Source organism: Lysinibacillus sp. BSL11 (assembly GCF_052928325.1).
On the sequence record NZ_JAVGCX010000006.1, the window covers coordinates 173,015 to 230,685 of the forward strand.

General features: G+C 35.4%; 61 protein-coding genes (2 of these 61 running past the window's edge). 7 read left to right on the forward strand and 54 right to left on the reverse strand.

What is annotated here, in order from left to right; genetic code table 11:
- The 19 genes from RCJ95_RS09090 to RCJ95_RS09180 form a co-directional block, all read right to left on the reverse strand.
- Positions 1–1,731 carry the 5' portion of a type I restriction-modification system subunit M gene (locus RCJ95_RS09090; protein WP_446722133.1) on the reverse strand. It extends 396 nt beyond the left edge of the window, so 1,731 of the gene's 2,127 nt are visible here — the first part of the coding sequence; the start codon lies at positions 1,729–1,731; the stop codon falls past the left edge of the window.
- Between the two features lie 214 nt (positions 1,732–1,945).
- Positions 1,946–2,524: a hypothetical protein gene (locus RCJ95_RS09095; RefSeq protein WP_446722134.1), complete on the reverse strand. Its 579-nt coding sequence runs from the start codon at positions 2,522–2,524 to the stop codon at positions 1,946–1,948.
- Between the two features lie 29 nt (positions 2,525–2,553).
- A complete protein-coding gene (locus RCJ95_RS09100) occupies positions 2,554–2,754 on the reverse strand; it encodes a hypothetical protein (protein ID WP_446722135.1) in 201 nt (66 codons plus the stop codon).
- Between the two features lie 694 nt (positions 2,755–3,448).
- Positions 3,449–3,895: a hypothetical protein gene (locus tag RCJ95_RS09105; RefSeq protein WP_446722136.1), complete on the reverse strand. Its 447-nt coding sequence runs from the start codon at positions 3,893–3,895 to the stop codon at positions 3,449–3,451.
- 491 nt (positions 3,896–4,386) lie between these two features.
- Entirely contained in the window at positions 4,387–4,992 is a 606-nt protein-coding gene (locus RCJ95_RS09110) for a recombinase family protein (RefSeq protein ID WP_446722137.1), read from the reverse strand.
- Between the two features lie 392 nt (positions 4,993–5,384).
- Positions 5,385–5,786 carry a hypothetical protein gene (locus RCJ95_RS09115; RefSeq protein ID WP_446722138.1) on the reverse strand — a complete coding sequence of 134 codons (402 nt, stop codon included), beginning with the start codon at positions 5,784–5,786 and terminating at the stop codon, positions 5,385–5,387.
- A 25-nt stretch (positions 5,787–5,811) separates the two neighbouring features.
- Entirely contained in the window at positions 5,812–6,225 is a 414-nt protein-coding gene (locus tag RCJ95_RS09120) for a hypothetical protein (protein WP_446722139.1), read from the reverse strand.
- A gap of 117 nt (positions 6,226–6,342) precedes the next feature.
- The gene (locus RCJ95_RS09125; RefSeq protein ID WP_446722140.1) at positions 6,343–6,522 is read right to left on the reverse strand and encodes a hypothetical protein; all 180 of its coding nucleotides are present in this window, start codon (positions 6,520–6,522) and stop codon (positions 6,343–6,345) included.
- A 168-nt stretch (positions 6,523–6,690) separates the two neighbouring features.
- Complete coding sequence (locus RCJ95_RS09130; RefSeq protein WP_446722141.1) at positions 6,691–7,125, reverse strand: hypothetical protein; 435 nt, start codon at positions 7,123–7,125, stop codon at positions 6,691–6,693.
- A 46-nt stretch (positions 7,126–7,171) separates the two neighbouring features.
- Positions 7,172–8,011: an AbiJ-related protein gene (locus RCJ95_RS09135; protein WP_446722142.1), complete on the reverse strand. Its 840-nt coding sequence runs from the start codon at positions 8,009–8,011 to the stop codon at positions 7,172–7,174.
- Positions 8,012–8,181: 170 nt separating this feature from the next.
- Positions 8,182–8,691: a hypothetical protein gene (locus RCJ95_RS09140; RefSeq protein ID WP_446722143.1), complete on the reverse strand. Its 510-nt coding sequence runs from the start codon at positions 8,689–8,691 to the stop codon at positions 8,182–8,184.
- A 409-nt stretch (positions 8,692–9,100) separates the two neighbouring features.
- Positions 9,101–9,688 (reverse strand): hypothetical protein, encoded by a 588-nt coding sequence (locus tag RCJ95_RS09145; RefSeq protein WP_446722144.1) that lies wholly within the window; start codon positions 9,686–9,688, stop codon positions 9,101–9,103.
- Between the two features lie 339 nt (positions 9,689–10,027).
- On the reverse strand, positions 10,028–11,521 hold the full coding sequence (locus tag RCJ95_RS09150; protein ID WP_446722145.1) for a hypothetical protein: 1,494 nt from the start codon (positions 11,519–11,521) through the stop codon (positions 10,028–10,030).
- Positions 11,522–11,988: 467 nt separating this feature from the next.
- Positions 11,989–12,621 carry a hypothetical protein gene (locus RCJ95_RS09155; RefSeq protein WP_446722146.1) on the reverse strand — a complete coding sequence of 211 codons (633 nt, stop codon included), beginning with the start codon at positions 12,619–12,621 and terminating at the stop codon, positions 11,989–11,991.
- A 59-nt stretch (positions 12,622–12,680) separates the two neighbouring features.
- The gene (locus RCJ95_RS09160; protein ID WP_446722147.1) at positions 12,681–13,226 is read right to left on the reverse strand and encodes a hypothetical protein; all 546 of its coding nucleotides are present in this window, start codon (positions 13,224–13,226) and stop codon (positions 12,681–12,683) included.
- Positions 13,227–13,831: 605 nt separating this feature from the next.
- Complete coding sequence (locus RCJ95_RS09165; protein ID WP_446722148.1) at positions 13,832–14,683, reverse strand: hypothetical protein; 852 nt, start codon at positions 14,681–14,683, stop codon at positions 13,832–13,834.
- A gap of 1 nt (position 14,684) precedes the next feature.
- Positions 14,685–15,449: a hypothetical protein gene (locus RCJ95_RS09170; RefSeq protein ID WP_446722149.1), complete on the reverse strand. Its 765-nt coding sequence runs from the start codon at positions 15,447–15,449 to the stop codon at positions 14,685–14,687.
- 833 nt (positions 15,450–16,282) lie between these two features.
- On the reverse strand, positions 16,283–16,624 hold the full coding sequence (locus RCJ95_RS09175) for a hypothetical protein (protein WP_446722150.1): 342 nt from the start codon (positions 16,622–16,624) through the stop codon (positions 16,283–16,285).
- 4 nt (positions 16,625–16,628) lie between these two features.
- Positions 16,629–16,943: a hypothetical protein gene (locus RCJ95_RS09180; protein ID WP_446722151.1), complete on the reverse strand. Its 315-nt coding sequence runs from the start codon at positions 16,941–16,943 to the stop codon at positions 16,629–16,631.
- Between the two features lie 204 nt (positions 16,944–17,147).
- Between RCJ95_RS09180 and RCJ95_RS09185 the strand changes: the two genes are divergently transcribed.
- Positions 17,148–17,549: a 23S rRNA (pseudouridine(1915)-N(3))-methyltransferase RlmH gene (locus tag RCJ95_RS09185; protein WP_446722152.1), complete on the forward strand. Its 402-nt coding sequence runs from the start codon at positions 17,148–17,150 to the stop codon at positions 17,547–17,549.
- Positions 17,550–17,667: 118 nt separating this feature from the next.
- Here the strand turns inward: RCJ95_RS09185 and rlmH are convergent, their stop codons facing one another.
- The 9 genes from rlmH to RCJ95_RS09230 form a co-directional block, all read right to left on the reverse strand.
- Complete coding sequence (gene rlmH, locus RCJ95_RS09190; RefSeq protein WP_446722153.1) at positions 17,668–18,153, reverse strand: 23S rRNA (pseudouridine(1915)-N(3))-methyltransferase RlmH; 486 nt, start codon at positions 18,151–18,153, stop codon at positions 17,668–17,670.
- A gap of 90 nt (positions 18,154–18,243) precedes the next feature.
- Positions 18,244–18,408: a CxxH/CxxC protein gene (locus RCJ95_RS09195; protein ID WP_004233391.1), complete on the reverse strand. Its 165-nt coding sequence runs from the start codon at positions 18,406–18,408 to the stop codon at positions 18,244–18,246.
- Between the two features lie 244 nt (positions 18,409–18,652).
- A complete protein-coding gene (locus RCJ95_RS09200) occupies positions 18,653–19,948 on the reverse strand; it encodes a S1C family serine protease (protein WP_320939292.1) in 1,296 nt (431 codons plus the stop codon).
- A 166-nt stretch (positions 19,949–20,114) separates the two neighbouring features.
- Positions 20,115–20,903, reverse strand: a complete 789-nt coding sequence (locus RCJ95_RS09205; RefSeq protein ID WP_048395252.1) for an MBL fold metallo-hydrolase — start codon at positions 20,901–20,903, stop codon at positions 20,115–20,117.
- A complete protein-coding gene (locus RCJ95_RS09210; RefSeq protein WP_257520865.1) occupies positions 20,903–21,727 on the reverse strand; it encodes a two-component system regulatory protein YycI in 825 nt (274 codons plus the stop codon). Before RCJ95_RS09210 ends, RCJ95_RS09205 begins: the two co-directional genes overlap by 1 nt.
- Positions 21,714–23,039 (reverse strand): YycH family regulatory protein, encoded by a 1,326-nt coding sequence (locus RCJ95_RS09215; RefSeq protein WP_221682460.1) that lies wholly within the window; start codon positions 23,037–23,039, stop codon positions 21,714–21,716. Before RCJ95_RS09215 ends, RCJ95_RS09210 begins: the two co-directional genes overlap by 14 nt.
- On the reverse strand, positions 23,036–24,901 hold the full coding sequence (gene walK, locus RCJ95_RS09220; protein ID WP_221682461.1) for a cell wall metabolism sensor histidine kinase WalK: 1,866 nt from the start codon (positions 24,899–24,901) through the stop codon (positions 23,036–23,038). Before walK ends, RCJ95_RS09215 begins: the two co-directional genes overlap by 4 nt.
- Before the next feature lie 5 nt (positions 24,902–24,906).
- A complete protein-coding gene (yycF, locus tag RCJ95_RS09225) occupies positions 24,907–25,620 on the reverse strand; it encodes a response regulator YycF (RefSeq protein WP_221682462.1) in 714 nt (237 codons plus the stop codon).
- 214 nt (positions 25,621–25,834) lie between these two features.
- On the reverse strand, positions 25,835–27,295 hold the full coding sequence (locus RCJ95_RS09230; protein ID WP_221682463.1) for a peptidoglycan DD-metalloendopeptidase family protein: 1,461 nt from the start codon (positions 27,293–27,295) through the stop codon (positions 25,835–25,837).
- 401 nt (positions 27,296–27,696) lie between these two features.
- Here RCJ95_RS09230 and RCJ95_RS09235 point away from each other — a divergent pair, with 401 nt between their 5' ends.
- Positions 27,697–28,536: a YitT family protein gene (locus RCJ95_RS09235; protein ID WP_255601677.1), complete on the forward strand. Its 840-nt coding sequence runs from the start codon at positions 27,697–27,699 to the stop codon at positions 28,534–28,536.
- 44 nt (positions 28,537–28,580) lie between these two features.
- Here the strand turns inward: RCJ95_RS09235 and RCJ95_RS09240 are convergent, their stop codons facing one another.
- The 11 genes from RCJ95_RS09240 to rpsF all read right to left on the reverse strand — a co-directional run bounded on the left by RCJ95_RS09240 (position 28,581) and on the right by rpsF (position 38,823).
- Positions 28,581–29,870: an adenylosuccinate synthase gene (locus tag RCJ95_RS09240; protein WP_004233375.1), complete on the reverse strand. Its 1,290-nt coding sequence runs from the start codon at positions 29,868–29,870 to the stop codon at positions 28,581–28,583.
- A gap of 244 nt (positions 29,871–30,114) precedes the next feature.
- Positions 30,115–31,476 (reverse strand): replicative DNA helicase, encoded by a 1,362-nt coding sequence (gene dnaB / locus RCJ95_RS09245; protein WP_004233370.1) that lies wholly within the window; start codon positions 31,474–31,476, stop codon positions 30,115–30,117.
- Between the two features lie 13 nt (positions 31,477–31,489).
- The gene (gene rplI / locus RCJ95_RS09250; RefSeq protein ID WP_004233368.1) at positions 31,490–31,936 is read right to left on the reverse strand and encodes a 50S ribosomal protein L9; all 447 of its coding nucleotides are present in this window, start codon (positions 31,934–31,936) and stop codon (positions 31,490–31,492) included.
- The gene (locus RCJ95_RS09255) at positions 31,936–33,906 is read right to left on the reverse strand and encodes a DHH family phosphoesterase (protein WP_004233367.1); all 1,971 of its coding nucleotides are present in this window, start codon (positions 33,904–33,906) and stop codon (positions 31,936–31,938) included. The genes rplI and RCJ95_RS09255 overlap by 1 nt, the downstream gene beginning before the upstream one ends.
- A gap of 13 nt (positions 33,907–33,919) precedes the next feature.
- A complete protein-coding gene (locus tag RCJ95_RS09260; RefSeq protein ID WP_221682465.1) occupies positions 33,920–34,861 on the reverse strand; it encodes a YybS family protein in 942 nt (313 codons plus the stop codon).
- 461 nt (positions 34,862–35,322) lie between these two features.
- Positions 35,323–36,072 carry a hypothetical protein gene (locus RCJ95_RS09265; RefSeq protein WP_221682466.1) on the reverse strand — a complete coding sequence of 250 codons (750 nt, stop codon included), beginning with the start codon at positions 36,070–36,072 and terminating at the stop codon, positions 35,323–35,325.
- On the reverse strand, positions 36,072–36,563 hold the full coding sequence (locus RCJ95_RS09270) for an RNA polymerase sigma factor (protein ID WP_004233363.1): 492 nt from the start codon (positions 36,561–36,563) through the stop codon (positions 36,072–36,074). The genes RCJ95_RS09265 and RCJ95_RS09270 overlap by 1 nt, the downstream gene beginning before the upstream one ends.
- Positions 36,564–36,842: 279 nt before the next feature.
- Positions 36,843–37,226: a hypothetical protein gene (locus RCJ95_RS09275; protein ID WP_221682467.1), complete on the reverse strand. Its 384-nt coding sequence runs from the start codon at positions 37,224–37,226 to the stop codon at positions 36,843–36,845.
- A 423-nt stretch (positions 37,227–37,649) separates the two neighbouring features.
- Positions 37,650–37,886 carry a 30S ribosomal protein S18 gene (gene rpsR / locus RCJ95_RS09280; RefSeq protein WP_004233359.1) on the reverse strand — a complete coding sequence of 79 codons (237 nt, stop codon included), beginning with the start codon at positions 37,884–37,886 and terminating at the stop codon, positions 37,650–37,652.
- 39 nt (positions 37,887–37,925) lie between these two features.
- The gene (gene ssb / locus RCJ95_RS09285; protein WP_054548816.1) at positions 37,926–38,492 is read right to left on the reverse strand and encodes a single-stranded DNA-binding protein; all 567 of its coding nucleotides are present in this window, start codon (positions 38,490–38,492) and stop codon (positions 37,926–37,928) included.
- A 43-nt stretch (positions 38,493–38,535) separates the two neighbouring features.
- The gene (gene rpsF, locus RCJ95_RS09290; protein ID WP_016992320.1) at positions 38,536–38,823 is read right to left on the reverse strand and encodes a 30S ribosomal protein S6; all 288 of its coding nucleotides are present in this window, start codon (positions 38,821–38,823) and stop codon (positions 38,536–38,538) included.
- Positions 38,824–38,999: 176 nt separating this feature from the next.
- Between rpsF and RCJ95_RS09295 the strand changes: the two genes are divergently transcribed.
- On the forward strand, positions 39,000–39,569 hold the full coding sequence (locus tag RCJ95_RS09295; protein WP_221682468.1) for a DUF3267 domain-containing protein: 570 nt from the start codon (positions 39,000–39,002) through the stop codon (positions 39,567–39,569).
- 67 nt (positions 39,570–39,636) lie between these two features.
- On the opposite strand, the gene RCJ95_RS09300 is transcribed toward RCJ95_RS09295, so the two are convergent.
- The 4 genes from RCJ95_RS09300 to RCJ95_RS09315 all read right to left on the reverse strand — a co-directional run bounded on the left by RCJ95_RS09300 (position 39,637) and on the right by RCJ95_RS09315 (position 43,035).
- Positions 39,637–40,677: an acyl-CoA dehydrogenase gene (locus RCJ95_RS09300; protein ID WP_221682469.1), complete on the reverse strand. Its 1,041-nt coding sequence runs from the start codon at positions 40,675–40,677 to the stop codon at positions 39,637–39,639.
- 85 nt (positions 40,678–40,762) lie between these two features.
- Complete coding sequence (gene ychF / locus RCJ95_RS09305; RefSeq protein WP_016994923.1) at positions 40,763–41,863, reverse strand: redox-regulated ATPase YchF; 1,101 nt, start codon at positions 41,861–41,863, stop codon at positions 40,763–40,765.
- Between the two features lie 97 nt (positions 41,864–41,960).
- Positions 41,961–42,161 carry a DUF951 domain-containing protein gene (locus RCJ95_RS09310; protein WP_103119043.1) on the reverse strand — a complete coding sequence of 67 codons (201 nt, stop codon included), beginning with the start codon at positions 42,159–42,161 and terminating at the stop codon, positions 41,961–41,963.
- A gap of 1 nt (position 42,162) precedes the next feature.
- A complete protein-coding gene (locus tag RCJ95_RS09315; RefSeq protein ID WP_274771079.1) occupies positions 42,163–43,035 on the reverse strand; it encodes a mechanosensitive ion channel family protein in 873 nt (290 codons plus the stop codon).
- Between the two features lie 91 nt (positions 43,036–43,126).
- Here RCJ95_RS09315 and yyaC point away from each other — a divergent pair, with 91 nt between their 5' ends.
- Positions 43,127–43,759 (forward strand): spore protease YyaC, encoded by a 633-nt coding sequence (yyaC, locus tag RCJ95_RS09320; RefSeq protein ID WP_274771081.1) that lies wholly within the window; start codon positions 43,127–43,129, stop codon positions 43,757–43,759.
- On the opposite strand, the gene RCJ95_RS09325 is transcribed toward yyaC, so the two are convergent.
- From RCJ95_RS09325 to rpmH, 11 genes are all read right to left on the reverse strand, one after another.
- On the reverse strand, positions 43,679–44,392 hold the full coding sequence (locus RCJ95_RS09325) for a DUF554 domain-containing protein (protein WP_274771083.1): 714 nt from the start codon (positions 44,390–44,392) through the stop codon (positions 43,679–43,681). The two genes, yyaC and RCJ95_RS09325, sit on opposite strands and share 81 nt — an antisense overlap.
- Positions 44,393–44,470: 78 nt before the next feature.
- Positions 44,471–45,319 carry a ParB/RepB/Spo0J family partition protein gene (locus RCJ95_RS09330; RefSeq protein WP_036077940.1) on the reverse strand — a complete coding sequence of 283 codons (849 nt, stop codon included), beginning with the start codon at positions 45,317–45,319 and terminating at the stop codon, positions 44,471–44,473.
- Entirely contained in the window at positions 45,312–46,073 is a 762-nt protein-coding gene (locus RCJ95_RS09335; RefSeq protein ID WP_004233325.1) for a ParA family protein, read from the reverse strand. The genes RCJ95_RS09330 and RCJ95_RS09335 overlap by 8 nt, the downstream gene beginning before the upstream one ends.
- A 223-nt stretch (positions 46,074–46,296) precedes the next feature.
- A complete protein-coding gene (noc, locus tag RCJ95_RS09340) occupies positions 46,297–47,196 on the reverse strand; it encodes a nucleoid occlusion protein (RefSeq protein ID WP_004233323.1) in 900 nt (299 codons plus the stop codon).
- Between the two features lie 179 nt (positions 47,197–47,375).
- The gene (gene rsmG, locus RCJ95_RS09345) at positions 47,376–48,092 is read right to left on the reverse strand and encodes a 16S rRNA (guanine(527)-N(7))-methyltransferase RsmG (RefSeq protein ID WP_004233322.1); all 717 of its coding nucleotides are present in this window, start codon (positions 48,090–48,092) and stop codon (positions 47,376–47,378) included.
- Positions 48,093–48,207: 115 nt separating this feature from the next.
- The gene (gene mnmG / locus RCJ95_RS09350; RefSeq protein WP_257520880.1) at positions 48,208–50,100 is read right to left on the reverse strand and encodes a tRNA uridine-5-carboxymethylaminomethyl(34) synthesis enzyme MnmG; all 1,893 of its coding nucleotides are present in this window, start codon (positions 50,098–50,100) and stop codon (positions 48,208–48,210) included.
- A gap of 27 nt (positions 50,101–50,127) precedes the next feature.
- Positions 50,128–51,513, reverse strand: coding sequence for a tRNA uridine-5-carboxymethylaminomethyl(34) synthesis GTPase MnmE (gene mnmE / locus RCJ95_RS09355; RefSeq protein ID WP_221682473.1), 1,386 nt, complete (start codon positions 51,511–51,513; stop codon positions 50,128–50,130).
- Positions 51,514–51,762: 249 nt separating this feature from the next.
- The gene (gene jag, locus RCJ95_RS09360; protein ID WP_221682474.1) at positions 51,763–52,545 is read right to left on the reverse strand and encodes an RNA-binding cell elongation regulator Jag/EloR; all 783 of its coding nucleotides are present in this window, start codon (positions 52,543–52,545) and stop codon (positions 51,763–51,765) included.
- The gene (yidC, locus tag RCJ95_RS09365; protein WP_025115704.1) at positions 52,542–53,312 is read right to left on the reverse strand and encodes a membrane protein insertase YidC; all 771 of its coding nucleotides are present in this window, start codon (positions 53,310–53,312) and stop codon (positions 52,542–52,544) included. The genes jag and yidC overlap by 4 nt, the downstream gene beginning before the upstream one ends.
- Before the next feature lie 373 nt (positions 53,313–53,685).
- Complete coding sequence (gene rnpA / locus RCJ95_RS09370) at positions 53,686–54,030, reverse strand: ribonuclease P protein component (protein WP_004233316.1); 345 nt, start codon at positions 54,028–54,030, stop codon at positions 53,686–53,688.
- Positions 54,031–54,130: 100 nt separating this feature from the next.
- Positions 54,131–54,265, reverse strand: coding sequence for a 50S ribosomal protein L34 (gene rpmH, locus RCJ95_RS09375; protein ID WP_004233310.1), 135 nt, complete (start codon positions 54,263–54,265; stop codon positions 54,131–54,133).
- Positions 54,266–54,812: 547 nt separating this feature from the next.
- On the opposite strand from rpmH, the gene dnaA reads away from it, so the two are divergent.
- From dnaA to yaaA, 3 genes are all read left to right on the forward strand, one after another.
- A complete protein-coding gene (dnaA, locus tag RCJ95_RS09380) occupies positions 54,813–56,207 on the forward strand; it encodes a chromosomal replication initiator protein DnaA (protein ID WP_369700628.1) in 1,395 nt (464 codons plus the stop codon).
- A gap of 169 nt (positions 56,208–56,376) precedes the next feature.
- On the forward strand, positions 56,377–57,513 hold the full coding sequence (dnaN, locus tag RCJ95_RS09385; RefSeq protein WP_004233305.1) for a DNA polymerase III subunit beta: 1,137 nt from the start codon (positions 56,377–56,379) through the stop codon (positions 57,511–57,513).
- 113 nt (positions 57,514–57,626) lie between these two features.
- On the forward strand, positions 57,627–57,671 hold the beginning of the coding sequence (gene yaaA, locus RCJ95_RS09390) for a S4 domain-containing protein YaaA (protein ID WP_004233303.1). Its footprint extends 180 nt past the window's final position; 45 of the gene's 225 nt are visible here — the first part of the coding sequence; its start codon is at positions 57,627–57,629; the stop codon falls past the right edge of the window.

Here is a 57,671-nt window from a genome sequence, read left to right on the forward strand (position 1 = left end):
ATTTTTTATAAGATTTATTCTCTTAGCAGGAATTTTTACATTTAATTCTGTTGCTACATTACCTAACTCTTTTACGAACAAGTTAAAGTCAGTAACTTTAGTATATTGGTATTTTTCAGCTACAGCATAAATAACAGACATTAAATCTGTTTCTTTTTGCTGGTCACAGATTTTTGCAAATTCTTCTAGATTTTCTTTTGCTAGATTTATACTTAAACGTAGCGGTCTTTCAACTGTAATCTTGTGATAACCAAATTCTTCGTTATCAAAAATCTTAGACTGCTCAGTTTCTTCAAAGTTAATAAGCATGTCAGATATCTGCTTTCTAATTTCAGGCGTGAATTCACAGTTCTTGTTACCTAAGTTTTTTCTAAGTGGACTTTTTAGACCTGTTGCATCTATTAATTGAACCTTTCCTTTTCTGTGTAGTGCTTTTCTATTAGTAATAATCCAGATAAAAGTTGCAATACCAGTGTTATAAAACATATTCTCAGGCAATGCAATTATCGCTTCTAACCAATCATTTTCTATAATATATCTTCTTAGATTACTCTCACCCTGACCCGCATCACCAGTAAATAGTGATGAACCGTTATGGACTTCGACAATCCGACTTCCAAGTTCTGTGTCATGCTTCATTTTGCTTATTTTGTTTGCCAGAAATAACATCTGCCCATCACTTGAGCGTGGAATCATCTTAAACTCTGGTTCTCCAGCATGAGAAACAATAAATCGAGTATCAGAAATATCGGATTTACCTCCAAGACGCTCCAAGTCTGTTTTCCAACTTTTCCCATATGGTGGGTTTGAAAGCATAAAATCAAAATTATATGTTGGAAATCCATCATTTGATAAAGTCGAACCATAGGCTACATTATCATCTTGTATCGCTTCACCTTTGATGAGCAAGTCAGCTTTTGTTATTGCATACGTTTCTGGGTTAATCTCTTGACCATATAGATAAGTAGTAATACTTTTGTTATGCTCCTTAGCTAATTGATGTAACCTTTCGTCGGCAATAGTTAACATACCACCCGTTCCACAGGCTCCGTCATATACAAGGTAAGGTGCATCTTTAATTTTATCTGCTACTGGTAAGAACGTAATATCTGCCATAAGCTCAACTACATCACGAGGTGTGAAATGCTCTCCTGCTTCCTCATTGTTTTCTTCATTAAATTTACGGATTAGTTCCTCAAAAATTACCCCCATAGTATGGTTATCAAGCCCTGGCATCTGTATGTCACCGTTATCGTCTAAGGTCGGGTTAGGACTCAGGTTAATCTTAGGGCTTACAAACTTCTCAATAACCGCACCTAAAATATCAGCTTCAACCATCGTGTCAATTTGATTTCTGAATTTAAACTTCTCAAGTATTTCTTGTACATTAGGTGAAAAACCATCTAAATATGCAATAAAGTCAGACTTAAGCTGTTGCTGCTTAGCTCTCGACTTAAGGTCCTTAAGTGTAAAGGGTGATGAATTACAAAAAGCTTGTCCTGCTACATTGCAAAGTGCAGCTGTTTGATTTACTACCTCTGCTTTATCCAATGCATCTTTCATCTGCAATACCGCCTCTTTTGTTGGCTCAAGCACTGCATCAAGACGTCTAATAACAGTCATCGGTAAAATAACATCTCTATATTTCCCCCGTACATATACGTCACGAAGGCAATCATCTGCAATGCCCCATATAAAACTAACTATCTGATTATAAGTATGATTATTCACTTTTGTTCCTCCAATTTATATACACTTATACATTTACTATTTCTTTATTTAATAGTATCACATCATCACTCACTTGTGAGATTTTGGGTGATTGTTACCATTATTTTTACAGTTTGGTTATTTATATATGAAAAAAGCACCTATTCTTTTAAATGATGATGAATTAATCATCACTAAAAGAATAGGTGCTAATTTTTGATTTTAGGTGAAGTCCTTAACTGACCCTTAGCATTTCCCCATTAAGAACCTTTACTCCAATATAATAGAAGTCTGTCAAACCATCATCACTTACTACATAGGAATAGATATAACCCTGATTCGCCATAAATAAATCATGCTCGATGTATTCCTTGATAACCAATTCTCTATTACTTTCATTAGTTATATCCCCGTCAAAAGTCATTGCCTCGGTTAAAATATCTTTTGGAACACAGAGATAACTTGTAGTAGAAATAACCTTTTCATATTTAGATACTTCATGCTCACATTGGATTTCCGTTTGCTTCCCTACCATAAAACGTGAGAGAAGAACATGATATACCGATAGCCCATTTTTGTCTAACTCCGAGATAATTCCTTCATCTATTTCAGTCAGATTTTCTAAAGAAATAGATAACGGATTTAAGCAATTAGTTTTTAGGACTTTCCCTTCCTTGAATGATTCTATAATACAATCCTTCATTCCTACTTTTTTCATTAAATCGATTGCTAGTTTCTGGCTTCTGGTAGCAAAAGGAACAATACTTTTTCCCTTATCCCACAATCTTAAATCCTTCTCTTTATTTTTTGACATTCCAATACATCTCCTTTTTAGAAATAAATTTACTCAATATCATCAATGCCCTTTTTGTACAACTTCACATATTCCTTTCTACCATCTGGATATAAATCATAAACACCTAACTCATCGACTGTTCTAATAGGCAAGCCTAGATTATGTATTTTCTCAATATCCTTTTTAGCTGATTGACGTAATATGCATTCTGCTTCATCTTTTGGAGTGTTCATATTAATCTTCTCCATAACATCAAACTCCTTAAGCTAAGATTTTCTTTTAGGAAATTGGGGAGCTTTTTCATGAAGTAAGAATAAAAGAGCAGAATCTCCTTAATAGCCAATAAACTAAAAATTGGTTGTTATTATAACTCTAATAAAAAAATTTGGTAGCACTTTTATGGAAAACTTTTTTACAGTAAATGGATATAAGAGAAATACCCCGAAAACAAAGGGAATCTAGAGATTAAATCTATAAGTATTATTATTACCACTTGGAAATCATTGGTATTAGAAAACCACTAGGTATAATACCCAGTGGTCTAAAGTCTACATTCTACGGTTCTAGAGGATGTTCGGGTGCTACATTACTTGGAGCAAAACTACTAAGTCCTGTATGTTGGCTCAGATTCTTGGAATCGCATAAAATGGAATGGTGTAAGTGAAATTGGTTTGTGCTCCATGTAGCTTTTCCTTTTCTTTGCAGTCCTCTCCTATTAAATATAAGTTATGTTTGTCCTCTACTCCTAAAATCAAAATATCTCAAGAAAGTTTATTTAATTTATGATATTCCCTAGATTACATGTGGCTAGAACATTGAGAAAGATATCGGTAGTTTTTTCGATGGGCAGGGATTTAAGAGAATTACCCCAAGATGGACAAAATCCTCGAATTGCTTGTATAAAAAAAACCGTACATTGTGGGGTGTACGGTTTGTGAGTTCTTAATGTTCTTCAAGTTCGCTCCTGAACAAATTAATTTCATGTAGATGCAACGCCTTGTCTAAACTCGTAGATATATATCTAATTGCTAGAATTTCTGTATCGTTTAACTCCTTTTCGGTTACTAATGACTGAGTTTTACATACAAGTAATTCAAATTGTCTGAGGAACTCATCGAACTGTTTAGGGAAGTAGTCTGGGATTAGATAGGCTAGATTGTTGATGGTATCACAAACCTCTATGTCGTTTAAGCATCGTTTAGGGTCAACCATACCTAGGGCTGTAATCGCATCTTCAATTTCCTTTTTTGTTGAGTCCACTGTGTAGTCTTTTCGTAAAGTTTCTAAAAAATCCGTTGGTGAAGTATTTTTAGAAGTCCATGTTTCCAACTGGCTTAAGGATATCTCTTCTTTTACTCCCACTGGAATCTTTACTTTAGTTGTTGTCATTCAAATCGCTCCCTTAATATGCGTTTTGAGCCAGCCCGTTTTTAACAGGCTACCGGTTTACACTTACTATTGCCTATCTCAGAGTTCATGTCTTGACCTCGAAAAATTTGTAGTTTAAAACTGAATATGTGTAAAAAGTTTTTCTATATGTGTCATTTTTTCCTAATATGTAGTAACGGGAAGTCTAGGTGTAGAAGAATTAATTTCATGTGTAGTAAAAATTTGTTCAGGTGTAGGTAGCTATGGTCAATGTGTAGTGTTGGTTTTTCTATGTCCTAATAGGTTTATTTAAATTGTGTAGCTAAAGTTGCTTGGGTTGATCCATGTTTCTTGGGTCGGGAAGGGCTTTTCAAGATGACTATCCCTGAAAGCAAAAGAATAACCGTACAAGATAAGTGTACGGGCAAATTTGTATACTCGATATCCCATGAACCTTAAAACAGGGATGCCTTCCCACTCATACAAAGCTAACGTTTTCACTTTAGAGTTTCTTATTTTAGATTGGACTCGTATTCTTTTACCTTACGATAGAAAGTTCCCTTTCCCATGTTCATAATCTTCATACATTCTACCGCCATAAGCTCTCCGTTCTTCCACTGCTTATATAGGATAGGGAACTCATTGGGAATTTCTTTTCTTGGTCTTCCTAAGTGCTTCCCCCTTGCTTTAGCTGCTGCAATTCCTTCGGCTTGACGCTTAAGGATATTTTGACGCTCGTTTTCCGATACAAAGGCTAAAATTTGTAGAACAATATCACTTACGAACGTTCCTAGCAAATCTTTATGCTGAGTGGTATCTAATAATGGCATATCTATTACTTTAATATCCGCACCGAGTTCATGAGTAATTTCCTGCCATTCCTTCATAATTTCCCTACTATTTCTACCAATACGGTCAATCGATTTAACAACTAACAAATCACCTTTTTCTAATGACTTTTTCATATACTGATAACCAATTCTATCCATATCTTTTCCACTAGCTTTATCTTCATATATGTATTTTTCTTCTATGCCTAGTTTCTTCATTTCATCAATTTGACGAGATAAATTTTGCTCCTTACTTGAAACACGTATATACGCTACCGTTTTTGGCATTTTACATCAAACCTTCCTTCTAGAGTTTGTGTGATTTTAGCTCTAGAGAACCAGAAGGTCAACAAGTTTATTAGAACGTCACAAAATAATTTATAGGACTTTTTGAAACGCCATTTACCCCGTTTATTGAGAGTATCATAACCTATACCTTTATTGACTAATACTATTTGAATCAGAGAGGATTTTGCTTAAAACAAAAAAGACAGTATAAAACCCAACAATCGAGTTAAATACTGTCCTTATTAATTATATTCTTGACTCTCCTTTTTTTCATCATCACATCCAATTGAGAGAAATTAAAATGTAAAACCCTATCCATTTCTTCAACAATAACGTTCTTGACTTCATCGTGTTTGACAACGTAATTCAATAATTTCAGGGAAACCCTTTTCTCACTTATTCTTTTCTCTTAATAAATCTTCTAAGATATAGTATTGTTCTTCAGTTAATGGAAAAAAACTCATATCTTTATGGGGGCGAAATTGAGAAACAATGCTTTGGATATCCTTAATATGTAATCCAAGTCCATCCTTTTGAACTTCATAATCCATTACAATAGGAAGTTTGATAGGATAACTCGAAGAAGATGGGAAAGCTTCACCATCTTTCCATGTTCCCTTAACTGTGTTAATCCCCATGATTAACTGCTGTTCTGTTAGGTAGACAAGCATTTTAGCCCCAACAGGGAAATTGAAGTTCTTATATTTACCTGCGAATCCCATTCGTTTATCTCTGAGTTCATCAATTACCCAATCAGGATAAACTAGTTTAATTGTATAATCAAGTTTTGACATTATGACATACCTCCCGCTTAATAAATTAAACAGCAATAAATTCAGGCTCTATATCGAACTTTTTTTCATTTCCTCTTACTTTTATGAAATTCTCCCATATATAGAATCTCCACTTCTCATCCTCAGAATAGTTTAACGTCATACCTGAAGTTATAAATTGTCTGAATTGCTTAAAGTCAACAAAGTAAATTTTGTTTCCTTCTAACCGAACTGCCAGTATTGCTATGTCTGCGTCATCCAGTAAATCAACTTGTTTAGTGGTTAGGTCGAACCAACCGTGCCCTTGTGGATGTAATCTTGATTCTGGTGTACAAAGGACTAACTTCTTGCCATTACTTACCCCATGATACATGATTTTCTTTCGTATGATATTAGATAGTGAACAATTATATCTCTTGCTGACTGTACTAACTACAATGTTCTTATCAGGAATCGGCACCTTACTCACTCCCATATTTTGGTTATGTTGTTCATCATATCATATAGTGCATAGCCTGTACTAATTACATGGCTAACAACAAGTGTTTAAAAGTTGGTGATAAAATGATTGTTGCAACTAATTCTTTTCCTTACTTGCACCTGGTACATATTCATTCCGACACCATTTAACAAAATTACCTGAGTGGTAAAGATGAGTATTCACTGTATTACTTGCCAGTTTTGTTCGTTTCACTTCTTTTTCATAGATTTTATAGAGTTCTTCTAATTGCTTTATAAACTCTTGTGAAGCTCTCATTTCATCCGCTCCTTTTTCTTTTCAGTCTATTATACTCAAATTGGAAAATTCATGGTAGTAATTTAAATACTGTAAATTATGTGTTGTGAGTGGATGTTGTGAATTCGTGTAATAAAAAAACAAAACCGTTTCATTAGTGGATGACATAAGGGGCAGACTCACTATCTTTTATGAAAGGTTATATATTTTATCAACCTTTGATTTTTCAAAATAACTTTTACCACAGCAATATCCTGACTTCTGTTTGAAGTGATTCTTTACGTACATATTTGTTGTCCTATAAATAAGGAAATCATCTTTTTCTTGCTGTGGTCGAAGTAAGCTATCTGGTCCAAGAACTACTAGTAAAACATCATAAATCTCAGGATTCCCAAGATAGATATTAGTTCTTGTTAATGAATTATGAAATTTTATTTCATATTTCTCGCTACCAAGTGTCCCATCATAGCCCTTTTCTCTACCTGACTTATTTAAAGTAATTCCATATAACTTTTGACAGATATATTCACCGATATCTCCTAAGTATTTGTCAGACCTGATAATCTCACTGTCCCTAAGCATTTTAATTGCTTTGAAAAAATTTATTAGCTCTTTTTCTATCATGATATTAGATATCGATAGTTATTATGTAGGAAAACTATTGGATATATTACAAATTGATTATTCTAGTAATAACACGGAGTACCAGAATAGCTCTATTAGATAAAAGGGCTTCAGTAATCGATTTAGTAGGCAAAGGAGTTTTATCTGGTTTTGCACCTATAGCTGCAAAAATAAGATTCTTAGCCCTTCCCTTTACCCTTCCTCCACTTTTATTAATTGTAAAAACTGTGTAACCAGATAAGTTATCTGTAGGAACTAATTCAAATCCATCTTTTATTAAGTGACTATTCATAGTCTCAATGTACTCTTTTAACTCTAATTGTTCTCGTACAAGGGGATGGACTACAAGTTCTAAAAATCTAATTAATATTTCATCTGTTGCAGTTATCAGCTCTAAATAATCCTCATAAAGATATTTTTCATCCCAATCAGAATTATTTATCATATGTTGCCAAATATCACCTAGTGCATCATTAAATCTAGGATCAGTTGATGGCATGTTTTCTAGATCCCATATTCTACTTAAGAAATCCATAAGTTCTAGTTTACCTTCTATATTCCCTTGCGAGTATAACCATTTTATAATATTCCTTCTAGTTAACTCGCTAATGTTAAATAAACCATTAGGGTTTAATCGATTTATTATTTTTAACAGTTCATTTGCATTTGAACCGTAATCGTTAATTACTCTTTTCGCTAAATCTAATAGAAATATTTGATCTTTACCTTTTAGTCTTCGTTGGACATAAACTCTTTTACTATTAAATGCTTCCGATTCATCTCCATAGTCTAAACCATATTTTGAACATACATTAGGTAAATCATAAGCTTTTTCGTCAATTAGTATGGAAGTAATTGCATTAATCAGTTCATTTATATTTGACATTTCCATCCCCCCGATATTTGAAAATATTACTAATAATCATACTATATTTGTCTATTATTGCTTTGTAAAACCATATGAAATAATAAAAAAACCATCAACTACTGTGTTAGTCAATGGTTTTCATTTCTTAATTTAATTAAGTTTCCCCATATTACATTAATAAATCTATCTCATTCATTAAAAGACCAAATCACTTTTTCATCTCCACCCAAATTTTTAATTTTAGATAAGCTAATTGATGAAAAAACGCCATCTGCTAATACTTTAGATGTCTCTGTACTAATCGGTTCACAAATAACAAAGGCTTCTAATACTCCTTGTCCGATTTCAACTTGACTGACTGAATTAATGTTAGGGATATTGTTAACTCTGTTAATAAATACATACGCCCGCCTCATCATCCAATCTTTCTTATTAGAAGCATATTCAACCATCCCTCTGGAGTGGAAGATATGAAATACTGTTATTCCATTTTTAACCAATTTATCAATTATCAATCTATCCTGAGTATCCATCGTCGTTTCTTCAATGTGATTTACGTTGTAATAAAAGGTTTTCAATACCCTGTTTTGAAATTTATAAGCGTCAATGATACTACGTGAGAGTGATAATCTACGCATACATTGTATAGCTCTTAATTTTTCTAGTGGTAATACACTACATGTTTTACTCTCAACCATACAATACTCCTTTCTAGTCCTGTATTTAGGCTATGATGTTTTTGATTGTTGTCGATATTTTTAACCTTTACATAGAATGTTGATTTTTTTCATGTCCACTTTTATGATGAATTCTTTTGAAGTGATGGTGCCCTTTACCCATAGTTTAAACAGTTGCCTCCATTCAGAGATATTGAATAATTGGTCTACCTAAATGCTTACCCTTCAATACGAGCCCCCATTTCATATAAGTGTTCGTATGGTAGCGTACTAAATCCAAAAGTACAATTCTTTATTCTTTTTTAGACGGGCGAAAAGGTTTATTTTTAAAAATTATTAGACCTTATTATCAAAAAAAGAAAAAATCCCATAAGCCGAAGCTTTTGGGACTCCTTACCCTATAAGTCACATCTATAAATATAAGTAACTATTAAAATTCCTTTAATAAATCTAATACATCCTCACGGTTCTGGTAAATATTAACTTGAATACCTATTCCAGTTGCCGCAAATTTTAAAACCCTTTGTATTTCCTCTATTGTAATTATGCCAATATGCCAGTCCAAATTTGGCGTAACAATTGCCAACAAAATTGTTCTCTTTTTATCACCAGTAATGATACCTTGCATTAGGTTTTTTATAATAAGGTTTCGTACATCATTCGTAAAAGCCGTCTCTAAGTAAACAGTGTAGAACATTACCTCTTCTATTTTGGCATTTCCCCTGTAGAGCTCAAATTCATGGGTAGCGTCAATAATCCCACGTTCTACCCCTATGCTTGGGAATACGTTACATTGAACCCTTACACTATTTGGAACCTTCTCATGTAAATAGATATTGCTTGGCTCAGGAACTAGGGAGCTAAGTTGATTATCTAGAAAGTATTTTGAAAGAATATTATAGGCAACCAATGTCCATGTATGGTCGATATACTTCTGCTCGAGATAATAATGCAAAACCCCCTTCGATATACTGTGAATGCCATCTACTATAAAGCTGTGTGATTTGACTTCAAACATTGTGCCCACTCCTTTGGATAAATAATTAAGGTTTACAAATGTAAAACTTACAAACAATCTAAACAAATGTGTTAACTCTGATTTAATTTATAAAAGCGAAAGATATAGCTTACCAAACCTATACCTGCTTTGATTTATAATATAGCTCTCTAGAAGTATCCAAAATTAAAAAGAGAGTACAGATTAATTCTGACTCTCTAAAATAAGTTTTAGGTTTGTAAATGAACACTTCTTGAATTTGAATTCATTTTTGTTTTCGTTTTTCCTATAATAATAAAGAAAATCCTACATCATTTCCTAATTTAAAAAATTATCCAAAATCAAATCTTTTACATTTTCCTACTGATTTTTCTTATCCATTAATGGTGCAAATCGTGTATACTGCAGCTTAATTGTTGCCAAACCATTCTTGTCTATGTGGTTTATATAAATTATTGTCCTCGGCATTTTAGCGTTAAAACTAGGAATCGGTAATTTAATTTCACCTTTCAAGTATCTTTCTAATTTTAGTGATAAAACAAATTCTTTCTTCTCATCATCGCATACACAGCTTCCACTATACTCATCCTGGAGTAAAAGATACATTAATTCATATTTAGAGAGGTTGAACTCCTCTCCTGCTGCTACAGTGCGATAGCTAATGTCAGTTGTGGCGTTTATACCCGTTTCGTGATTCTGATGAATATCTATTATTGGTACTTGAATGGCTATATCTGAAAGGAGCGTAAAACCAATGTTCTCAAATTTTTCTCTAAAACCAGCAAAGCTTACCAATGCTAAAGTATTTACTACTTTGAGGGTGCTTGATTTACATCCTATTAATTCTCTACGTGTATCCTCCATTGAAAGAAAAAGCTCTTTGCCACGATTCAATAATTCTTCTTTATTCTGAGCTTTATGCAACGGAAGGCTACCCGACAAACCTAATTCTTCTTGAAGTGCCAGAGACCATATTATATGCTTTGGTAAGTTTAAATGTTTGCTATCATTGAAACTTGGACTCTGTGTATTGTTATCCGCAACACCTTTTCGTTTATTCCTTTTTCTCTTACTAAGTAGTGGCTCAAACCGTTTGTATTCTTTTCTAATTACCCATTCCCCATCCTCAGTTCGTACATCAATATCAACCATGGTTTCCCTAGAAGAACCATTATTTCTCTCGAAAATAATAGTTGGGGTAGGCAGCTTAGCATCTTTACGTTTAAATGGTTGTGTTTTTGAATCTTTTTTATCCCCTTCATTGTCCATCAACTTATAAACTTCCCCATACGCATTAGCCTTAACTGAAAGATAAGCATAAAAATCCTTTCCATCCTTATGAGCGCTTAATCTACCATTATATTCATCTCCTGTAATTAAATACATAAACTCATACAAAGTTAGGGTAAATTCTTCCCCAGCACTTACCATCCTGTAGTCAAGATCTTCATCTGGGTCAATTCCCGTCTTATTATTTTTAGTTACATCCTTTAGATAAGGAACTACAATATCAATATCCGATACTAATCGTACTCCTACTGGTGTGAAGCTATCAGTATTTTCACCATTTACTTTTCTACTTCTTTTTTTTGATGCCAAACCAAGTTGGCATATAAAATGTAAAGTATCTGACTTGCTACCCAGATTAGCTTTTTCTTCCTCAGTCATTTCTTTTATTAATCTGTTACCTTCGGCTATTAGTAGGGCGTTTGCTGTTGTTATTTTATAGTACGTATCTCCTACTTTATTTTTCGTTGTCGATTTAACTGTTGGCTCACTTCTTTTTTTCTGGCTCTTTTGATTTGATAAATTATTTACTGGTATACTTGGTTTTCCCATTTCATAGTTACTCATTATTGATTAGCTCCCTTTTTCCTCTATCTTATCAAGGAGCAATAATTATTGGCAATACACCCATACTATTCCTTATATGAAATTGGTTACTGAGGAACCGCTAAACAAAACATGGTTCCACCCTTATTAGAGGGCATACTCTTCAAGTGCCATTGCTATTTGAGAGTTTAAATTTTGTAATTGTTTCGTTTTTAAGTGATAACTTTTGAAACAATTAATTTTGAAAACTTCCCGTAGCCCCAGTTACAGCAACGTTTTGTTTGATTTTATAAAGCATATGATAACTTTTGTCCTTTTTGATAACTTTTTCTTATAACTTTTTAATAAAATATACAGCTACCGAATGATAACTCTGATTTTTACAACTTGATTGGTCATTATAAAATGTAAATAAAAAATAGCAAGGATTGAATAGGCAGACCACCCTTGCTGTTTTTTACAATCAAACACAAAATGCTAGTTTGATTTTATTTAATTTTTTTATCATCGGTTCCCTTGAGTATTTGAAGGTTGTAAACTGAGTTATTTTTCGATTTTTCATAGGCAACAATATGACGAAGTTTATGAGTAGGAGAATTCCCTACACATAAATTGAGGGCTAGGATACCCCATTGCATTAAGGCAATTAACCAGTGAACTCGTATAGAATCTGCAAAGTTGTTATCAAAACGTACAGCTGGAACACCTTTGTAATCGATACTTGAATCACCTGAAAAATAGGTATAGTTTTTTATTCCGAGATGCTTTACATTTCCGAAATCCAACTTGCCCTCTAAAATAAGAAAATGCTCCTCACCAGTATTATTATCAAACGCTAGGATGTTATCATCTACAACTTTAACCGTGTAAAGTTTACTTTTGATTTTATATACTTGTCCATTAATCATGTCTATTACCAAATATTCATCAGTCGTTTTGCTTTTCTTTCGGCTTACGTAGAATTTCCCTTTCTGAACCTTTATTTTCATAGCATTAATTTTTGCCATCTCGACTACTCTGGCATTATCACCGAAAAGCAAGATGTAATTGTCGGTCTGATCAGTCCCCTCTCTTTGCAAGCGGTTAACTTCTCGTAAATAACTATGGATATCTTTATACATTTTATATTTCCTCCTAAGTTTTGACCCTTTGATTTGTTTTTTATGAAAGTCCTTAATAATTAACTGAATTCACGTACAAGCCGATAGAACTTATGCACGTCTATTTTTAGTTTCTTGGCTGCCATTTCCGCCTTTAGAACATGATTCTTGTAGTCTATGAATACCTGATAAAAACCATCTGGAAATACTTCTTGATTTTCTCGATGCTTGATTTGGTTCTCAGCTTTGATTTCAATTGCACCTCTAATTTTGGTTACATCCCTACGGAGATTGAATATTGCTTCCAAGGTCTTAAATCCCCCATCGGTTAATAAGATTTCCTCTCCGCGTGTTGGATTTAAGAGATTCAGCTTTACCCCTTTATTGCGAAAAATGCATAGGAGATTATAGACCTCGTCTAAATCTTCACTTATCATAACTAGACTTGGCAGGATGACTTTATCATTTTCCTCTACTTCTTCTATTAAGATATTAAACTCTGCATAACTAGAACAGCCTCGATCGGTTGCTAAGTCGATGTAAAACTTATCAGCTTTAACTACGCTTTTGTACAGTTGAGCCTCGCTATGCTTTTTCGTGCAAAGGTATCCGATTGTTTTACCCATTACTCTCACCCTCTTTACATTTACTCAGCTTCTATACCGTTAATAGAAAATTTCCTATGTCCTGTATTTATAAAATTGTTTCTATTGAAGATGATGGGATAGATTAGCTGTTATAGTAATTAAACTTTTTATGTCATCTCAACTCGCCCTTCGTATAAAATTTCAATAAATATTTGCAAAATGTCGGTAGGAACTTGTTAAAGAAACAGTTTGATTTAAAAGGCACAAAAAAAGAGATTTTTACAAATCCCTTTAATTAAAATATATAAATAAATAAGCAATACCCCTGTGAACGATTTTAACCACCGAATTTGACGAGAGTGGACAAAAGTAAGGGGCGAATAGCCTACCGCCCCTAGAAACGATTTGTAGGCAGATTTGAAAGGGCAATTAAATACCCCTTTTAATACATAATTTTCCCAAGAGTATTTACATAGCACTATAATTACCTGTTCTTATTACTAATAATTTTAAGAATTAGGATTTCAATGCACAGTAATATTCAATTTAATAAACTATTACTCTTAAAATCTTAAATTCACCGAATACTAGACATCCTATTTTCACCCAATTAAATTTGGGTTGAACGGGTAAGTGGGTGACTATTACTCTTTTATCTGCTTGGGTAACAAATACAAAGGTATTTTTACGTTGGTCCAAATGAATTCGGGTTGTTTTTCCCCTGATTTCGCTGCACTGCTTTTTGGAATGTCACCAACGTAATATTTGTTCCAGCCCTTGTCCTCACTTAGATATTCATAGATATCGTTATCAGTTCCACAAAGAAAAATTTTCATCTTAGCCTTCTCAATTAATCTAACCATTTCCTCGTGTTTCCATCTTGGAAATGAATCCTCGTAGATATCTGAATCCACGTAAGGCGGGTCCAAGATGCATAGAAAATCGCTTCTGTGTCCATACTCCTCAATAAAGAACTTGTAGTCTGCTTGGGTTATTGCAACATCTTGTAATAACGGCACTAACTCTTTGTATCTAACTAAACTGTCATAGCTAATACCCTTCTCAGCATTTTCTTTACAAAAACTTTTTCTGTCTCCTGCTCGACTATATTCTGCAATAATAATCGTAAGTGCTGCTGATTCAAGCATAGGTGTATCTTCGAAGCGTTTTTCCTTACGAGCTTTTTCAAAGTCTTCTTCGCTCTTAATTGTTTTTTGCAGTTCCCATGTCAAGTTCACTAATTCTCTCGCACTACCCCAATCAGACAAACAAGCCATAACATTTGAGATACCGTTATCTAGCTCATTATATAGCCTGAAAGGTACTACTTTTCTATTTAATTGAGGAACGAATTTATTGCCTCCTCCAAATAAATCTAGAAAACCATTAATTCCATAGGTTCTGCATATATATCTGATAATCGGAAGTAATACTTTCAATAGGCGGCTCTTACCGCCTATTGTTTTGAGTACTTTTATATATTTAACATCAAACATTCTACTTACCTCCTTCAGACAAAACTGATTCATCAATTTTAAAGATATAACAGTGTGGAGCATAACCAGTTCGTAAGGTAACTTTCTTTCGATTTTCAGATGAGCCTGGAAAAAATAACCCTCTCTTAGCTAAATCACCTAATATAGCATTAAGTCTTTTAGTGTTGTTAACTTCTAAAAGGTCACGTAACTTTGATGCCTCAAATGCGATAGCATATTCACCATATTTAGCTTCTTCCTTAGGTTGGTCTAATCGAACTCCGTCATGTTCAGCTCTATAACCCCCCAAAGTCTTAGATGGGAATACAGATTCATTTTCAATTGCATGCTCAACAATAGCACGATAAACATTTTCAGCTTCATCATTATTTGTGAGTTCAGTAGTTCCTAAAATATGTTGCTTATACCCCTCATCATTTGAAATGATTAGTTCAGCTACCTTAAGACAATCAACATACTGTATAAATGCCTCAAGTTCATCTGGATGAAATCTCCCCCTATTTACTAACTCCCTTATCAGTTCTTTTTGTTTTTTCTTGCAATAAAGGTCAGAACAAAGGCAGTAAATTGGATTAGTATTGCCCCATTTGCTTGTAAACTTGGCAATATAGACATTACCAGTGAATTCAGGATGTTCTTCAAGTAGCAGTTCTACTTTCCAATCAGTTTCTACTTCTTTGATACCATTTGGGAATTGAATATCCCTCTGTGGTAATACCCCATTTTTTACTTTTACTTGGTTCTTTACAGATTGATTTTTACTCATTAATACCATTCCTCTCTAGTAGAATTTTTTTGTTTCTACTTAAAGAGCAAATCTCTTGAAAATCACCCCAAATGTATTCATCTCACCCCGCTAATAAATAAAAATGAATAAAAATTTCACTTATACCATCATTTTTTTAAACTCTTACTGCACTATGTCTTTTTTCATAAAATCAAAATCATTTTAAAAACTTTTTTTGAAGTGATGACTGTGACCTAATTATCAATACGAGTAATTGGGTGAGTGGGTGTTCGGTTATTGTGAGGAATGTTAAAGATGTAAAAAGCTATTCTCAAGATGGATGGGAAATTTGAAAATGGCTGAGTTACTTGGGTTTGCGTGGTGTGGGGTAAAATGTTGTTGTTCTCTGGTTTGTATTTATTTTTGCTCAGTCTATCTCTAGTTTATATATTTCTAATCGCCGACTAACTGTTAATTCATTTTTACTTTGGATTCAAGTTTCAGATTTCTTTTAACAAATGGGTGCTCGGGTGTTTGAGTGGAAAAGAAGGATGTAGGTTGGGATGGGTAAGCTAGATACAAGAAATGTTATAAATTCTGAGTTGCTTGAGTTCGTTTGGTGTGGGTGAAATATTATTGTGTACTCAGTTTTTACTGTTTTATTCAGACTCTCTCTATCTACTATGTATTAGCTCAATCAATCACTCATAATTGATTTTATTCTCATAAACATATTTTCAATAATCACTGATTTATTGGAATACCCGTGCAAAACGTACGTTCTCATTAGGGAAATAAAAACTTCAATTAATTGTTTTCGAAACCCTTAAATACTCAATGAATAAAAATAAGATGCCAATTTTTATGACATCTCAGAATATATCCTCATATTCTTCATCCAACAAATCCAATGAGAACTGTTTATACTTATCTATGATTAAAAAGACTTCATGAGTATTGCTAGAAAAATCAATATGTAATGCATCCAATGATTCCCCTACATAATAAATATCGATATCAATCTTTCTGTTCCGGATTCGGAACCATTCCTCTAGTTCTTCAAATAGCAACACAACAAGCTGCAGTTGTTGCTGATTTAAATTCCATTGTATCGAGTCATCATAACCTTGGTCAGTATCAATCTTATCGAATAATGGCTTTCCCTTTGCCCATGGGAACTTATCTAAAATAATTTTTCGAGACAGATTGACCATTTTGTTACTGCTCCCCAAGATATATTGCTCGGTGTTTTTCAAATATGTCATCTACCTCAGGAACCCCACATATCTTCTCGACAAAAACATGACCCTGGACCTCTTTAATTTCGACTATTACAACCTCAATTGGCTTGTTTCTTAACAAATACCAAGCTTCTACCTCTTCAAGCATAGCGTGTATCAAATTCAGTTGAGCTTGATTGAAAGACCAAGGCATAACATCACTGAAAAACCCCTCATCAGAATCATCAATCACTAAATCGACTGGTCTTGCCCAATGGAAACGATTATGAATACTTTCCTGAGTTATTTGCATTTTTACTCCTCCCTATCCAATTCACATTTGAATTTTTAGTTTGTTGTAATATAACTCGGAAGGAAGATGAGTTAAAGTAAATAAACATGCGTTTTTTACTTTGTTTCACTGTTTTCATTCATAATTCTAGCGTGACTTGTGTTTCATCTTAGAAATACAGTAGTATGAATAGTAGCAATAAAATAATGTAACTGGGGTTTTACGATGAATATTAAAATTTACATTGTTGGAGATAAAATTGAAAAGACATATCTCGAAGGTATAAAGGAATATGAGAAGCGTTTGAGCAGATACTGTAAAGTAAAATTACAACACTTTAAGAATGAAGAACAGCTCTTAAAAAAAATTTCAGATAAGACCTATAAGATATTGGTTTCTGTTATGGGAACAACGGTAACATCAGAGGAACTCGCTGAAAAAATAAATCAGTTAGGTATAACAGGCAAATCAGATGTAACTATTATAATCGGTGCTGATAATTTACCCCATGATGATTTATTAGCCATTAGTCCAATGGAAATGGACTTAGGAATTAAAACACTCATCATGTTTGAGCAAATTTACCGTTCATTTCGCATTCTCAATAATGAGCCATACCACAAATAAAAGGTGACCTATTAAAGTCACCTTTTCCAATCATAACGCCCGATTTACATGAGTAATAACTCCATTTTTCATATATAAGGTAAACTCAACTGACTCAGTATAATCGATAAAGTTTGTTTTAGGGTTTGGTGTGGTAAGCATCACCCTTCATAATCCTAAAACTACGGTAAATCTGCTCGACTAGCACAAGCTTCATGAGCTGGTGAGGAAGTGTCATCTTACCAAAAGATTGCTGCTCATCTGCACGCTTTAACACATCTTCATGTAGACCGAGCGAACCGCCGATGACGAAGGCGATTTTGCTTTTGCCGTAGGTCATGAGGGATTCAATATCGGCAGCCATTTGTTCGGAGGTTTTCATTTTGCCGTTGATGGCTAATGCAATGACGTAAGCATCTGGGCTAATTTTCGCCAGGATGCGTTCGCCCTCTTTTTTCTTGACGATATCCATTTCAGCTTCACTTAGTTGTTCAGGTGCCTTTTCGTCTGGCACTTCAACCAAATCGATTTTTGCATAGCCGCCAAGACGTTTTACGTACTCATCGATCCCCATTTTCAAGTACTTTTCTTTTAGTTTGCCGACTGATACAATCGTTATATTCACACGTTATCCACCTTTACAATTCATTTACAAACAAATTATCCACAAAAGTTATCAACATATCCACAAGCACTCTCTATATATTGTGTAAAGTTATTTACTTGATACAATATATTCTGCTGCCTGTTCACAGTAGCTACACTTTGTGGATAACTTTTTATCCTCTTCGATTTTATCCATAATTGGGAACACTTTTTGCTCTGCTACAAACATGTCTAAAGCGTGATCTATATGGCTTTCACAGCTGTACTTTTCCATTTTTTGATGTCTCCTTATTTTCCGAAATTTCCACAAACTTATTCACAAATCAGTCTATGTTATCCACAATCTATTGTAACAAAGTAATAGCATGTATGGAAGAAGTGCCTTTTACTCCCGATTTACTGTGTGGAATTAGTATTCACAATTTTCTAGTTATCCACAATATTTCATAAAAGTATTTTCTCCATCCTCATAAAAAAAGCGATGGAGATTGATTAGATCTCATCGCTTTTCATCTTCTTTACAATGTATTACCGTTTGTTAATGTTAGTGATAGCTCGACTAATTTACCTTGACGGTACACTTTTAATGTTAGCTTATCACCAATTTTTTTGTCATTATATAAATGCTTGCGTAAATCTATAGTTGTTTCGATTTTTTGACCATCCATCTCTACAATAACATCGTATTGTTGAACCCCTGCTTTTGAGGCTGGTGAGTTATTCATGACATCTGTTACAACAACGCCTGTTGTCACCTCTGCAGGTAATTTTAATGTTTGTTGTTGATAGAATGATGGCACATCTGTTAAATCTGCAAGTGAAACTCCCATTGTTGGACGTTTCATTTCTCCATTTTTCTCTAGTTCCTCGATAATTGGAATAGCTGAATTAATTGGAATAGAGAACCCTAAACCTTCAACTGAGGATTCAGCAATTTTCATGGAGTTAATTCCTACTAATTCTCCAGCTAAGTTCACAAGTGCTCCACCACTATTTCCTGGGTTAATCGCAGCATCTGTTTGCAATACTTCTTGTTGCCAATCTTCTGTGCCATCACCATTTAAGTCTACTGGTACAGAACGGTCTTTACCAGAAACAACACCAGTTGTCACAGAACCATAGAAGTCTAAACCAAGTGGGTTACCAATGGCAATCACTGTTTCACCTTGTTTTAATACATCTGAATTCCCGAATGTCGCAACGGTTTTAACATTTTTAGAGTCAATAGAAATAACTGCAAGGTCCGTCCAAACATCGTGACCCACTAATTGAGCCGGTTCTTTTGTTCCGTCTGGCATTGTGACCTCTAACTGCTTTGCCCCTTCAATAACGTGGTTATTTGTGATGATAAAGGCTTTATCACCTTCAATTTTATAAACAACACCTGAACCGCTTCCTGCTTCTTTTGTTGTCGTTGATGGTGGGCTCCAAAAACCTCCGCTTGTTACTTCTTGAATATTTGTGATACCAACAACTGCTTGTGAGGCTTTATCAACTGCAGTTGTCACATCTGTCGTTACTTCTGTAGCTACCTGATTAATTGTTGTGCTATTTTTTCCTGTATTACTTGTTGTTGTTCCAGGCATTTGGCTTACAAGTCCTGGTAGCATAAGCCACACAAGTAAAGCACCTATAATGACACCGACCAAACCACTAAAGAAATAGCCGCCTTTACCTCCGCCACCTTTCTTTTTCATGCGCTTAGTCTGCATTTCTTGCTCCTCACGCTCTAGTCTTTCTTGAAGAGGTGATTTCGGTACCTCATCATTTTTTAGGAAATCACTGTTTTTATCATCATCTTGGAAATAGCTCATGATCCTCATCCTTTCCTTTGAGTGCTATCTAATTAGTTGTTACCCTAATCTTACGATTCAAACATTAAAATCAGATGAAAAACAAATAAAATAGGCATAAAAAATAGCCGTTCAATGCATTTTTTATGCATTGAACAGCTTCAAATTTTGTCTAAATAGCCTCTGATTAAACCGTAACCAATTTCGTCGGTTCTTCTGCATCCGTATCAAATAGATGAACATGCTCACCAACAAGGATGCCACAAGATTGTAAGGTTTGTGCGACACTCATACGTGCTAGCTCTTTCATATTATTATCCTTACTCAAATGTGAAAGATAAATATTCGTCGTCTTATCAAATACAACCTCACTCATTGCAATTGCTGCATCCTCATTAGATACATGTCCTACATCACTTAAAATGCGACGTTTAATAGACCAAGGATAACGTCCCATTTGAAGCATATTGACATCATGATTACTTTCAAAGACAAATGAATCAGCGCCTCGAATAATTCCTTTCATACGATCACTGACATAGCCTGTATCAGTAATAATGACAAGCTTGCGATCATTTTCATGAAAAGTATAGAACATTGGATCTGCTGCATCGTGTGAAACAGCAAAGGATTCAACAGCTAAAGAACCAAAATGCTTCACTGTATCCATTTCAAATTCAAAACGTTGCTCTACAGGAATGTCCCCAATAAGCCCATCCATTGCCTGCCACGTTTTGGCGTTTGCGTAAATTGGTACATTATATTTCCGTGCCAGTACACCAATTCCTTTAATATGATCACTATGCTCATGTGTAACAAAGATACCACTGAGTTGCTTCATATTACGGTCGATTTTTGTAAATAACTGCTCCATCTTTTTCCCACTAAGACCCGCATCAACGATAAAAGCATGATCGTCATTCTCTACATAAATCGAATTCCCTGTACTGCCACTTGCTAAAACACTAAATCGCATTATTCAACTCCCCAGTCTTCTTCTTCGCTCTCTTGCTTGTCCTCCTGGATTTCGATGACTTTACCTTCTACTGCATTCACAAAGTACTCCTCTTTTGTCCCATCAGATAATTTCACCTGAACTTCCCATGTTGGCACCAGTACCTGAGTACGTGTCAATTTAACAAGCGTTGAGTAACCTAGTTTCATTTGTGTAATGCGAGAATCTGGCTTGAGCGGTCCTTTCGCATACAAAGTTTGAATAATTTGAAGTGGTGGAATAACGGTTTCCTGCTGTTCCATTTCTTCAATGTTATCAATCATTGTTTGCTCATACATTGTTACTTCGTTATTAGCATTCCATTTTATTTTTAATGAACCACTATAATAGAACATTCGATTGTTTGTCTTTTGGAAAAAAATTGCGACTCGTTCTTCGCGGTCTACTTTCCACAAAGCATAAGATTCACCTTCAATGATGTTTGCCAGGACAAAATCTGTAAAGCTTGCGTCATCACTTACATTACGTAATTTAACAGGCCTCATAAAAATAACACGAGCCTTTGTATTATTATCATCCTTCAATTTAACTTGCTGGTTACTATTACTAAATTCGTCTGGTGTGAATTTATGCACTTGAGCTGTCATATACGAAGCAGATTCAATATTATTTGGTAATGTGCCATAGGTAATATTATCATCCTTTAAACGGGCTTCTATTGTTCTTTCACCCGGTACCTCAATATCTTTTGCTTCATTATAGCGATTGACATAAAGTGAATACAAGAAGATGTTCAGTATTAAAAAAACGAATATAAAAATAGATTTTGTTCTATTCCAATCCATTTTTAACACCTCCTAATACTTCAGGAGTCAGTTTAGTCCATGTACCATTCCGAATAACAAACCAACAAGGTTCAAATATAAATATATTCTGTTCTTGATTTTGTGTTAAATAATAGCCCAAGACGATTTCATCGATATCAGACAGAGGAATACTGTTAGCGCTTTTTAATCTCTCTGCGATCTCCGCACCTGATGCTAATTCTTTGATTTCTTTCTCCAATGATATATCCATATCCAATGAGAAGTATGGACGCTTGTAATGGAAAATTCGACTATCTCCCCAAATCGTTGTCATTCGTGTAATAACATGATTGCTATAGACAGGGAAACCTTGCAAATACATTTGATAATCTATTTGATTTTTATTGGTATTGGATGAAGTATAGCGGAAATCTGCCGTAAATCCTCCATGCTCATTAATAAATTCAAAGCTATCCTTTAAAAGCTTGGATGGCTCGACTCTAATACTACTTTCTGCAGCAGGATAAACATAGTTTAATGATTTAAGATTTGTTTCTAAGGTCATTAACGACATACCATCTGTATATTTTTCAGAGGATGCACTTTCCACATTCCGCTGCACAATATTTGGATCTGGGAATAGCACATTTTTAAATAATTCTGGCGTAATATCCTCAATAAAATATGTATATTTTACAGATTCAATATTACTGTTCGCCAAATAAAGAGATGTATAGCCTTCTCTCTCTACTTCTTTAAAAACCTCATATTTTTTTGCAGGCTCTATGACTTCCTGTATAAATTGATTCATGTTTGGCACACTGACATGTGAGCGGAATAATGATTGGTTATTGCCACTAATGTAATACAACATTAATTCTTTGCTATTGTAATTACTCCAATCTATAATCATACGATTGAACGTTGTTTCTGGTAATTCCTTATCTGTGAACTGAAAGGTTGTGTTAAAAGCTGAAAATGGAATCTCTCCCGTAAAAAAAATTGTCATTCGATGATCTGCGCCAATAATTTGATTCACATAGTTTGCAGAAAGATTATTGTTTACAGACACCAAATCTAAAACATTCCAGCCTTTAAATACTTTCATCATATCTTTCATAGCTGCATTAGAAACTGTGCCTGTAAACTCTTCTTCAGAACGGAAAATAGCCTTGTATGGTCGAATAATATCCTCCATATCCTTTTGCGGCTTAATTAAAATTTCCTCTCCCTCTGTTTTTTCAATATATTTATAATCAGGTGTATAGGTCCAAATTAAAAAAGTTAAAATCACACTCAGCATAACAAGTAGAAATAATACAACAGATTTAACTGGCTCTATATATTTCATTCCCACTCACCTGCCTCACCAAATTCATCTGCATCATATGGTAATGTGAAGAAAATTGTTGTACCATGTCCTTCTTCACTTTCAGCCCAAATCTTACCGCCGTGTGCTTCAATCATTTCCCGCGCAATAGCTAGTCCCAAGCCTGTTCCTCCCATAGAACGAGCGCGTGCACGATCCACACGATAGAAACGATCAAAAATACGGCCAACATTTTCTTTAGGAATACCCATGCCATCATCTGAAATCATGACTTTCAACATGTCATCCTGTCCCGTAAACCCAAAGCGAATATTGCCGCCATCTGGAGAATATTTAATAGCATTGGAAATGATATTATCAATAACTTGTGTGATTTTATCCGTATCAATTTCTACATAAAAGGATGTTTCAGGGAATAATCGTTCAAATTGTACCTTGTCAGACTTAGACATTTCAAATCGGTCAATAATGCGGTTAAAGAATGAATTAAATAAGACAATATCTTTATTTAACTCATAATCTGAACTATCCATTCTTGATAACTGCAGTAAATCATTTACTAAACGAATCATACGCTCTGTTTCGGTTTGTGTCACATTTAAAAACGTAGGAGCAATATTTTCATCTTTCCATGCACCATCTGCAAGTGCCTCTAAATAACTGCGCATTGTTGTTAATGGCGTTCTTAACTCATGTGATACATTTGATACGAATTCCCGACGATCCATTTCAATCTTTTCTTGCTCTGTTATATCGTGCAAAACAGTAATCAGACCATTAATAAAGCCTGTTTCTTTTTGAATAACAGAGAAATTAGCACGAAGTATATAGGGGGCATCTGCTGTACTAAAGTTTAAATTCACGGCATCATTCATATGAATTAAGTCTTCAAAACTATATTCCTGATCAATCCCCAATACCGAGGCGATAGGACGCCCTAATGTAATATCTCTTGAAATATGCAGTAATTCCAATGCAGGGTCATTGATGAGAATAATACGTCCCTTACGATCTGTTGCAATTACACCATCTGTCATATTACTCAGAACTGAATCTAGCTTTCGACGTTCAGCTTCTGTGGTCGATTGGGCTTCCTGCAAACGGTTGGTTAGATGATTAAAGGTGATGGCTAGCTGGCCGATTTCATCTGTACCATATACACGTACCTTTCGAGAATAGTTCCCCTTCGCCATTGCCTGAGCCTGCTTTCGCATATCAGCAATTGGCTGTGTAATTGTTCTTGCCACAAGAATACCTAAGAAGATGGTAATGACCAAGGACATTGCGGTACCACCAAGGAAAATCTGATTAATATCATTCATTTGTTCAAAAACTGATTCAATATTGGCTTCAATATAGAGTACACCAATGATTTCATCGTCTGGTCCTGCACCCGCACGAATGGGATTCGCTAAAACCCACACACGATTTCTCGTCTTATTGTCCAGCTTAATAATATCAAACAGTGTTTCGGCAGATATCGCTCGACGTACAAGGTCAGTATTAGAGCGCTGACCTATTAAATTCTGGTTTTCAAGCTCAGATGTTGCAAGTATTCTTTGTCTATTGTCAATGACACGAATTTCTAAAATATCACCATTTGAAACATCCCTTAAACCAGTAGAAAACTCCATAACAATTGACTTTAGGCTCTCCTCTAGTTTAGGCATGCTTTCATCGCGTTCCTTTAAAATTTCCTCACGAAGACTATATTGCATCAAGTCAACTCGCTGAAAAATGGAATCTTGGAAGTTGCTCTTCAAATTTCTTTCTAACTCACGAGCGAAATAGATACCGATAATTTGTAAAGCAAGCAATATTAATAAAATATAAATCAGCACTAGTTTTACATGAATGGATTTAAAGAAGCTCACTTTCTGCATTCCTATTACTCCTGTTCAGGATTTCGTAAATAATAACCTACACCACGTCGCGTGACAATCCAAGCGGGATGACTAGGATTATCCTCAATTTTTTCACGTAAACGGCGAATTGTTACATCAACAGTTCGTACATCACCAAAGTAATCATAGCCCCATACTGTTTGTAGGAGGTGCTCCCGTGTCATTACTTGTCCAATATGTTTCCCTAAATAATGAAGTAACTCAAATTCTCGATGTGTCAATTCAATTGCTTCATCACGCTTCATTACTAAATAGGCATCTGGTTGAATAACAAGCGAACCTACGACAATCTCATTCGACTCTTCCTCAGCCTCTTCTGTAGCTGGAGCGACTACTTGTAAACGGCGCATATTGGCCTTTACACGTGCAATCAGCTCTCTTGTACTAAATGGCTTTGTGACATAATCATCTGCACCCATCTCTAATCCTAATACTTTATCAATTTCAGAGCCTTTAGCTGTTAGCATAATAATCGGAAAATCATATTTTTTACGTACTTCTCTACAAACTTCCATGCCATCACGCTTTGGCAGCATAATATCTAAAAGCATTAAATCTGGTTGCTCTTCCTCTACTTTCTTTAATGCCTCATCACCATCATAAGCACAAATAACTTTATAGCCTTCTTTTATTAAATTAAATTGCAAAATATCTGCGATTGGTTTCTCATCATCAACAACTAAAATTGTTTTATTCATACATACTCTCCCTTTCGCTTCTTATCTATTCTTAAACAATGTGTATTTGTAAATTCACTACTCTTAACTCTATCATGCTTTCGGATTCTATGCATTAATCGATATTCAATCCCTCTATTACTGTGACAAAAAGCGATGTAATTCAACAATTATTTCTCGGGAAATAATAGAAAAAGACAGTCCATTATTCGGACTGCCTTCTATTCAACATGTTTTATCGGCCTACATAAGATAACGGATTTTCTAATGAACCGTTCTTTTCAACTTCAAAGTGCAAATGTGTACCTGTCGAATTTCCAGTGGAACCCATAATACCAATCACAGAACCTTTTTCCACTACTTGTCCGACTTCAACATTAATTGAAGATAAATGTCCATAAAGTGTTGTAAAACCATTATTATGATTAATAACAATACGATTACCATAGGTGCCAGAAGTGCCAGCAGCAACCACTACACCATTATCAGCAGCCAAAATATTATAGTTACTTGGTCGAGCGATATCAATACCACGATGGAAGGCTCCCCAACGTTCACCCATACCACTTGAAATATAGCCCCCGACTGCTGGCCATGCAAATTCTCCAGTTCCACGTGAAGAAATAACCTTTGTACCAACTACTTCAATTTCATCTACTGGTTGTTGAAGTATTTTTTCCTCTAAGGCAACTTTTGATGTCTGTGTACCATTTTCAGATGTTAATGCATAAGTTGTTTCTTTTTTTCCATTAACACCTTCTTGCTTGATGACCTTTTCACCTTTATACATTGTAGGATCTTCTTCAATTACTTTTTTAAACGGAATGACTTCCGCAACTTTCTTTTCCTTTTTTACTTCAAGTGTCACAAATGGCTTTGCCACAGTAACATTTAATTCTTGTCCAATTTGTAAAACTGTATCTACTGTGATATCCGGATTGAGAGCTAGTAGTTCACTTGTTGTTAAATTATGTTTTTTAGCAACTGACCCTAACACATCTCCTGATTCAATTTTGTATGTTTCTTGCTCAAGATAACCTGTCATTAAAAACTTCACGGCTTGCTCAGGTGATAATATATCAGTGGGTGTCACTTTTTGTGATAACCCTGAAACGCCTTGTTTAAAAGAAACATTTAGAAGTCTAGACTCACCATCTTTTAATTCTGGTAGATTATTGCTAGCTTGGCGTTTTGATAAGTTATCTAATTCTTGCTGGGAAACATATTGTAGCTTTAACATTTGAACAGTTTTCTCATAAGCTTCTGTATTCTTTAGTGATACTACTGGTTTGTGATTTACTAATAATGTAAAGGCATCTGATTTGGCCACTAAAGATTGCTTAAGTTTTGATAATGTTTCTGCATCTTTTGTTTCGTTTGTAAATACTTGTTCTGGGATTATTTTAACAGCTGAGCTAGCATCAATGGATAAACCTTTGAATTGCTGACTTGCCACTTTTTCTTTTGATGCAATTATTTCTTGAATTGCTTTCTCATCAGATACTGCACCAATATATTCATTCCCCACATAGACGTGGTAAATTTTATTTAAGTTTTCTTTGTTATATTCCTTAGCAAATCCCATGTTAATCGTTAGGCTTGTCATTAAAACTACAACGATTGAAGCCTTTTTAAAAGAAGAAAAATTGTAGGTGAATCTATTGTTTTCTTCTTTTCTCTTCCAAAACGAATTCATCAATAAAGCCCCTTCCAACTTTACCCTACTGTAGGATGATTTACCCACAAGGATTTTTTGCACCCCTATAATGTACCATAAAGAAAATGACGTTTGAACGATTTAACTCTTTTGTAATGTAAATGTATTATTTATCTACTTATTGTTACATAGAATATATTTTATATAGTTTATAAATACTGTAATTTTATTCATATATTGGTTCTCAAAATTAATTTAACTATCATCGTTATACTATTCTAAAATTTTTTTCAAGGGAATTTTGACTTAATACTTTTTACTTTTTTAATATTCCGATAAAATATATATAGAAGGTACACTATTTGATTGGAGCGATTAAATTGAGTGATTCACAAACCGCTGATATCACAACAAAAGTGTTGAGATCTCAGAAAAATAGCATGCGAAAAGTTTTTGCAAGAATTATTATGGTTTCGCTAGGCGCGATTATAATGGCATTGGGCTTGGAACTGTTTTTAGTACCCAACCACATTATGGATGGTGGCATCGTAGGTGTTTCCATTATCACATCTCACTTATTAAAATTACCCCTTGGTATTTTCATCTTCATTTTAAACTTACCTTTTATTTTTTTAGGCTATAAACAAATTGGTAAAACCTTTGCATTGTCCACAGGTCTAGGTATTACCGTACTCTCTTTTTCAACACTTGCCTTACATAATATCCATCCATTTACGGAAGACACATTATTGGCAACAGTCTTTGGAGGAATGATTTTAGGAGTTGGTGTCGGTATTGTCATTCGTTATGGAGGTTCATTGGATGGAACTGAAATACTAGCTATTTTAGCAAATAGCAAGACACCTTTTTCAGTTGGAGAAATCATCATGTTCTTCAATATCATTATTTTTACGGTGGCAGGATTTATTTTTAATTGGGAGCAAGCCATGTACTCCATCATTGCATACTATATTGCCTATAAAATGATTGATATTGTTATTCAAGGATTGGAAGAATCAAAATCTGTTTATATCATAAGTGATGAAATTGATGAAATTGGACAAACGATTATGGATCGACTTGGTCGTGGTGTTACTTTCCTTCACGGAGAGGGAGCTTATACGGGGAATGACAAGAAAGTCATATTTACCGTTATAACTCGTTTAGAAGAATCTAAATTGAAAACAATCGTCGCTGAAATAGATGACAATGCTTTTCTAGCCATCGGTAATATCGCCGAGGTAAAAGGTGGTCGCTTTAAGAAGAAAGATATTCACTAAAAAAGGGCATGCCGCATTTGGCACGCCCTTTTCATTTTATTTCATTATGCTTCCCAAACATCCACTAACACGTTTGTTTGCTCACGTGCAGGTCCAACAGAGAAAGTAGCAATTTGAATGCCTGTTAGTTCGCTGATACGCTCCACATAGCGGCGTGCATTTTCAGGTAGCTCTTCTAAAGTTCTGCAGCTTGTTACATCCTCAGACCAGCCTGGAAGCTCCTCATAAATTGGCTCACATTGTTCAATAATATGAAGATTTGCTGGATACTCTGTGATTGTTTCACCTTTATAGTTATAGGCTGTACAAATTTTTACTGTTTCTAAGCCCGATAAAACATCGATAGAGTTAAGAGCAAGATGAGTAATGCCACTTACACGGCGTGAGTGACGAACAACGACTGTGTCGAACCAGCCTACACGACGTGGACGACCTGTTGTTGTACCGTATTCGCGACCAACCTCACGAATTTGTTGACCTACTTCATCAAACAATTCTGTTGGGAATGGTCCATCTCCTACTCGAGATGTATAGGCCTTAGATACACCAATAACACTTGTTACGCGTGATGGCCCAACACCTGCACCAATCGCTACTCCTCCAGCTACAGGATTTGAAGATGTTACATATGGATACGTACCTTGATCGACATCAAGTAAAATTCCTTGTGCACCTTCGAATAGCACTTTACCGCCCTCATCAAGGACATCGTTCAAAATTTTAGATGTGTCCGTAACATACTTGGCAATTTCTTGTCCGTAACCATAGTATTCCTCAAAAATTTCTTCGAATGTTACGCCTTCAACTTCATAGAATTTCTCAAATAACTTATTTTTAATGGCTAAATTATGACGTAGTTTTTCCTCAAAGATTTCCTTATCAAGTAAGTCAGCCATACGAATCCCAATACGTGCTACTTTATCTTGATAACAAGGTCCAATACCTTTACAAGTTGTGCCGATTTTATTGTCTCCACGACTTTCTTCATCCGCAATATCTTGTTTAATATGATAAGGCAAAATCACATGCGCACGATTAGAAATACGTAGATTATCTGTATTAATACCACGCTCTTGTAAACCTTTAAGCTCTGTTACTAATGATTTGGGATTCACAACTAATCCATTACCAATTACTGAAGTTTTATCTTTATAGAAGATCCCTGATGGAATTAAATGTAATTTATAAGTTTCACCATCAATTTTAATGGTATGTCCTGCATTATCTCCACCGGCAAAACGAGCGATGGCATCGGCTTTGTGCGAAAGGAAATCTGTAATTTTACCTTTTCCTTCGTCTCCCCACTGTGTTCCTACAACTACTACTGATGTCATAATCAGCACCTCCGTTAGATACCTTTGTATCTCAATTTTCAAGCCTCAATTATTGTAACAATGATAGAAACAACTCGTCAATAAAAAATAGTGAAAAAACACGAACATAAAATCAAAAAATCTGATTCAACGTTCGTGTTTAATAACAGAATGGTATGAATATTATCGAACATTCAGATTAAATTATTCTAAGGGTAATATTTCATTCCTAATAGGCAACTTATCTGAATGACGAGTAACTTGACTAATCACGTGGCGGTGGAGGTGGCATTTGTGACCAATCCACATTAATGAATTTATTGAATTCTTTTTTAAAGGCCAATGTAACGGTTCCTGTTGGACCATTACGTTGTTTCGCAATGATAATTTCGATCATATTTTTATTCTCAGATTCTTTATCGTAATAATCATCACGGTATAAAAACGCAACAATATCAGCATCTTGCTCAATACTTCCCGATTCACGTAAGTCACTCATCATTGGCCGTTTATCTTGTCGTTGCTCAACACCACGAGATAACTGTGATAACGCAATAACAGGTACCTTTAATTCACGGGCTAATCCCTTTAAGGAACGGGAAATCTCTGATACCTCTTGCTGACGGTTTTCTCCTGGCTTGCCGCTCCCCTGAATCAACTGTAAATAATCAATTAAGATCATTCCTAGTCCATTCTCCTGAGCTAAACGACGACATTTCGCACGGATTTCATTGATACGTACACCTGGAGTATCATCAATAAAAATCCCTGAATTCGATAAACTACCCATTGCCATAGTTAGTTTACCCCAATCTTCCGTAGTTAAAGCACCTGTACGTAAAACTTGTGCATCTATATTTCCTTCTGCACAAAGCATACGCATGACCAGTTGCTCTGCACCCATCTCTAAAGAAAAGATTGCAACATTTTCACGAGCTTGTACAGCAACACTTTGCGCAACATTCAATGCAAAGGCGGTTTTCCCTACAGATGGACGAGCAGCAACAATGATTAAATCGTTGCGTTGAAAGCCAGCAGTAATGTTATCTAAATCACGGAAGCCAGTCGGGATACCCGTTACTTCTCCCTTTTGTGATTGAAGTTGCTCAATATTATCGAAAGTTTCCACTAGCACATCTTTAACATGCTTAAAGTCACCTGCATTCTTTCGATTGGCAACCTCCATCATTTTCTTCTCTGCCTCGCCTAATAATGCCTCTACTTCGTCTTCACGTGTATAGCCGTCCTCGACAATTTTCGTAGCCACTCGAATCAATCGACGTAAGAGGGCCTTTTCCTCAACGATTTTGGCATAATGAGCGACATTGGCAGCTGTAGGGACAGCATTGGCGAGCTCTAGTAAATAAGAAAGCCCGCCAACGTCCTCAATCTCTTTTTTAGCTGATAATTCTTCTGTAACTGTTACAACATCTATCGCTTTTCCTTGATCACTTAAGCGCAACATCGTTTCGAAAATTTTCTTATGGGCATTTAAATAAAAATCATCTGCCAATAAAATTTCTGATGCTGTTATTAATGCCTGTGGCTCAAGGAAGATAGCACCGATAACCGATTGCTCCGCCTCCCGGTTATGCGGTGGAACGCGGTCCATCATCGGTTCACTCATGGATTGTCGCTCCTTATTCTTCCGTTACATGTACTTTTAACGTTGCTGATACTTCATGATGTAGTTTTACAGGAACATTTGTAAAACCAAGTGAACGAATCCCATCAGGTAAAGTCATTTTACGTTTGTCAATTTTAATGCCGTGCACTTTTTGTAATGCATCAGCAATTTGCTTTGTAGATACTGAGCCAAATAAGCGGCCACCATCACCTGATTTTGCTTTTAGCTCAACTGTTAGTGCTTCTACTTTTTCCTTTAGTGCTTGTGCTTCAGCTAATTCAGCAGCAGCATTTTTTGCCTCTAATTTCTTTTGCCCCTCTATTTGGCTTAAAGCTTGCGCATTTGCTTCCGCTGCATAGCCATTCTTGATTAAGAAATTTTGTGCATAGCCATCAGCTACGTTTTTAATTTCACCTTTTTTCCCTTTTCCTTTAACGTCTTTTAAAAATACTACTTTCATTAGTCAGAACTCCCTTCAAAGACCTCATTTATGGCCTCTTCTAAATGTTTTTTCACACCATCGATGGATTTAGCATCTATTTGGCAGGCAGCATTCGTTAAATGTCCACCGCCGCCAAGCCTCTCCATAATTAGCTGTACATTGACCTCGCCAAGTGATCGTGCACTTATACCAATTTTGCCATCTGCCCGATGTGCAATGACAAAGGATGCACTAACATCCTTCATCGTTAGTAAAATATCGGCAGTTTGCGCAATTAAGACAGAGTCATACACTTTTGATTCCTCACCTACAGCAACAGCTACTCCTGGTTTTACGAACTTAACTGTTTGCACAATCTTGGAGCGCTCTATATATGTGTCCACGTCCTCCTTCAAGAGACGTTGGACTAATACTGTATCTGCTCCATTTGTTCGTAAATAAGAAGCTGCTTCAAATGTACGTGCTCCTGTTCGAAGTGTAAAGCTTTTGGTATCAACGATAATACCCGCTAGTAATGCAGTAGCTTCTAGCATATTAATTTTTGCACGCTTCGGCTGATATTCTAGTAACTCTGTCACTAGCTCAGCTGTGGACGACGCATATGGCTCCATATAAACGAGTGTAGGATTCTCGATAAAGTCCTCACTTCGACGATGATGGTCGATTACAACCACCTTTTCAGCTAATTTCAATAGGTGTGCATCAATTACTAAATTCGGCTTGTGTGTATCAACAATAACGAGCAACGATTTCTCAGTCATTTTACCAGCGGCTTCCTCCGGTGTAAGGAAATTTTCATAGAAATCTGATTTACTCTCTATTTCATTCATTAACCGTGTAACGCTACCATTTAATTCATCAAAATTGATAATGACATAACCCTTTACATCATTCATTTGTGCCATTTTCCGTACACCTACAGAAGCACCAATGGAGTCCATGTCAGGATTTTTATGTCCCATAACAAACACTTGATCACTGTCTTGAATTAAATCGCGTAATGCATGTGAAATAACGCGCGCTCTAACACGTGTACGTTTTTCGACTGGATTTGTTTTTCCACCATAGAATTTAAGTTTTCCAGTAGGTTGCTTTATCGCCACTTGGTCTCCACCCCGTCCTAATACAAGATCAAGACTGGATTGTGCCAACTCACCAAGCTCCACTAATGAGGATGATCCAGCTCCTACACCAATACTTAATGTTAATGATAAATTCTTTTGAGCTGTTTTTTCTCGAATGGTATCTAATATAGCAAATTTTTTCTTTTCTAGCTCCGTTAAAATGGATTCATTTAATACTGCTAAGAAACGATCTGATGATATTCGTTTGACAAATACACCATGCTCTGCAGCCCATTCATTGACAATTGAAGTAACCATTGTGTTGGTTAAACTACGTGGTTGATCGTCCATGGCTTGCGTGATTTCATCGTAATTATCGACAAACAATATAGCGATTACTGTACGGTCTGCATAGTATTGCTTTTCAATGGCAATCTGTTCAGTTATATCAAAGAAATACAGTAGTCGTTCCTCTTTTTTATAATAAACACGATATTTCCGATCACGTAGTGTAATCGTCGCCTCATTAGTCTCCTCGGTCTTCATTAATACATAGATGTCATCAGATATATTTACAATACCTTCTCCAACTAATGATTCCATATTTAAAATGCCTTGCATATATGGATTAGACCATTCGATTTCGTACTGCTCATTAACCAGCAGTATCCCAATTGGCATTTCAAGTAGTGCCTCTTCCCCTACTTTTTTCATACGGAAGGAGATAGATTCAATGTGCTTTTCTGTTTCCTCAAAAGCTATCTTCTCTACCTTCCATGTGTAGGCCATCAGTAAAACAAAACCTACACCATAACCGATACCTATCCCGATATTCCAAATACATAGAAGCACGAACGTCACAGTTCCAAATATGGAAAGAACAAAAAGCGGATAGCGAATTGGTCGTTTTCTAAAAGTCCCCATTACAATCAGCCCCTTATTCTTTAGTCTTCCCCTTTACAAGTGAACGTACGTCAAAACCTAAATCAACAATACCGAGTAAGATCATAAAGGATGATAGTGGAATGGCTAACAAAGTAGCTACCCATTTAACTCCGTTTGGCATCCCTTTTCTAGAGATAAAATAATGGATAAAAGATATTCCCTGTAGAATAAGTAACAACCATAAAATATAAGAAACATTTAATACAATGATATCTAACGTAGAACCAGCCTCAGGACGCATGAATAAATTAATGCATAACACAATCATGTAATACCATAAAATAGAGCGTGGTAATCGCATATTTTGGAACGGAGCAAATTTTGGAACATCTACCCCTAGTCGTTTTAGAGCTGGTAAATTGACTGTAATAATAATAAATGCAGCAAAAAATGCTGAAATTGTTATTGTTGCAGGCATAGTCAGTTCAATTGTTTTAAACATTGCCTCAAGCTGTTCTGGATTTATGGCTACTTGACCTGTTACATTCTTCGCAAATTCATTAGATTGCTCATAATTTTTACGTGCCATCTCTAAACTCATGCTTATGAAGTCAATTCCTGAAAGCTTTACATAGGCAATATAAACGATTGCCATCGAGAGGAGATTAGCAATCCCCGTGGACATAAATAAATAAAGCTTACTCTTCTTCAAATAAATAGCGTTACCCATAACGACACCTATTAACCCTAAAATAAAGGCAAATGGCAGCATGGATATTCCGCTCGTTATAGTGGTTAGGATACAGCCTACTATTGCTACGAGTATTGATGTGGAACGCTTGTAATTTGCGCTATACCAAGCAATCGGTAGTGGAGCGAATAATAAAGCTACTATAAAGATGAATGGTACATATGCAGAAATTAGCATTAAAATTGTAAAAAGTGCAACCATCATTGAGCCTTGTACAAGCGCTTTTGTTTGATTATTCGGCATTGAAAACCTTCCTTTTTTTCAGTCAAACTTACTACCCTTTATTGTACCATTTTTTCATAGTATTGAACAAAAATCACTTAGATCACTATGTACATTGTCATTATTTTTTCAATTTTAATTCAGGCCTTTACCTAAGTGGCTGGTAATTCTCTTTTAACCATAACAAAAAACCAGCATACTCGATACGAATATCGTAATATGCTGGTATTCAAAATTGATGTAAGGTCAGTTACCTTAACGTCATCAATCTTATTTATCTTCTGCTACGAATGGAAGTAATCCCATGATACTAACTAATTTAACTAAATTCAACATAAATTCCGTACCCAACAATACTACCAAGAGTAATAAGTATCCTCGTCAATGTTTGGTTTCTAATCTATCCTGTAGATTTTTCTACTAGTTCTTCTTTTCTCCAGTTAACTTAGTTCTTTGTACAGTAGTATTACATCTCGATTATTTTAATTAAGCTTTAATGAAATAGAATTTGATTTTAAAGAATTTGATTCTTGAGTTACAGCAATATCTTGTTGTTCAGAGCTTCCATCTGTATATTTTACAATGACTTTGATTATTATGTCGTCATCTATTACCAAATTGCCATCATGAGGAATTGCAATTGAATATTGATATTTATCCTGTTCATTATACTCAACTGTATAGGTATTTCCAATTTCCTTTGTACCGTTGTATATATCTGAACCAGGCGAACTTCCAATCATAAATATCTTTTCTGATAATAACCAGTCTTTGTCTGCATATTCTTTAGCTGTAAGTGTAACATCCTCTATAAACTTGCCTTTGCTAATGGTATAAGTGACTGAGTCGATATGTTCTCCACTTATATTTAGCATAAGCTTTGTAAAGATTAAATTACCTACATCTCCAGTTATATCAGTTGTACTACCTCTAGCTTCAGTTGATAATTTAAAAGTAGCTTTATCTGATGAAAGTTTGGTATTTGGCTGATTCCCATCATCACTCAATGCATAAGCTGTGATTGTAAAATTTGCGACTTGAAAGTTTCCATTATTATTGAAAAACGGAATACCTATCATAATTAACAATAGGAATCCAAATGCACAAGCTACAGAAATCCGCCTTTTAAAATTTTTCTTTTCTATAATATTGCAATTCTTTTTCACACGATTTTTCATAGTTTTTGGCATTTCAATAGTATTAACAGCTTCTTTAATCTTATCAAAGTTCATCATTCATTCTCCTTTCGATATTTTTCTCGAATAAGCTCTCTTCCACGTTGTAATCGCTTTTTAACTGCTGAAGTAGTAATGCCAAGTATTTTTGTTATTTCATCTACTTTATAGCCCTCTACATAATAAAGTAACAAGACAATCTTATGTTTATTTGGCAATCTCATAAGATGTTCAATTAAACCATAGTTTTCATCATCCTTACAATATAGTTGTAAATCATTGATATCCATATGTTTACGAATAATATTGTACCTTCTCATATTCTTGCAGCGATTTGTAGCAATAGTAATCAACCATGCTTTCTCATGTTCTGAATCGTTAAATGGTGGAGATTTAGTTAGATAGGTAATAAAAGTGTCTTGTACGACATCCTCTGCATCATTCTCATTGCATAGAATAACAAGACACATTCTAAAAAGCATATTTCCATATTTATCAACAATTCGTTCTATATCTAGTTCGTTCGACCAAACTAATTGTTGCAACATCCATCAACTCCTTTCACTTATAACACACATGAAGTTACCATTTGGTGACATTTTAAATAAAATAATTTTAGAAAATAATCTTACCTAAAAACTAATCGATGCAAAAAAATTGGAAAAATATTTTCCAATAGTCTTCTATCCGAATCTAATCTTATTATATTGTGTAATTAGAATGTCATTTTAGGTACCTATCGTTGATACTTTGCTATATCTATCGTTCTCTTAAATAAAACAAGCCCACCAAATAGGTGAGCTTGAAATAATTTTACATTTGATAATTTATTCAACCCAAGCAGAAACTGTTCCCCTGTAATATCCTCTCCAAGTGCCATTTGTAAGTTTTTCTGTTTTGTAAAGATTTATCCAACCCTTATACCAATATGATCCACTGAATGCTTCATAATAATAGGTTGCTGGTACATTGCTGTGAGTTGAATAAGTTTGAGGAGAAGGGATATCCACGTCCTTATAAAGATAGAAACCGAAAGGAGAGATTGAGTCATCTGGATAATCATCTCCTGCTAAAGATAGATTTACTTCCCCAACAATATTAGTTTCAAATTTCTCGCTTTGAACAACTTCTGCGGCATTAGTTGAACTAGTAGATGCAAAAAACATAAGTACAACAAGCATCATTGCTGCCAATTTACTTAATTTAAACATAATTTCCACTTACCCCTTAATTTGTAATTTGCACAACTATAATATATATGATAACGGTTTTTTCGTCAACGATAATTCTGAATTTTCTGAGTTATAAGGAAATAAAAACACGCCTGTTTAAGGGAAAAAGGAAACTATCTTGAAAACAATAAATAACAAATCTATGCATGAATTGACATATATTCTAGGGGGTAAATATATGTTAATGATTAGATAAAAATCATTGAGTTGCGTATGCAGCTCTTTTTTTCTTATTGAACTAACCTGGTGCTTTAGTTCAATAACGATCTTCAACAATCGTGCACGATTGTTGAATAATCCTAACTTTCCTTTATAGCAACAATATTTGAGAAACAGTATAAATAAAAAAAAGCACCACAAAGGTTATGAAAACCTTGTTGTGCTTTTATTAATAAATAAATTTTATTTATCTTCTGCTACGAATGGAAGTAATCCCATGATACGAGATACTTTGATAGCTGAAGTTAATTTACGTTGGTACTTAGCGCTAGTGCCAGTTACGCGACGTGGTAAAATTTTACCGCGCTCAGAGATGAATTTTTTTAATAAATCTACATCTTTGTAGTCGATGTGCGTAATATTGTTTGAAGTGAAGTAGCAAACTTTACGGCGTTTGCGGCCTCCGCGACGTGGTGCCATAGTGTGTCTCCTCCTTATCTTTTTTATCATTTAGAAGCATTAGAATGGAAGATCATCCTCAGATACTTCTATTGGCCCTTTGCTATTCGCAAATGGATCCTCATCTACACGTGTATAATTCGGCTGATTCATAGGTGGTTGATTTTGCTGATACGAATCGCCGCCATAGGAACCCTGCCCTGGCATAGCGCCACTAAACTGTTGTTGTGGTTGACCACCGCCATATGACGGTTGGTTATTACCGTAAGTTTGTCCACCATATTGAGGAGCAGGAGCACCGCTACCATTACGGGGTTCTAAAAACTGTACGCTATCCGCCACGACATCTGTTGTGTATACTCGCTTACCATCTTGTCCTTCATAACTGCCTGTCTGGATACGACCTTCTACCCCAATTAAACTTCCTTTTCGCATGAAGTTCGCTAGGTTTTCAGCCTGTTTACGCCAAGCAACACAGCTAATGAAATCAGCTTCGCGTTCACCTTGTTGATTTGAGAATGCACGGTTTACAGCTACTGTAAATCTTGTAGACGCAACTCCATTCGGTGTATAACGTAGCTCAGGATCTTTTGTTAGTCTTCCAACTAATACGACACGGTTAATCATCAGAATACAACCTCCTTTTCAGCGTTTTGTAAAAAATTAATTATTAAGCTTCTTCGCGAACTGCAATGTGGCGAATGATGTCTTCGCTGATGTTAGCAAGACGTGTATACTCGTTGATTGCATCTGAAGTAGCGTTTACTTTTACGATTTGGTAGTAACCTTCGCGGAAGTCTTGAATTTCATAAGCTAAGCGGCGTTTGCCCCACTCTTTTGATTCGATGACTTCTGCACCGTTAGAAGTTAACATTTCGTTGAAACGTTCAACTAAAGCTTTCTTCGCTTCGTCTTCAATGTTCGGACGTACGATGTACATTAATTCGTATTTTCTCATCTGTTTACACCTCCTTATGGACTTAGGCTCTCCTAATTAAGGGAGCAAGGAGCAAGTAATTAATTATTACTCACATCAATGAATTGTAACATATAGGTACATGTCTTTCAAGTCACAAACTAATAATTCGTTATATAATGGCAGTATATTTCATTATCTATGAAAGGAGTGCCTTCATGTTAACCAACGATAAGGAGCCTATCGTTATCGAATTAGATTTAAAGAAGTTAATGATCGACAATTTTGTGATTACAAGTGGTCTTGTCATATTATTTATTGCCATTCAATATATTTGCTTTAAAGATTTCCATTTTTCTTTTTGGAAGATGATTGGTGGCACAGCACTATTTGTTGTGCTGTATATAATTTTTATTATCCTACACGAGGCTTGTCATTTAATTGGCTTTATGATTTTTGGCAGAGTTCCCTTTAAAGCTTTAAAATATGGCATAAATTTAGAGCAAGGTATTGCCTATGCAACTACTGAGCAACCTCTCCCCAACCATGCTATGAAAAAAGCTTTATTACTGCCATTCTGGACGACTGGAGTACTTCCAACCATTGTTGGGTTTTATCTTAACAGTACTGTTTTAATATTGATAGGGGCGGTGTTAATAGCTGGAGCTGTAGGCGATTTTGCCATGTATAAAGAGCTACGTAAATATCCACGTAATGCTATCGTACAGGATGATCCTAAATTACCAAAGCTGTATGTTTATCTATTGCAGGAAAAGGATCATCATTAAAATAAGACTACATAATTAAATAGAATCTGTAGATTAGAAATGAACAACTACAGATTCTATTTATACTTTAAGGAGTTAAAAATCCATGCTGGGCTGCTGTATATAAATTTCTCCAAATACGGTTAATCGTAGATGTTTCTGTAATAGCATCCATACCAAGACAGCGTATTAAATTATTCGCTATCTCTAAGCAAGCAGCAGCTATATCCTTAGCCAATTGAGTAAATTGTGATAATTCCTCTTCCGTTAATTGTTCACCTTTTTGATGCTGTTGCCAAAAGACAGATAATGTTGCATAAAACTGTTCCTCGCATTGCTTGAAACGTTTATGCTGCTGCATCCATAAAAATTGGAAGGCTCCAATTCGCTCAGTTCTGCTTCCATCATGATTTCGTTGCTTCATTAAAGCAAAAGCTTCTTCTAAAAAATTCTCTGTCATCCCAAGACAAACGCCTAAAAAAGAAGCCTGTGCAAAAGTGGTAAATGGAAAGCTATGTACTGAATTGCCATAATCATTTCTGATGACCCCTAATTGAAAAGTAGCTTCCTGTGGCACCCAAACATTGTTTACACGGATTGTATGACTAGCTGTTGCCTTTAAACCCATTGCAGACCAATCATTTAAAATCTCTACATCATGTGGATTTACTGAGCAGCTAATAATTTTTTCGGTTTTGATACCATCTTCTTCAATTAAACAATTCATCGTAAATGTTGAAGCATAGTTAGAACCACTGCAATACTTCCATTGCCCTGTTACATAATAGCCACCAATTGTTTTTACAGCTATCCCTGTTGGATATCCACTACCTGCTATAACTGCTTCTTTAGGAGAATAGATTTTTTCACAAATTTCCTTATTGAATGTTGGAATAAATGCGTTTCCACCTGTACCAATAGTAATGAGCCATCCGAAATTGCCATCAAGCGCAGACATCTGCTGAAATATCTTTACACCTTCTACTAAATCTAAATCCTTACCACCTAATTCTCTTGGAGTGAACAATTTGAATAATCGTTGTTCATAAATATAATCTAAGACATCTTGTGGTAGCATCCCCAGTTGCTCAAACTCTAAACCACGTTCCTTAATTTGCACAGGATTCATTCATAAGTCGCCTCCATACATTAAAAATTCTGATAACTAAGCAATCGAAAAAGGGCAACCATTTTAGATTGCCCTTGTAAGTTTTTTATACATTAAAGCGGAATAACATAATATCGCCATCTTGTACTTCATATTCTTTACCTTCAAGACGTACTTTACCAGCTTCCTTAGCCGCTGCTTGCGAACCTGCCTCAAGAAGATCATCATATGCCACTGTTTCTGCACGAATAAAGCCGCGCTCAAAGTCAGTATGAATAATACCTGCACATTGAGGTGCCTTCATTCCTTTACGGAACGTCCAGGCACGTACCTCTTGTACACCTGCAGTGAAGTAAGTAGCTAGTCCTAATAAGTCATAAGAAGTACGAATTAGTTGATCTAAACCAGATTCTTTAATTCCTAATTCTTCTAAGAACATAGCTTTTTCTTCATCATCTAACTCAGAAATTTCTTCTTCGATTTTTGCACAAATAGTAATGACCTGTGCACCTTCAGCGGATGCATACTCACGTACTTTTTTCACATACTCGTTGTTGTCTGCATCTGCTACTTCATCTTCTGAAACGTTTGCTACATAAAGCATTGGTTTAATTGTTAGCAGATGAAGACCTTTAATTACCTTTAATTCATCATCTGATAGCTCAGCTGCTCTAGCTGGTTTACCGTTTTCTAGTTGCTCTTTAATTTTCAGAAGCACTGGCTCCTCTATCATAGCCTCTTTATCTTTTTGTTTCGCCATTTTGCTAACTCGTTGTAAACGTTTATCCACAGATTCTAAGTCAGCTAGTGCAAGCTCTAGATTAATCACTTCAATATCGTCAATTGGATCTACTGCACCAGAAACGTGAGTAATGTTTTCGTCTACAAAACAACGTACTACTTGACAAATTGCGTCTACTTCACGAATATGAGCTAGGAACTTATTTCCTAATCCTTCACCCTTAGAAGCACCTTTAACAATTCCAGCGATATCTGTAAATTCAAATGCAGTTGGCACAGTTTTTTTCGGTACCACTAATTCTGTTAATTTATCTAAACGTGCATCAGGTACTTCAACTATACCAACGTTTGGATCGATCGTTGCGAATGGATAGTTTGCAGCCAATGCACCCGCTTTTGTTATTGCGTTAAATAATGTTGATTTCCCCACGTTAGGTAAACCAACGATTCCAGCTGTTAATGCCATGGATGGACACAACCTTTCTATACTCAGTTCAAATTTTCTCTCATATAACCTTATCTATTATATTGATTCACTCAGAAAAAGTCTAATATGCCTGATGTTACAACTCTTCCGCAGAAAATAAAACCTTTTTCATTTTTTTCTCAAATTCACGACGTGGAATCATGACACTATGCTGACATCCTTCGCATTTGATACGTACATCCGCCCCCATACGAATAATTTTCCATTTGTTGGTGCCGCATGGATGTTGTTTTTTCATTTCAACAATATCATTTAAACCAAATTTTTTTGCCTCCATCTTACACACTTCTCCCCTCATCTTTGCCATAGAACATCATTTTTGGATAGACCATTGGTATATTATTTTCTTCAAAGAGTTTCGTAATATCGCGGCGTATGGTACGTGCTACTCCATATTGTTGCTGCGGTAATGTTTCAGCAACTATACGAATGGTTACTTCTGTCCCTTTAACATTTTGCACACCTAGAAATACTGGAGCTGCAATTAATTCTTTATGCATCTTAGGCAATGTCTCTAAATACTTATTAATAATCCCTTCTGCTTTCTCAAAGTCAGCATCCGTAGCCATTTGTAAATCTATAAAAATTTTAGAGTTGTTAACAGAATAATTGACGACTTCGCCTATGGCACCATTGGGAATGATGAACTGTTCACCAGTAGCACCATTAATTTTTGTTGTGCGTAAGCCAATTTCTACAACTGTACCTTCTGCAGCATTTATTTTTATATAATCACCTACACCAAACTGGTCTTCAAAAATAATAAAGAATCCAGTAATAACATCCTTTACTAAGCTTTGAGCACCAAAACCTATTGCTAAACCAACAATTCCTGCACCCGCTAATAAACCTGCTACCTTAATATTTAAGGAAGAAAGTATACCAATGATTGCAGAGAAATAAACGACATAGGAAATCACGCTTTGTAATAATCTTGAAATTGTTCGTTGGCGTCGGTCTGAGTGGCTCAATGGTGAACGCATACGGATTAAAAATACTTTTTTAATAAATTTTTTACCTAATTTTACAGCTATCCACGATACTAATAGAATGAGCAAAATTTCTATAGATGCATCAATAACTTGTTCCCAAAGATCCTCAGATGTGAGCTTGTCCCAGTATTTTTCCATTAACTTTTTATTCTTTTCCATCATTACCACCTCTTGAATAACTTGCTAAAAATTTGCGTATACTGCATAAAAATTGAGCACTTCTAAAAATAAAAAGAAAGTGAGTTTTTTTATGAATACTATACCAAATTTGTTACTACCTTATTCCCTTCATCATGAGAGTAAAAATGCTGTTTGGCAATTAAGTACATTATTTTTAGAACATATACCGTTTCATCATGAAAGACTAATTTTTTGTTGTATTGGCAGTGACCGATGTACAGGTGATACCCTTGGGCCATTAACTGGTAGCTTTTTAAAAAAATCTGTTAGCTTTCCTTATGAAATTGTAGGTTCCTTAGAAGATCCTTTACATGCTCTAAACCTACATTCTACAATGCAACAGCTACACAATCATACTACAAAACCATTCATTATTGCGATTGATGCCTGTCTCGGCAGTGAGCAAAATGTTGGTCATATTTCAGTTCAAAGTGGACCCATCTTCCCTGGAAAAGCTGTAAAAAAAGAATTACCTCCAATTGGAGACATTTCCGTGAAAGGAATCGTCAATATTGGAGGCTTTATGGAAATGCTTGTTTTACAAAATACCAGACTTCATATTTCTTATGCAATGGCTGAAAAGCTTTCACGAGCATTATTACTGGCTGCTCATCGTTATTCACTAAAAAATGTAGAAGATAGCCACCATAACACCAACAATGACGATACCTGGCAGCAAGTTAGCAGCTTTGATCTTAGCTAAGCCTGCAATGTTTAACCCTATTGCCATAATCATAACCCCGCCAACAGCCGTCATTTCTGTAATGAACATTTGTAGTGCGGCATCAGGGATAAAGGAACTTATAACACCTGCAAAAAGAGCTATTAATCCTTGATAAACAAAGACAGGTACAGCGGATAGCAGTACACCTATACCTAAAGTAGATGCTAGAATAATGGATGTAAATCCATCTATTAATCCTTTTGTAATGAGTACATTATGATCATTACGAAGACCACTATCAAGAGCACCTATAACAGCCATTGATCCTACAACAAAAATTAGTGAGGCAGTTACAAAGCCCTCTGCTATGCTAATTTGATTTTGGTCATCCCGTTTTGTACGAAATAAACTCTCTACCCATTTACCAAGACGATTCATTTGTTTATCTAAATCTAACCACTCACCTATTACTGTACCTACCACTAAACTTACTACCAATATAATAAAATTATCACTTTCAAAGCCCATTTTTATCCCTAATAATGTGACGGCTAAACCAATAATAGAAAGGACCGTAGATTTCATAGATTCAGGGATATTTTTAAAAATCCGCCCTACTAATGATCCTGCTATAATTAACACAGCATTTATCAATGCCCCTAGTAATACCACACTTAAGCCTTCTTTCTCTCTAAAAAATAGAGAGCGCCTATTTGCTTGGCGCTCTGATTAAGTTATAGAAATATTATTTTATTCTTCCTGTATGTTTAATATTTCCAATATACGTTCTAAATCATCTTCAGAATAAAATTCAATTTCTATTTTCCCTTTATTATTTGTTTTCTTTATTTGAACATTTGTTCCAAAGTAGTCTCGTAATTGTGACTCTTTTGCAGTTACAAAGATATCTTTTTTCTTAGGAGGAATTGTTTCACGTGAAACTTCTTCATTTAAGTTTTGCACTAATAATTCAACTTGACGTACATTCAATCCTAGATTTATTACCTTATTAGCCACTTCTGATATTCTTCTTTTATTTTTTAAGCCGAGTAATGCCCGTCCCTGCCCCATCGATAAAGTTCCATCATTCATCAATTTACGTACATCTTCTGGTAATGCCAGTAGCCGAACATGATTGGCAATATGTGGTCTACTTTTTCCTAATCGCTTCGATAACTCTTCCTGTGTTAAATGTAAGTTTTCCATTAAACTCTGGTAGGCTTCTGCTTCTTCAATTACAGTTAAATCCTCACGTTGGAGGTTTTCTAAAATAGCTAGCTCCATCATTTGTGCATCAGATAGCTCTTTTATAATGACAGGAATCACCTCGAGGCCAGCTAATAGGCAAGCTCTGTAACGACGCTCCCCCGCAACAATTTCAAACTTGCGTGCTTTTTTACGCACGGCAATTGGCTGCAAAATTCCATGTTCTTTAATAGAATCAGCTAATTCTTGTAAACTTTCTTCATCGAAAATTTTACGAGGCTGAAATGGGTTCGCAACAATTAAATCTAATTGGATTTCTTCCACTTGACCACTGTGTTCTAGAGACTCTCCTGGAAATAATGCCCCAATACCCTTTCCTAGACCTTTAGCCATTTTTAATCACTTCCCTCGCCATCTCTAAATAAACTTCTGCACCTCTAGATTTTGCATCATAAGTGATGATTGGTTGACCATGACTTGGTGCCTCACTTAATCGCACATTACGAGGAATTATTGTTTTATATACTTTATCTTGGAAATACTTTTTCACTTCATCAATAACTTGCAAGCCTAAGTTTGTGCGTGCATCTAGCATTGTTAATAAAACGCCATCGATGTAAAGCTGTTGATTTAAATGCTTTTGAACGAGGCGAACTGTTGATAGTAATTGACTTAACCCTTCCAATGCATAATATTCACATTGTACAGGAATAATGAGCGCATCTGAAGCTGTTAACGCATTGATTGTTAAAAGCCCTAAAGATGGTGGACAGTCAATAATTATATAATCGAAATCCTCTTTCACATTTTGTAATGCATGTTTTAAACGTACTTCTCTGGAAATAGTTGAAACCAATTCAATTTCTGCACCTGCAAGTGAGATTGTTGCTGGCACGATAGATAAATTTTCTACATTTGTTTTTTGAATGACATTTTGAACATCTTCATCATCAATGAGCACATCATAAATGCAACCCTGTATTTCTCCTTTATTAATACCAAGTCCACTTGTTGTATTCCCCTGCGGATCAGTATCAATTAAAAGCACTTTCTTACCTAAGTATGCTAGGCAAGCGCTCAAATTGACCGAAGTTGTTGTTTTACCTACGCCACCCTTTTGATTGGCGATTGCTATAATTCTACCCATTTAAAAGCACCTGCTTTCATCTATCAAAGTTTACTTTGACAAATCATTTGTAAAATCACTATTTAATCCGCTATCTAACTTTCATTCTATCAAAAAATTTGAAGAGAGTTGTATAAAATATTAAGAATATATACAAAAAAGGAGATATCTCTATTAACCTTCTGAGATATCTCCCTTGTACAGTGATAAATTTGATCACAGATTATTTTTCTAAAATAATTTATTACACTTTTTTCTTTTTAGGAATCTTCACTGTAATTTGATAGTATTCTTCTGTATCTTCTTCTTCAGTTTTCACTGTAATCCCACTTTTTGTTACCATCGTTAATGACTGTTTGATGGTATTCAAAGCAATACGTACATCTTTACTTATAGCTTTACGTTTTGGTTTAGCTTTCTTTGGAATTGATTCTTCCTGCTCATCAGCTACAGGATGTAATATAGCCTGGATTTGCTCCTCTAACTGTCGCACATTCCAATCATTTTCAATTGCTAGCTGTAAAATTTCTAGTTGCAATGGTTGATCTTTAATAGCAATTAATGCACGTGCATGTCGTTCAGATATTTTTCGCTTCAAAATAGCTTGCTGAACTTCATCTGGCAGCCTTAATAAACGTAATTTGTTGGCTACAGTGGATTGTCCTTTTCCAAGTCTTTGGGCAAGAGCTTCCTGTGTTAGCTCATGAAGCTCTAATAATTTTTGATAGGCTACCGCTTCTTCAATTGCAGTTAACTCCTCACGCTGCAAGTTCTCTATTAACGCAATAGATGCTGTTTCCTTATCAGTTAAATTACGTACAATAGCAGGGACCTCTGTCCATTGTAGCTTTTTCATCGCTCGATAACGACGCTCACCAGCGATAATTTCATATTGATTGTCTGATGTTTTACGTACAACAATTGGCTGAATCACACCATGTGTATGAATGGTTCTTGATAATTCTTCAATTTTTTCATCATCAAAAATAGTACGTGGCTGAAAACGGTTAGGTACAATTTGATCAATAGGCAACTTTATGACTTCTTCCGCTGCATGAACCGCCTCTGCTTGTTCTACTTCATTTTTCACAATAGGCTCTGTTTTACTTCCGCCTCCAAAAAAACGTGAAAAAGGACTTTTCATCCAAGTGGCACCACCTTTAAGTAACTATCTTGCTCTGTGTCATTCTATTATTATTTATTATATTTCTTTAAATGTATATAGTTCATAGATGTCTTTTGCGTGAACCATCCATAACTAGTATGTATGCTCAAAATAGAAAAAATATTTTCCACTTTGAGAAGTTTCACATGAAACACTAATTATTGAATCGGTGTTTTATTTGGTACACCTGGCTTACGCGGATATTTTTTCGGTGTTCCTTTTATTTTATCAAATATATATAAAATGCGTTCACTTTCTTCAACAGGTAGCTTGAAAGAAAATTCCTCTCTCAGTTTAACACCTAATGTTGTTAAAGCTTTTTTAGCATCCTTTAATTCTTCTGCCCCAGCTGCGGCTTTTAAAGCAACAAAATATCCCTCTTGTTTCGCTAAAGGTACACATAACTCTGCTAGAACTGATAAACGAGCTACAGCACGTGCTGTTACCACATCAAATTGTTCGCGGTATTTTAAATTTTGACCAAACTCTTCCGCTCGAGCATGTACAAAATGCATATTCTCTAATTGTAACTCATCACTTAAATGATTTAAAAAGGTAATTCTTTTATTTAAGGAGTCGACAATTGTAACTTGTAAATGTGGGAAACAGATTTTTATTGGGATACTTGGGAAACCAGCTCCTGCCCCAACATCACAAACAGTTATGACTTTTGAAAAATCAAAGTAAAATGAAGGACTAATCGAATCGAAGAAATGCTTTAAATACACGCCTTCTAAATCTGTAATGGCAGTTAAATTCATCTTTTCATTCCACTCAACAAGTAATTCAAAATACTTTTTAAATTGAGCAATCTGTATATCAGAAAGTTCGATCCCTTTCTCTTTCAGAGCCTCAATAAATTGTTGTTCGTTCATGTAAAGTCTCCTTTGTTGATCTAGCTATACAACTCCAACTAATAGTATAGCCTTAAAAATAGGAAGCGGGCACAATGGTATGCCCGCCTCTTATTTACTTTACTGTTGTTGATGATCAGCTGCTTACTTTCGCAATTTTACCTTGTTCAATATAAACAAGCAGAATTGAAATATCAGCTGGATTAACACCAGAAATACGAGAGGCTTGCGCAATAGACAGTGGTGTAACTTGTTTTAATTTTTGACGCGCTTCTGTTGCTAAACCTGAAATAGCATCGTAATCAATATTCTCAGGAATTTTTTTGTTTTCCATTTTGTGTAGTTTCTCTACCTGTTGCAATGCTTTTTCGATATAGCCTTCATATTTAAGCTGAATTTCAATTTGTTCTTTTACTTCATCCGCCAATTCAATTTCTGCCGGAATTAAAGAAGAAATTAACTCATAATGCATTTCAGGGCGTTTTAATAAATCTGCACCACGTATACCGTCTTTTAATTCACTACCACCAACAGAACGAATAACAGATTGTGTGGCTTCATTTGGCTTAATAATGACTTCACGAAGACGTGCAATTTCATTTTCAATCAGCTCTTTTTTCTCATTGAAACTAGCATATCTTTCTTGTGGAATCATCCCCATGTTATAAGCTAACTCTACTAATCGTAGATCTGCATTATCGTGACGTAATAGTAAACGATACTCTGCACGAGATGTTAATAAACGATATGGCTCATTTGTTCCTTTAGTCACTAGGTCATCGATCAAAACGCCAATATAAGCATCTGAACGGCTTAAAATTAATTCGTCTTTACCTAATACACTAGCAGCTGCATTCATGCCCGCCATTAAGCCTTGCGCGGCAGCTTCTTCATAGCCAGATGTACCGTTAATTTGACCTGCTGTATATAAGCCTTTAATACGTTTCGTTTCTAAAGTTGGCCATAATTGTGTTGGCACAATTGAATCGTATTCAATAGCATAACCAGCACGCATCATTTCCGCATTCTCTAAGCCAGGTATAGATTTTAGTAAACGTGTTTGAACATGCTCTGGTAGGCTTGTTGACAAACCTTGAACATAAACCTCACGTGTATTGCGGCCTTCTGGCTCTAAGAAGATTTGATGTCTTGGCTTATCATTAAAACGTACAACTTTATCTTCAATAGATGGACAATAACGTGGACCTGTCCCTTTAATCATCCCTGAGTACATCGGTGAAAGATGTAAATTTGCTTCAATAATTTCATGTGTTTCAGGGCTTGTGTATGTTAACCAGCAAGGTAGCTGATCCATGATGAATTCAGTCGTTTCAAAACTAAATGCACGTGGAACATCATCTCCTGGTTGAATCTCTGTTTTGTCATAGTTTATTGTACGATTATTCACACGTGGTGGTGTACCTGTTTTAAATCGAACTAGGTCAAAACCTAGCTCTTTTAAATTATCAGCTAAGCGAATTGACGGTTGCTGGTTATTAGGACCACTTGAATATTTAATATCACCGATAATGATTTCACCACGTAGGAAAGTACCTGTTGTCACGACGACTGTTTTAGCACGATAAACGGCACCAATTTGTGTAATGACCCCTTTTACTTCCCCATCTTCAATAATTAACTCTTCAACCATCCCTTGATGGATTGTTAAGTTTGGTGTTTCCTCTAATACTCGTTTCATTTCCTGTTGATACAAAACTTTGTCCGCTTGTGCGCGCAATGCACGTACAGCTGGGCCTTTCCCTGTATTCAACATTCGCATTTGAATATGCGTTTTATCTATCACTTTCCCCATGACGCCTCCTAAAGCGTCAATCTCACGTACGACAATTCCTTTGGCAGGACCACCAATAGATGGATTACATGGCATAAATGCAATCATATCTAAATTGATTGTTAGCATTAATGTGTTAGCGCCCATTTTAGCCGCAGCATGTGCAGCTTCTGAACCTGCATGACCAGCACCAATCACAATCACATCAAACGTGCCTGCCTCATATTTTGTTGGCATGCTCGTACCTTCCTTTCTTTCTAAAAATTATTTTCCTAAACAGAACTGAGAAAATAGTTGATTGATGAGGCTTTCTTGAACAGTATCACCAATGATTTCGCCAAGTATTTCCCATGTTCTTGTTACATCAATTTGTACCATATCGACTGGTACACCATCCTGTGCAGCTGCTATTGCATCTTCTACCGTTGCTTGCGCTTGGTGCAGAAGGGCAATATGTCTTGCATTTGAAACATATGTTAAATCGCCCGCTTCGATTTGTCCCTCAAAGAATAATGCAGCAATGGCTTCTTCTAGCTCTGTAATACCTTCCTCTTGTAGCAGAGAAGTTGTTACAATGCGATGCTCACCAGCTAATTCCTTGACATGAGCCAAATCAATTTTTTGCGGTAAATCTGTTTTATTGACAATGACAATGTAATCCATCGCTTCAATTGTTTCGAATAGACGCTCATCCTCAGCAGTTAATTCATCTGCATAGTTTAATACAAACAGAATTAAATCAGCTCCACGAAGAGCTTCCCGTGAGCGTTCTACTCCAATTCGTTCAACAATATCTTCTGTTTCCCGAATACCCGCTGTATCCACTAAACGAAGTGGAACACCTCGGACATTGACGTACTCCTCTATAATATCACGAGTAGTCCCTGCAATATCTGTCACTATGGCCTTATTTTCTTGTACTAAGCTATTTAATAGTGAAGATTTCCCAACGTTCGGACGACCTAAAATAACTGTTGATAATCCCTCACGTAAAATTTTTCCTTGAGAAGATGTTTGCAAAAGTTTTATAATTTCATTTTTTACCCATGTACATTTCTCTACTAATACAGGTACAGTCATTTCTTCTACATCATCATACTCTGGATAATCTATATTAACCTCTACTTGGGCTAATGTCTCTAGTAAAGCTTGGCGCAAATCACCAATAAGTCTCGATAATTTTCCATCCATTTGACCCAGAGCCACATTCATCGCACGATCTGTTTTAGCTCTTATCAAATCCATTACTGCTTCAGCCTGTGATAAATCAATACGTCCATTTAAAAAGGCACGTTTTGTGAATTCACCTGGCTCAGCTAGCCTTGCTCCATTTGTTAAAGCAAGTTGCAACACGCGTTTGACTGAAACTAATCCACCATGACAGTTTATTTCAACTACATCCTCACGTGTGAATGTTTTTGGCCCACGCATCAGCGATAGCATTACTTCCTCTACTACCTCATTAGTTTTAGGATCGACTAAATGTCCATAATGAATAGTGTGCGAATCTTTGGTTGTTAAACTTTTTCCCCCGGGTGATTTGAATATTTTATCTGCAATCGTCACAGCCTCGTCTCCACTTAAACGAACGATGGCTATGGCACCTTCACCCATCGGTGTGGATATCGCAGCAATTGTATCGAACTCCATTTAATGACCTCCTCAACGTTATCCACATGTGGATAATCAAAACCGACCAATACTTACTAACACCTTAGACTAACATATTTTCAACAAAATCTAAAGTAAGGATCATTTCCAAATGTGGATAAAATCAATTTTTCGCTAATCCTATTTTCGACAAAATTTGCTATGTTTCATTAAAAAAGGTCATTTTATCTAAAAGATAAAATGACCTTTCAAAATATATTGTCTGTATGATTATGTGAAACAGTTTAATTATTTTTTTACTGGTTCTATTACTAAATAACGATTAGGCTCGGTACCTTCTGAATACGTTTCAAGATCTAGACGATTTGCTAATTGATTATGAATTATCTTTCGTTCGTAAGACGGCATTGGTTCAAATGCCACACGTTGATTTAAGCGTAATGCTTTATCCGCCATTCGATCCGCAAGTAATTCTAAAGCTACTTGTCGACGCTCGCGATAATTTTCTACATCCAGTTTCACCATTAAGAACTGCTTTGCGCTTTTATTTAATACGAGTTGCGTTAATTGCTGTAAGGAATTTAATGTTTGACCTCGTTTCCCTATAAGCAGGGCAGCTTTCTCACTTTTGAGTTGAAATAATACATATTTCCCTTCGCGTGTCGTAGCAATTTCAAGATCATGAATAGCCAATTGTTCAGCGATACTACTTAAATAAGCCTTTGCCTCTTCAATTGGATTTGCTGAGTCTCCATCCTCATCTTGTTCTTTAACGACTTGTTGAACTTCTTCCATTTCACTTGGTTGTTCAGAAACTTGTGAACTTAGTGTTTCAACATCATCTACTACTGTTACTACCTGCAATTGAGCATTGTCGCTTTCAATTGTCGGAACCTGAACTTCTTTTACTGTTACACGTACCTCTGCAGAACGTGCACCAAAACCTAAAAATCCTTTTTTACCTTCTTGTAAAACTTCAACATCTACTTGTTCACGGGTTTTGCCAAGTTTCTGTAACGCCAATGAGATCGCTTCTTGTGTTGTTGCGCCTATTTGCGTAAGTTGTTTCACTTTTTAGCCCCTCCATTTTGAGCAGGTTGTGTTTTATCTTTATTCCAGGGTTTATAAATGTACAAGTTTTGGAAAATCGAAATAATGTTTCCGATTACCCAGTATAATGATAATGCAGCTGGTAAGGCCATACCAAAACCAATAATCATGAATGGCATAATATACATCATAATTTTCATTTGAGGATTATCCATTGCTGGTCCTGTACGTAACACGATAAATTGCATTAAGCCAGCTGTAATAGCTAATGCAGGTGCAGGATCTGCTAGCGGGAAGATAAAGAAATTCCCTAGATCAAATGTTGATGTTGCATTCATACGGCTAATTGCATGATAGAAACCAATTAAGATTGGCATTTGAATGATTACTGGTAAGCATCCTGCAAGTGGATTTACTCCAGATTCACTCATTAACTTCATCATTTCTTGCTGATATTGTTGTTGTGTCTGAGCATCCTTAGAAGCATACTTCTTTTGCAGTTCCTTCAATTTTGGTTGAATTTCTTGCATCTTTTTAGAACTCTTTGTTTGTTTGATCATCAATGGCAAAATTGCTAAACGAATAATAATCGTTACGGCAATGATCCCCCATGCATACGTACCTAGCAGATCAGCAAAGTATTTTATTGCTGATACCAACGGCCAAACAATGAATTCATTCCAGAAGCCTGTGCTATCTTTGGAAATTGGTTCATTGAATTCTGTACAACCAGAAAGTAGTAAGGCTACTGATACTAGTGACAAAATTACCCAATGTTGTTTTTTCAACCTTCTTCCCCCTACAATTCCTATTCACTTTTTCTTATTCTATATGCTTCTTTTTGTACCGACAGTTTCCTCTCACATAATCGGTTAAATAACAGTAGCCTTATCTTTATTTCAGTCCACTTTTGAGAGTCCTCGATGAAGATAAAGTTATCAGTTATTTTATCATGCCTATAACATTCACTCTACTAAATATTCTAACTACACACGCTTATTCCTAAGATAAGTTGTGAATTTTACATATTTTTAAGCGAAAACTCTCGCCAGGAATACCCCCATGCGTATAATTCTCTTACATATAATTTTATGAAAAATCACATATTATCTATTCTATTGCTAACAGTACAGGCGTAATTTCACCACTTGGTTGCATACATTACACTTTTTTCATTACCTTTGCGATTCGTAGTACATGCTGCAAACTTTGTTTCACTTCATGAAAATCCATAGTGGCCGCCGGATGTCTGGCGATAATAACATAATCCATATTCGGCTTTAGATCATCTTTTAACTCATGAATACTTTGTCGAATATAGCGTTTTACTTGGTTGCGTGTTACCGCATTCCCAAGCTTCTTACTAACTGATAAACCTACACGAAATTCCGTTTGTCCCTCTTTTACTAAAAAATAAACAACAAACTGACGATTAGCGAAAGATTTACCTTTTTTAAACACCTTTTGAAAATCATCATTCTTCTTCACTCGTTGGCGTTTTTTCATTTCTTTCACCTGCTATTAGATAATATCTTTTGATCCTCATTTCTAGGTTTACCAAAAATAAAGAAAAAAAAGACCACTGATGTGGCTCAGTGGACTTATTTTATGCTGATAAAACTTTTCTTCCTTTACGACGACGAGCAGCAAGAACTTTGCGACCGTTTTTCGTGCTCATACGTGCGCGGAAACCGTGTACTTTGCTGTGCTTACGTTTTTTTGGTTGGTAAGTACGTTTCATTTATATAGACACCTCCTGATATGAGTTGAATTTTTCAACATACAGACTCGAATATTATATAAAGTATCTAGTTATTTTGTCAATGAATTTCACAAATTTCTTTTAATCGGTCGAACTATCTATTTATTCTATTCTTAATTTTCTAGTGTTCGGCTCCCTACTTAGAAATATTTTTTCTCCATAAACATAAAAATATTTATCCACAGAGTACTTGTTTTTTTTACACAGAGTTGTGTATAGTATTTTTTGCATTATTTTTTATCCACAACAATTATCTACAGGTTTCTCACATAAGCAGTGCTTGTGGACAACTATAAAGTGCATAACTGCAAGCTATGTGGATAAGTTTCACAAACTATTGAAATAGCTTTGTTTTTCTGATACGATTACTGTGCTTCACTTTGTTGAAAACTAAAACGAACATTTTAATTATCCACAACTGTTAATATGCTGTGGATAATTTTCATCACAGCCTTTGGTTAACTTTTATCCACAACTTGTGATTATGTGGACGAGTTATAAAATGAACGTATTTACAATTCTATAAATGCGATTTTTTTTTGTATTGAACACTGTAAAGGAGATTAGCAGCTTGGAACATTTAGAAGAACTATGGAACAATGTCCTGGCTCAAGTTGAACAAAAAATTTCTAAACCAAGCTTCGAAACGTGGCTAAAGTCTACGAAGTTACTATCTTACAATGGTAGTGGGTCCACTGTGACAATTGCTGCGCCAAATTCGTTTGCTCGAGACTGGCTTGAAAATCATTATATTCATTTGATTACAGGTATATTAACGGAGCTAACAGGCGAAGACTTGCTTATTAAATTTGTTGTTCAAAAAAACCAGGATTCGGACGATTTTGATTTGCCAGCGCCGATTATCCAAGCAAAAAATAATGAACATCATGATATTTCACCAGGTATGTTAAACCCGAAATATACTTTTGATACGTTTGTTATTGGCTCTGGTAACCGCTTTGCACATGCAGCTTCGTTAGCTGTAGCTGAAGCACCTGCTAAGGCATACAATCCATTCTTTATTTATGGGGGAGTAGGGCTAGGTAAAACGCACTTAATGCACGCTATTGGTCATTATGTACTAGAGCATAATCCAAATGCAAAAGTAGTGTATTTATCATCCGAGAAATTTACAAATGAATTTATTAACTCAATTCGTGATAACAAAGCACTTGATTTTCGCAATAAGTACCGCAACGTGGATGTACTGCTAATTGATGATATTCAATTCCTTGCTGGAAAAGAATCAACTCAAGAAGAATTTTTCCACACGTTTAATACTTTACATGAAGAATCCAAACAAATTGTTATTTCAAGTGACCGGCCTCCTAAGGAGATTCCAACTTTAGAAGATCGGCTCCGTTCACGTTTCGAATGGGGGTTAATAACTGATATTGCGCCGCCCGATTTGGAAACTCGTATCGCTATTTTGCGTAAAAAAGCAAAAGCAGACGGTTTAGAGGTACCAAATGAAGTAATGCTTTATATTGCGAACCAGATCGACTCCAATATTAGGGAGCTTGAAGGTGCGCTTATTCGCGTCGTTGCCTACTCATCACTTGTAAACAAAGATATTACTGCGACATTAGCTGCCGAGGCCTTGAAGGATATCATTCCTAATTCAAAACCGCGAACAGTGACAATATTAGACATTCAAAATGCAGTAGGGGAACATTTTAGTATACGTTTGGAAGATTTCGCTGCCAAAAAACGTACTAAATTAATTGCTTTTCCACGTCAAATCGCTATGTACTTATCACGCGAGTTGACAGATTTTTCGCTGCCAAAAATTGGCGAAGAATTTGGCGGCCGCGACCATACGACTGTCATACATGCGCACGAAAAAATATCTTCTATGTTGAAAAATGACGTGCAACTTCAACAAGATGTTAAACAAATTCGTAGTATGCTAGGCAAGTAATTGCTGTGGACAAACTAACTATTTAAACACAAACTTATACACAGTCTATCTACATGTGGATAGACTGATTTTATTCATATAAATACACTTATCCACAAATCCACAGGGCCTATTACTATATCTTTTTATTTTATATAAATAAATAATATAAATATGTGAGGGAAAACGAATGAAATTTGATATTTTACGTGACCGTTTATTAGAAGGTTTAAATGATGTCATGAAAGCAGTAAGTTCAAAAACAACTATTCCAATTTTAACTGGGATTAAAATTGATGTAACAGAGGAAGGTATCCGCTTAACTGGTAGTGATGCTGATATAACTATTCAAACATTTATTCCAGTAGAAGAAGATGGACAACAAATTATTCACATTACAGAAACAGGTTCAATTGTTGTACAAGCACGTATGTTTAATGAAATCGTACGTAAATTACCAACAAACGATGTTGAAATACAAGTAACACCTGGTTTCCAAACGCATATTCGTTCAGGGAAATCGGAATTCCATTTAATTGGCTCAGATGCAGCAGAGTATCCTTTGTTACCAGAGCTTACAGAAGATCAAAAATTTACTATTCCTGCTGATCTCTTAAAAACAATTATCCGTGAAACAGTATTCGCTGTTGCCACTTCAGAAAGTAGACCCGTGTTGACAGGTGTAAACTGGCAGATCAAAAATGAAACATTAATCTGTGTTGCAACAGATAGCCATCGTTTAGCAAGACGTAAAGTGCAACTCGAAAATTTACCAGAAGTTGAACATAGTGTAGTAATTCCAGGGAAAAGTTTGAATGAATTAAATAAAGTTCTTGAAGATTCTACAAATCTTGTCCAAATCGTTATTACAAGTCAGCAAGTATTATTTAAAACTGGTGATGTATTATTCTTCTCTCGCTTACTGGAAGGAAATTATCCTGACACAACTCGTTTAATTCCTGAAGAATATCAAACGAATGTAACAATTAATGGTAAATCTTTATTACAAGCTATTGACCGTGCATCACTTGTTGCACGAGGCGATCGTAATAATGTTGTCCGTTTTGAAATTTTAGATAACCAAGCAGTTGAAGTTTCTTCTAACTCTCCTGAAATCGGTAAAGTACAAGAAGAAATTCCTGTGGAAGCATTAGAAGGGGAAGGTTTGAAAATTTCATTCAGTGCAAAATATATGATGGAAGCATTAAAAGCAATAGATGGACAAGACGTAGTTATTCAATTTACCGGGGCAATGAGACCGTTTATTTTACGTTCCGTTCATGATGATGCTATTTTACAATTAATTTTACCTGTACGAACTTACTAAAGAATATAAGATCTGTTAAGATAGTCGCTCATAGTGACTATCTTTTTTTACTTATGGCGTAATTTTAGGTATGATAGAGAGATAGACAGTCTGTATTCGGAGGGGAACACACTATGCAGGACATTAAAATTGATGAGGAGTTCATCACGTTAGGGCAA

What these genes read in the sequence shown, in the direction of transcription:
- mnmE (WP_221682473.1), bottom strand. Translation starts at nt 51,513, where the DNA reads ATGGAGTTCGATACAATTGCTGCGATATCCACACCGATGGGTGAAGGT.
- RCJ95_RS09160 (WP_446722147.1), bottom strand. Translation starts at nt 13,226, where the DNA reads ATGGGTAAAACAATCGGATACCTTTGCACGAAAAAGCATAGCGAGGCT.
- RCJ95_RS09155 (WP_446722146.1), bottom strand. Translation starts at nt 12,621, where the DNA reads ATGTATAAAGATATCCATAGTTATTTACGAGAAGTTAACCGCTTGCAA.
- RCJ95_RS09310 (WP_103119043.1), bottom strand. Translation starts at nt 42,161, where the DNA reads ATGGAGGCAAAAAAATTTGGTTTAAATGATATTGTTGAAATGAAAAAA.
- walK (WP_221682461.1), bottom strand. Translation starts at nt 24,901, where the DNA reads ATGCAGAAAGTGAGCTTCTTTAAATCCATTCATGTAAAACTAGTGCTG.
- RCJ95_RS09235 (WP_255601677.1), top strand. Translation starts at nt 27,697, where the DNA reads ATGCGAAAAGTTTTTGCAAGAATTATTATGGTTTCGCTAGGCGCGATT.
- rsmG (WP_004233322.1), bottom strand. Translation starts at nt 48,092, where the DNA reads ATGAACGAACAACAATTTATTGAGGCTCTGAAAGAGAAAGGGATCGAA.
- rpsF (WP_016992320.1), bottom strand. Translation starts at nt 38,823, where the DNA reads ATGAGAAAATACGAATTAATGTACATCGTACGTCCGAACATTGAAGAC.
- RCJ95_RS09215 (WP_221682460.1), bottom strand. Translation starts at nt 23,039, where the DNA reads ATGAAATATATAGAGCCAGTTAAATCTGTTGTATTATTTCTACTTGTT.
- RCJ95_RS09105 (WP_446722136.1), bottom strand. Translation starts at nt 3,895, where the DNA reads ATGACAACAACTAAAGTAAAGATTCCAGTGGGAGTAAAAGAAGAGATA.
- RCJ95_RS09265 (WP_221682466.1), bottom strand. Translation starts at nt 36,072, where the DNA reads ATGAACTTTGATAAGATTAAAGAAGCTGTTAATACTATTGAAATGCCA.
- RCJ95_RS09185 (WP_446722152.1), top strand. Translation starts at nt 17,148, where the DNA reads ATGAATATTAAAATTTACATTGTTGGAGATAAAATTGAAAAGACATAT.
- RCJ95_RS09200 (WP_320939292.1), bottom strand. Translation starts at nt 19,948, where the DNA reads ATGAGCTATTTCCAAGATGATGATAAAAACAGTGATTTCCTAAAAAAT.
- yycF (WP_221682462.1), bottom strand. Translation starts at nt 25,620, where the DNA reads ATGAATAAAACAATTTTAGTTGTTGATGATGAGAAACCAATCGCAGAT.
- RCJ95_RS09295 (WP_221682468.1), top strand. Translation starts at nt 39,000, where the DNA reads ATGTTAACCAACGATAAGGAGCCTATCGTTATCGAATTAGATTTAAAG.
- RCJ95_RS09210 (WP_257520865.1), bottom strand. Translation starts at nt 21,727, where the DNA reads ATGGATTGGAATAGAACAAAATCTATTTTTATATTCGTTTTTTTAATA.
- ychF (WP_016994923.1), bottom strand. Translation starts at nt 41,863, where the DNA reads ATGGCATTAACAGCTGGAATCGTTGGTTTACCTAACGTGGGGAAATCA.
- RCJ95_RS09165 (WP_446722148.1), bottom strand. Translation starts at nt 14,683, where the DNA reads ATGTTTGATGTTAAATATATAAAAGTACTCAAAACAATAGGCGGTAAG.
- rnpA (WP_004233316.1), bottom strand. Translation starts at nt 54,030, where the DNA reads ATGAAAAAACGCCAACGAGTGAAGAAGAATGATGATTTTCAAAAGGTG.
- dnaB (WP_004233370.1), bottom strand. Translation starts at nt 31,476, where the DNA reads ATGAGTGAACCGATGATGGACCGCGTTCCACCGCATAACCGGGAGGCG.
- mnmG (WP_257520880.1), bottom strand. Translation starts at nt 50,100, where the DNA reads ATGCCAACAAAATATGAGGCAGGCACGTTTGATGTGATTGTGATTGGT.
- rpmH (WP_004233310.1), bottom strand. Translation starts at nt 54,265, where the DNA reads ATGAAACGTACTTACCAACCAAAAAAACGTAAGCACAGCAAAGTACAC.
- RCJ95_RS09145 (WP_446722144.1), bottom strand. Translation starts at nt 9,688, where the DNA reads ATGTTTGAAGTCAAATCACACAGCTTTATAGTAGATGGCATTCACAGT.
- RCJ95_RS09335 (WP_004233325.1), bottom strand. Translation starts at nt 46,073, where the DNA reads ATGGGTAGAATTATAGCAATCGCCAATCAAAAGGGTGGCGTAGGTAAA.
- RCJ95_RS09315 (WP_274771079.1), bottom strand. Translation starts at nt 43,035, where the DNA reads ATGGAAAAGAATAAAAAGTTAATGGAAAAATACTGGGACAAGCTCACA.
- RCJ95_RS09125 (WP_446722140.1), bottom strand. Translation starts at nt 6,522, where the DNA reads ATGAGAGCTTCACAAGAGTTTATAAAGCAATTAGAAGAACTCTATAAA.
- rplI (WP_004233368.1), bottom strand. Translation starts at nt 31,936, where the DNA reads ATGAAAGTAGTATTTTTAAAAGACGTTAAAGGAAAAGGGAAAAAAGGT.
- RCJ95_RS09100 (WP_446722135.1), bottom strand. Translation starts at nt 2,754, where the DNA reads ATGGAGAAGATTAATATGAACACTCCAAAAGATGAAGCAGAATGCATA.
- RCJ95_RS09170 (WP_446722149.1), bottom strand. Translation starts at nt 15,449, where the DNA reads ATGAGTAAAAATCAATCTGTAAAGAACCAAGTAAAAGTAAAAAATGGG.
- RCJ95_RS09140 (WP_446722143.1), bottom strand. Translation starts at nt 8,691, where the DNA reads ATGGTTGAGAGTAAAACATGTAGTGTATTACCACTAGAAAAATTAAGA.
- RCJ95_RS09130 (WP_446722141.1), bottom strand. Translation starts at nt 7,125, where the DNA reads ATGATAGAAAAAGAGCTAATAAATTTTTTCAAAGCAATTAAAATGCTT.
- RCJ95_RS09195 (WP_004233391.1), bottom strand. Translation starts at nt 18,408, where the DNA reads ATGGAAAAGTACAGCTGTGAAAGCCATATAGATCACGCTTTAGACATG.
- RCJ95_RS09230 (WP_221682463.1), bottom strand. Translation starts at nt 27,295, where the DNA reads ATGAATTCGTTTTGGAAGAGAAAAGAAGAAAACAATAGATTCACCTAC.
- RCJ95_RS09260 (WP_221682465.1), bottom strand. Translation starts at nt 34,861, where the DNA reads ATGCCGAATAATCAAACAAAAGCGCTTGTACAAGGCTCAATGATGGTT.
- RCJ95_RS09300 (WP_221682469.1), bottom strand. Translation starts at nt 40,677, where the DNA reads ATGAATCCTGTGCAAATTAAGGAACGTGGTTTAGAGTTTGAGCAACTG.
- yyaC (WP_274771081.1), top strand. Translation starts at nt 43,127, where the DNA reads ATGAATACTATACCAAATTTGTTACTACCTTATTCCCTTCATCATGAG.
- ssb (WP_054548816.1), bottom strand. Translation starts at nt 38,492, where the DNA reads ATGATTAACCGTGTCGTATTAGTTGGAAGACTAACAAAAGATCCTGAG.
- RCJ95_RS09255 (WP_004233367.1), bottom strand. Translation starts at nt 33,906, where the DNA reads ATGGGGACTTTTAGAAAACGACCAATTCGCTATCCGCTTTTTGTTCTT.
- RCJ95_RS09330 (WP_036077940.1), bottom strand. Translation starts at nt 45,319, where the DNA reads ATGGCTAAAGGTCTAGGAAAGGGTATTGGGGCATTATTTCCAGGAGAG.
- RCJ95_RS09180 (WP_446722151.1), bottom strand. Translation starts at nt 16,943, where the DNA reads ATGCAAATAACTCAGGAAAGTATTCATAATCGTTTCCATTGGGCAAGA.
- dnaA (WP_369700628.1), top strand. Translation starts at nt 54,813, where the DNA reads ATGCGATTTTTTTTTGTATTGAACACTGTAAAGGAGATTAGCAGCTTG.
- dnaN (WP_004233305.1), top strand. Translation starts at nt 56,377, where the DNA reads ATGAAATTTGATATTTTACGTGACCGTTTATTAGAAGGTTTAAATGAT.
- RCJ95_RS09115 (WP_446722138.1), bottom strand. Translation starts at nt 5,786, where the DNA reads ATGTCAAAACTTGATTATACAATTAAACTAGTTTATCCTGATTGGGTA.
- RCJ95_RS09110 (WP_446722137.1), bottom strand. Translation starts at nt 4,992, where the DNA reads ATGCCAAAAACGGTAGCGTATATACGTGTTTCAAGTAAGGAGCAAAAT.
- RCJ95_RS09205 (WP_048395252.1), bottom strand. Translation starts at nt 20,903, where the DNA reads ATGCGATTTAGTGTTTTAGCAAGTGGCAGTACAGGGAATTCGATTTAT.
- rpsR (WP_004233359.1), bottom strand. Translation starts at nt 37,886, where the DNA reads ATGGCACCACGTCGCGGAGGCCGCAAACGCCGTAAAGTTTGCTACTTC.
- RCJ95_RS09175 (WP_446722150.1), bottom strand. Translation starts at nt 16,624, where the DNA reads ATGGTCAATCTGTCTCGAAAAATTATTTTAGATAAGTTCCCATGGGCA.
- RCJ95_RS09135 (WP_446722142.1), bottom strand. Translation starts at nt 8,011, where the DNA reads ATGTCAAATATAAATGAACTGATTAATGCAATTACTTCCATACTAATT.
- noc (WP_004233323.1), bottom strand. Translation starts at nt 47,196, where the DNA reads ATGAAAAGTCCTTTTTCACGTTTTTTTGGAGGCGGAAGTAAAACAGAG.
- RCJ95_RS09270 (WP_004233363.1), bottom strand. Translation starts at nt 36,563, where the DNA reads ATGTTGCAACAATTAGTTTGGTCGAACGAACTAGATATAGAACGAATT.
- RCJ95_RS09275 (WP_221682467.1), bottom strand. Translation starts at nt 37,226, where the DNA reads ATGTTTAAATTAAGTAAATTGGCAGCAATGATGCTTGTTGTACTTATG.
- RCJ95_RS09095 (WP_446722134.1), bottom strand. Translation starts at nt 2,524, where the DNA reads ATGTCAAAAAATAAAGAGAAGGATTTAAGATTGTGGGATAAGGGAAAA.
- RCJ95_RS09240 (WP_004233375.1), bottom strand. Translation starts at nt 29,870, where the DNA reads ATGACATCAGTAGTAGTTGTAGGAACACAGTGGGGAGACGAAGGAAAA.
- RCJ95_RS09150 (WP_446722145.1), bottom strand. Translation starts at nt 11,521, where the DNA reads ATGAGTAACTATGAAATGGGAAAACCAAGTATACCAGTAAATAATTTA.